This is a genomic window from Methylobacterium sp. J-043 (assembly GCF_022829505.1).
Classification (GTDB): Bacteria; Pseudomonadota; Alphaproteobacteria; order Rhizobiales; family Beijerinckiaceae; genus Methylobacterium; species Methylobacterium extorquens_A.
The window spans coordinates 1-56,293 of the sequence record NZ_JAKSYB010000037.1 but is presented as its reverse complement, the minus strand read 5'-3'; the positions used below and the strand labels follow the sequence as shown (position 1 = coordinate 56,293).

Below are 56,293 nucleotides of genomic sequence, written 5' to 3'. Positions count from 1 at the left end.
TCTCGCGCAGACCTACCCTCACCTCGACGTCGTCCTCGTGGATGACGGCTCGACAGAGGCGATGGATGATCTTTTGCGCGACGTGGGCTCCGACGCCCGGGTGCAGCTCTTCCATATTCCCAATGGCGGCCCGGGTGCGGCGCGCAACTTCGGCCTCAGCCGCTGCCAGGGCGACTACGTCGCCTTTCTCGATGCCGACGACCTGTTCCTGCCCAACAAGATCGAGGTGCAGCTCCGCGCGATGATGCAGCAGGGGGCTGTCGCCTCGCACACCTCCTACCTCGTCGTCGATGAGGGGGTGGCCGGCGTCAGCGTGATCGAGTCCGGCCTTGCATCCGGGCGGATCTATCCGAGAATCATCTCGAACTGCCCGATCGCGACGCCGACGGTGATGCTGCATCGACTTGTTGTTGCGGAGGGGTTCGTGTTCGCGGATGCGGCCCTCGCGGAGGACGTCGTTGCCTGGGTCGATCTGAGCGTGCGGCACGACATCCTCGGATTGAACGAGGTGCTGACCGTCGTGGAGCGCGATGCCGGCACGGCATCGCGGCACGTGAATAAGAGTATGGACGGCCTGCAGAACCTGCTGCGCCGGTTCGGCAACGATCCCGTCCATGGACGGCAGGTTGAGCAATTGAGGGCACTCGAGGACGGTGTCCGGTACCTGCGGTCACTCAAGGCGGCCGGCATGGAACATCTCCCGCTCGGCACTGCCAGCGAAGCGCAGCGTCTCTCGCATCAGAAGGTCCTCATCGCCTCTCACGAGCAACTCACCGCCCGCGGTGTGAAGACCGCCCACGAGATGTTGCATTGGGCGAATGCGCTCAACCCAACGATCGATACCCTGGTCGCGCTCGGGATCTCGAATACGGCCCGGGGCCAGCCCCAACGTGCCATCGAGGTCTTCGATCAAGCGGTGGCCCTGGCTCCCGAGGGCGTACCCGCGCCGCTGCTGCATGTCCGTGCGATCGCCAAATGTCATCTCGGCCGCTTCGCGGACGCGCTTGTCGACATGCAAGGGGCCTGGGACAGGCAACCGCACAGCGAGAGCATCAGCTATGGGCTGGCTAGTCTCAAGGCCTATCTCGGTCGGCTGAACGAAGCCGAACGGCTCTTCTCGAAGCCCCTCACCGTGCCGCTCGACAACGGCAGCACGACCAACACCGTCACGCTTCGCTTCGATGAGCCCGACGCTGCGAGCTGCGATGCGTTTGACCGATTTTACAATCGTAAGGTGGATCTCGACCGAGCCGACCTGTCCGCGTGTCACGCCGCCTGCGAGGTTGTGTTTTGCTTCTGCTGCGACGTGACGTATTTCCACACCTTCGCCGCAGCGGTGCTCGCGTCAATCCAACGGAACGCTGGTGTCACGGCCGGCCTGCACATCCACATCATCAATCCCAGCGAGGAGATCGCAGCGCCGTTGGCGCAACTCCGCGCCCAGGCTGGCATCCCGCTTTCCATCTCGACCGAAACCGTCGATCTTTCAGCTTTCGACGAAACACAGCGCAAGACCTACTATGCCTGCGCACGCTTCCTCGCTCTTCCCGACATCATGCAAGCAATCGGGCGTCCCTTCCTGCTGACGGATGCCGATCAGCTTGTGGTTCGGCCCGTGGGGGATTTGCTTGAGGCGATGCGGGGCGCGGATGCGGGCCTGCTGGTGTTCCCGCAGGCGGCCCTCAACATCCTGTCGCTTGTCTCAGCCTCTGTGGTGTTCGTCGGTCGCGGCCCCGTTGCTGCATCCTTCTTCGGGCGCATCGCGCGCTATCTTGCCTCGTTGCTGGCACGTCCGGACCGAGCGCAGTGGCATCTCGATCAGGCTGCGCTCGCCGTCGCCTATGTCGCTAAAGACAACGCGAAGGTCCGGACATTCGCGCCTGATGTCATGCATTCCAAATTGTATGACGGAGAGCAGATTGGCCTTGGTAGCAGTACATTTTGGTCAGTAACCTACTCAATACCCGAAAATAGAAATAAGATAAATAGCACAATGTTTTCCGATTTCAGGGCTATGATAAAATGAAATATATTCTCAGTATGAAATCGTTGATCGGCTCGTTCCGCTCAAGATAGCGCCGGGCGGATGGGCGCTCATTTCTCACTTCTTTCAAATCCCTGAATGGTTCGGAGCTACGACATGGCATTAAACCGGATACTCCCACCTGAAGACTGCGCACGGCACGTTTCGAACTTGTTGCTCGGGCCGGAGCCGGCTTTCCTCGGTCGGCTCGGCGGCGTCGATACCAACGCGGCTGTCTTCACCCAGGGTACTTCTTCCGGCTCCGATGCCTTCCTCAACGCTAAGAAGGAGCTGGAGATCTATACGGGTTACTACGATACGTGCAGCGACACTTCACGAGTTCCCGAATTTCTCAGCCTGCTCACGAAATCCTACCGAGCCTCCGATACCTTGTCGGTCGGCCACGCATACTTGATCGCCCCGTTCTTTCCCGAAATTATCGATTTTCCTCCCCCGCCCGAATCGGCCGTAGAAAGATGTGAGCACTGGGTACGAGAGGTCATCGGTGCAGACCGCACCATGACGCTCATTCCCTACAATTTCATTGAGCGGCTTGTTGCTGGTGGGCCGTCTTTGCTCTCGGTTTTTAGTGAGGCTCTCGTAGGAAAGAAGGTCCTCGCAATCACTCCATTTTCCGAAACAATCCAGGATCAGCATCCAAATCGGCACCAGTTTTTCAAGAACTACGAATACCCTGAGTTTGATTTGCTGACGTATACGACTCCTATTACGTATCACGGGCTGCCCGCTGAGTTTTTCCCGGACCAGGATTGGTTCTCGACTCTGGAGCGGATGAAGCGCGAAATATCAGCTATAGACTTCGATATTGCTTTGCTGGCTTGTGCGTCATACGCGACGCCGCTGGGGGCATTCATACAGGACGATTTAGGAAAAAAAGCAGTATATGTTGGGGGCGTTCTTCAGCTTTTCTTTGGAATAATGGGGCGTAGATTTAATACGACCTTCTACAATTCACAAATCAACCCAGAGATATTCGTCCGGCCACGTGAAGCACAGAAATTCATAGAGAAGGTCAATGAATGGAGTGACAGTCCAACCGAGGCCTTTGGAGCCTACTTCTGATAAATTTCGGCCGAGAGACCTGCGTTCCGGCAAGCGTGCCGTTCGTTGGTACTGAATGAGCCATAGGGAAGATCTTAAGAGCGTCTAGCAGGCTGCTGAAAAAGTCTGGGGCACAGTTCGGTTTGGGGGATTGCCGCTGCGTTTTCGAAGATCGCCCATCCTGAAGAGGCCCGCCCCGGTGGCGGTGATGGTGCCGCGGCGCGCGGGACGCGCCTCGGTCCAGCCTGGGTCGCCCCTCTCGCCTAGGCCTCGATCAACGTGCCATCGACGGAGAAGTGGTCGCTCGACGGGAGCCGCTTGACCGGCTTCAGCGCCGGCAGGCCCGACAGGAAGGCGCGGGCGACCTCCGCTTCCAGCAGTCGGTCGCGATTGTGCGTGAACACCGTCGGATGCCAGACCGCGGCATCCATCTTCTGGCCGACGAACCACCGGAACAGCAGATTGTCGTCGATCTGCTCCATCCGCATCCGCGCGGAGCGCACCGAGAAGAACGCCTGCAGCGGGATCGAGGGCCGCCCCATCTGGGAACACAGCGCCTCGAAGTGTCCGTTCGGCCCGGCCAGGACCTCGTCGGCTAAAGCCCGGATAGGCCGGAGCGGATGATCTGCCGGAACGCGTTCCTCCAGGCGAACTGAGCTGAACAGGCTCTCCGACCGTTCCTCACGCCCACGCATCGCCCGACCTCACACCTGTCTCGGACAGAGAGAGTCATCTCCGCGACAAGCTTGCCAGCGACTTCTTCAGCAGCCTGCTAGAAATCCATGGAGGCCGAGAGCAGAACGGTCCGCGGCGCCCCCTGGCTCAGGATGCCCCGCCCCGTCGAGGCCCAGTAGTTGTTGCCCGTCACATTGACGACGTTCGCCCGGAGCGTAAGCGGATGATCCTGGAACACGGTGGCGTAGCGCAGACCGAGATCGAGCGTCGCCCAGTCGGGGATCTTCTGGCTGTTGGCGAGATCGTAGTACTGCGCCGAGGTGTAGATCACCCGGCCGCTCAGGCTCAGGCCCGGCAGCAGGTCGTACTCGCCGTAGAGGTTGAGCTGAACGTCCGGGACGCCGACGGCGATGCGCCCGACATTGGCCGGGTTCTGCGAGCGCACCTGCACGCCGTCGAGCAGGCTGACGCCGCCGAGCAGGCGCAGGCCCGGCGCCGGCTCGCCGAAGACCGTCAGCTCGACGCCGCTGTTGCGCTGGCGCCCATCGACCGAGAATAGCTGGGTGGCCGTGTCGAGGAAGCCGAAGGGCTGCTCGATCTCGAAGGCGGCAAAGCCGACGCCGACGGTGCCGAAATCGTACTTGGCGCCGACCTCGGTCTGCCGCGACACGGCGGCCGGAAAGGCTTCGTTGGCGTTGCGCGCGGCGATCGGCGGGGCCGGCGAGGTCAGTCCCTCGATGTAGTTGGCGTAGAGGGAGAGCCGCTCCAACGGCTTCACCACGAGGCCGAGGCCCGGCGAGAAGGCGCCGCTCTCGCTCGCGCCGGTGCGGAAACCGGTGGTCTGGTTGTAGGCGTTCACGTCGAGGCTCTGCCAGCGTCCCCCGACGGTGAGCAGGATCCGGTCGTCGAGGATCGACGTCGTGTCGGCGATGGCGATGCTGCGGTTGATGCGGCTCGAGGTGCGCGGCGTCGCGTTCGACAGGCCGACGGTCGAGCGCGGGGCGACGTAGACCGGATCGTAGAGGTTCGACACGATCGTCGCTCCGACGACCTGCGCCGTCGGCTGGGCGAGATCCTGCCAGAAGCCGACCGCGGCGAGGCCGAAGCTATGCTTGACCGGCCCCGTCTCGAACGTGCCGCGCAGGCCGGCCTCCGCGGTCTGGTTGACGATGAGGAACGGCAGGTAGCTGATCGGGTCGCGGTAGTCGCCGCGGGTGTTGAAGATCGTCAGGACGCCGCCGAAATATTCCTGCCGGAAGTTGGAGCGCCCGTAGGCGCCGTACAGCGTCAGGTCCGGCGTCAGGTCGTACTCGACCCGGGTGGCGAGTTGCCGATTGGCGCTGTCGCGGAATTCCCAGGGCTGGTGCTGGTTCAGGGTCAGGTCGGGCGCCCGGGGGATGCGCACCCCCGCCGCCACGTTGCGGTTGCGCAGGGGCGACTGGAAGTCGAGCTCCTGGTAGCCGAGATCGAGGCTCGCCCGCAGGCGCTCGCCGCGGTAGTCGAGTGCGAGCGCGGCGACGCCGAAATGGATGGACTGGTTGTCGATCGGCGTGCGGCCGTTGTTGACGGCGCCGTTGAAGCGGATGCCCCATTCCTTCGCCTCGCCGAAGCGGCGGCTGACGTCGATCGCCTTGTAGATCTGGGCGTCGTTGCCGTAGCCCAGCGTGACGCGGGTCAGCGGCTCCTCCCCGGCGCGCTTCGGGATCAGGTTGATGATGCCGCCGATATTGCCGAAGGGGGGAACGCCGGAGAGCAGGGTCGAGGGGCCGCGCAGCACCTCCACGCGCTCAATCGGTTCGATGGCAGGGTTGAACGCGTCGGCGACGCCGAACAGGCCGTTGAAGGCGATGTCCTGCGCGAAGACGGGGAAGCCGCGCACGAAGAAGCCGAGGATGCCGGAGAAGGCCGGCACGTTGGTGCGGATCGACGGGTCGTTGTTGACCACGTCCTGGACGTTGCGCGCCTGCTGGTCGCGGATAAGCTTCTCGGTATAGCTGGTCGAGCTGAACGGCTGGTCGAAGACGTTGCGGTTGCCCAGCAGGCCGAGCCGCGAGCCGTAGCCGACCACGCCGCCGGGATAGGCGGGCGGGGGCGGGCCGACGACGGCATTGCGGTTCGCCGGCACGGGTTTGCCGCCGCCGCTGCCCGCGACGGAGATCTCCTCGATCCGCACCTCCTCCTGCGCGGCCGCGCCGGAGACGCAGCCGGCCGCCACCACCACAGCGAGACAGAGGCCGAGCCGCCGGTCCGGCCCCGTGGATGCGTATCCGGGATGCGCGTGTCCAGAGTACGACATGAGCATGCAACTCCTGAAGAGGCGAGGGGCGCAGGCGTCCCGCCGCAACGGCCTTCTTCGAGCGTCAGTCGGCCAGTCCAGCCCAAGGCGCAACTCCGATCCTTCTTAAAATATATCATGTGTTTGCAGCTGTTGCGGCGCCGCTACACGATTTAACTAGAATACTTCTAAGAAATACATGGATTTCTCAAGTCGTTCGACAATCGAGTCGGTCCTAGCAAGATTTTTGTGGGTCTGGCTAGGCCGCTGTGCCGATAGAACATCAGCCGACTCAGGACCGTAAGCTGCTCGGGCTGCGCACTACCGGACCGAGGCCGGACTCTGACATGACCGACGCACACGACAACGCAATCGAGGAAGCCAAGCGACTCGCCAGGGCCGAACTCGACGAATACCGGGAGCGCCGCCGCCGTGAGCGGGAGGCCCGCACCAAGGCTAATGAGACGGCAGAGGACGAGATTGCCCGCACCATCCTCCAGCGCCGAGAAGCCGAGGCCCGACAGGCAGAGACGAGCGCCGCGCAGGCCCGCTTCATGGAGGAACACCGCGCAAAGGTCGAGGCGATGCGCGCCGCCGAGCGGGCCGGAAGAGCATCCGGCGACTTCCGCCTCGGCCCAGCCGCACCACCGCCAGCCCGTCGCGTCGCCCAGTTGCTGCGCCAGCGCCTCGGCAACGAATTCGACTCGATCATCGCGGGCATCAAGGCGTGCGATTGGCGATCCTTCCAGAGCGAGGTGGGTCGCGTTCTTGTAGACGAGGAGTGCGAGCGCAAGCATCGTGAGCAGCAGGCTCGGGAAGCCGCGATGGCGGAGGCCGCACGGACCTTGCCGGAGCCGGAGGACGCCGCCGAAGCCGAGATCCTAGCTCGGCACGGTTTCGCGCCGCAGAGCCGAACCGCCTAGCTCGGCGCCTGAGCCCACTAAATCAACAGGAGGCATCAGGACGGCGGCGGAGTGCTGCGGGCATCTTGGATGGCTGCGGCACATCAGCGGGCGCTGGCGAGCTTCCCGTTGAATTTGGCTGGCTGGCACGTTCACGCTTGCCATGCGCTTACCAGCCGCCATTTCTGGTAAGCAGCGCCAGAAATGCAAAAGGGGCTAGATACTATCTAACCCCTTATTCCAGCTTATGAAGTTAATGGCGCGCCCGAAAGGATTCGAACCTCTGACCCCCAGATTCGTAGTCTGGTGCTCTATCCAGCTGAGCTACGGGCGCCTTTTTTACTTCCTGACACCCTTGGAGGGTGCTCCTCTTCTTTCTTGGTCGGAGTGGCAGGATTTGAACCTGCGACCCCCACGTCCCGAACGTGGTGCGCTACCAGACTGCGCTACACTCCGATGCCGGCCCCCGAAGGCCGACGAGCGGGCTTATAGCCGGCACTTTTCGTGGTCGCAAGCGGGTTGGGGCGCTTCGTGGCTGTTCTTGCGCGGCAAGGGCGGTTTTTCGCGCTCAAGACCTGGCTTTTTTGATAGTAAGCTGCTGATAAATATAGGAATTTAAAAATTATCATTTTGCGCGGCCGCATCGCGGCATAGCAGGGTGGTGCCCTGACGCGTCCTTCGCGAGACGGTTCCCTGTCGCGCCTGGGCGCCAGGGCGGGAACGGCCGGCATCTGAGCGACCACGTGACACCCTGTTGGTTGGCCCTGCAGTGACCGGTGACGGGCGCATCGCCCTTGTGACGGGGTTTACCGGCTTGGTGGGGGGGCAAGAGCGCTCGTGTCTCGACTTGCGGCTGGCCAGCGCCTCGGGCGACCCGCTCCGCTGCCAGGGCACGGTCGAGATGATCCGTCGAACAGGCGGCTCCCTCCTTCGAATTGTGATCTGAAACGCAAAAGGGCGGCACACCGGTGCCGCCCTTGATCAGACCTGCCTCGAAAATCAGGCGTAGACGCTGCTCGGTGCCTGCGGGAACCTCTCGGCGAGCGCCCGACGCAGCTTCTCCAGGGCACGGTTCTCGATCTGCCGGACGCGCTCCTTCGAAATGCCGAGGCGGTGACCCAGCGCTTCCAGGGTCGCCTGATCCTCGGCGAGGCGTCGTTCCCGCAGGATCCGTAACTCGCGCTCGGAGAGCACCGTCAGGGCCTGTCGCAGCCAGACCAGCCGTCGCTCGCCATCGACCAGGGCCGAGACCGTTTCGTCGGGCAGGGCAGCGTTGTCGACCAGAAAGTCCATGCGCTCGGAGGACGCTTCGCTCTCCTCGCCGACGGGCGCGTTCAGCGACATGTCGGGTCCCGACAGGCGCGCATCCATCAACGCCACGTCCTCGCGTGAGACGCCGATGGCGGTCGCGATCCGTCCGTGGATCTCGGAGCCGACCTGCTCCTCGGTCGATTGCATCAGCCGAGCGCGCAGGCGGCGCAGGTTGAAGAAGAGCGCCTTCTGCGCGGAACTCGTTCCGCCGCGCACGATCGACCAGTTGCGCAGGATGTAATCCTGGATCGAGGCGCGGATCCACCATGTGGCGTAGGTGGAGAAGCGGACTTCGCGTTCCGGCTCGAACCGGGCCGCCGCCTCCATCAGGCCGACATGACCCTCCTGCACGAGATCGGCCATCGGCAGGCCGTAATGGCGGAACCGGCCGGCGAGCGCGATCACAAGACGCATATGCGCGGAGATCAGACGGTGCAGGGCGCGCTCGTCGCGTGCTTCCTTCCAGGCCACCGCCAGCCCACGCTCTTCGTCCCTCGCAAGGAACGGCGCCTCCATCGCTGTTCGAATGAACTGACGCCGCATCCCCGCGATTTCTGCCATCCCCGCCTCTCTCGTTCGAGCATTCTTGGTTCGAGCGTTTCAGATCGGCTCGCATCAGTCCCGTCGGTCAGCGAAACGCCGGACCCGACCATGGGGCAAGCCATCCGTGGCAGAGGCACAACACATCCATGCGACGCTTGTTCCCTGCGGGCGCATGGCGTTGGAGACGAAAGGATCAAGAGCTGTACGGTCGCCGCATGAAAAAAGGGCCCGGCATAGCGCCGAGCCCTCTGGTTCGCACGTACGAATCGTGCAGCGGTCTGATTCGCTGCGCGAGCGCGTCTCAGGCGGCTTCTTCCTGTACGTCGTCCTCGCCCTCGGCATCGGCTTCCGCATCGGCCTTGGCGCGGCGCGGCGATTTCGCGAGGCTCTGCTCTATCAGCTTGAGCGCTTCGGTCTCGGTGATCTTGTTCACCGAGGAGATCTCGCGCACGACGCGGTCCAGGGCGGCCTCGTAGAGCTGACGCTCGCTGTAGGACTGCTCGGGCTGGGCCTCGGAGCGGTAGAGGTCGCGCACCACCTCGGTGACCGAGATGAGGTCGCCGGAATTGATCTTCGCCTCGTACTCCTGGGCGCGGCGCGACCACATCGTGCGCTTGATGCGGGCGCGGCCGGTCAGCACGTCGAGGGCCTTCTTGACGAGTTCCGGCTCGGCGAGCTTGCGCATGCCGACACTGTTGGCCTTCGCGGTGGGAACGCGCAGGACCATCTTGTCCTTTTCGAACGAGACGACGAACAGTTCGAGCTTGTAGCCCGCGATCTCCTGCTCTTCGATCGCAGTGATCCGCCCGACGCCGTGCGCCGGATACACGACCGCCTCGCCGGTCTTGAAGCCTTGGCGGCCTGCTACCGTCGTCTTCTTGGCTGTGGTCATGCGGAATGAGCCTCCACTGTCATCCACGCGGGGCGCGTCCACGCCCGCACGCTCGTCACCTCCGGGGCGGGACACCCGGCGCATGCCTCTGTCCGGCGGCGCACCATTGAGGCGCTGGCCGGTTCCCGGGCTCTCGCGTTGCTCACACCACACGAAGGCACCCGCCGGGAGCGAGATGCTTCCGGCGGTCGATCGCAGCCAACCTCTTTTCCAGGAAGACGGAACTCGCTTTGAAGGCGATCAGGAGGGGGCGCATCGAGCGTGAGCGACGGCGAGCCCTCATGTAACACGAACGGGCCGGCGAATCAAAGGATTGCCAGCGCGCGGGCGCATCTCCGCATGGGAGGATCGAAGGTTTTGCACGGATCGAAAAGAGCGGCGCCGGGGCTTCCGGCGGATCTTTCGAGGGAGGCCGTGATGCGTTCGGATGATCGCCCCGGATGAACCGCCTGCGACGAGAGGCCGCCGCGTTTCCCGAGCCTGTGCCGCCGCGCTGCCGGTGAGCGCAGGGCGGAGGGGCTCAGTCGCCGGAGCCGGGATTGGGCGAGAAATGCGCCTCCAGCTTGCCACCCACGCCATCCCACTGCTTGGCGTCGGAAGGGGCGTCCTTCTTCTGGGTGATGTTGGGCCAGGTCTTGGCGTAGTCGGCGTTGAGCTTCAGCCAGCCCTCCAGGTCGCCCTCGGTGTCGGGCTTGATCGCCTCGGCGGGGCATTCCGGTTCGCAGACGCCGCAATCGATGCATTCGTCGGGATGGATGACGAGCATGTTCTCGCCCTCGTAGAAGCAATCCACGGGGCACACCTCGACGCAGTCCATGTACTTGCACTTGATGCAGTTGTCGGTGACGACGTAGGTCATGGGCCGTTCGGTCCTTAAAATCCGCTTGCCTGGATGGGGGCTTGCCTGGGCCGGGGCGGGCGCGCTCCTCACCGGCTCGTCACCCGCTCGCGGATGCGATCCCCTCGTGCGGCGGTTTCAAGCGTTCCGGGCGCCGCCGCCGCCCGATTTGGAAGCGCTCTAGCCCTTGGCCGATGGGCTGACAAGCGCGCCTTGCCGCCCGCCCTCCCCTGCGCGGCGCGAAGGGTTTTCCGGCAACGCCTCCGCCCCCGTTCCCGATCCGGTGCGATCCCGCCTGCCGGCCGGAATTCGAAGTCGAGGCCCGGTGTTTAGATCTGCGTAGTCTTAGCCGTTGGTTAATTTTACTGTCTTTGACAATCGAGCTTGTTCGGAAAGCAACCTTGGCCGCACTCTGTACGTCGAATGGCATGCCACGCTGAGGTCCGCACGGGACTCGCAGGCGCCCCGAAATCGTATCGAAGTCGCGTTCCGAGGTTGTTCCATGGCCACCCCCCTGCCCCGCTCGAGCCTGTTCCCTTCTCTTGCCGTCGCCGCCGTCTCGGCGGTCGCCATGGCCGCGCCCGCGCAGGCCGGGGGCGGCTGCGTCAGCGCCGAGTGCTACCGCCGCGTCGTGACGCCGCCGGTCTACGACACCGTCGCGGAGCGGGTGCTGGTCCAGCCGCCGCGCACCGTCTACCGCACCACGCCGCCGATCTACGACACGGTGTCCGAGCGGGTGCTGATCGCCCCTGGAGCGCGCCGCTGGGAGACGCGCACAGATGCCTACGGCCAACTCGTCGGTTGCTGGGTGGCCACGCCGCCGCGCTACGCCGTGCAGACCCGCCGCGTGCTGGTGCGGCCGCCGGAGGCGATCCCCCACACGCTGCCGCCGGTCTACACCACCACGCAGCGCCGGGTGCTGGTGCAGCCCGCCCGCGCCGCCTGGGTGCCCGCGGGCGGCCCCGATTTCGGTGCCGGTCCCGGTTATGGTCCCCTTGGGGTCGGCTCGATCCCGGACGCCCTCGGCATCGCCGGCGCCTCCTCCGCGGATGTGGCGGTGGGCCTCGGCTTCTCGCAGGGCAGCATCTACGACGGGTATTGAGGCCCGCTGCCGCGTCGGTCTCGGTCGCCGGCCTTGATTCAGGGCCGTGCCGCCGTAGCTCCCTTCCCGACATAAAACGGGAGGAGCGGACCATGGCGGCGTTCAGAGCCTGGGTGATCGAGAAGGGCGAGGCCGGCCAGAGCCTCGCCCTGCGCGACTTCGACGAGGCCGACCTGATGGACGGCGACGTCACCGTGCGGGTCACCCATTCGGGCCTGAACTACAAGGACGGGCTCGCCATGACCGGCCGGATGCCGGTGGTGCGCCGCTTCCCCATGATCCCCGGCATCGACTTCGCCGGCACCGTCGAGGCCTCGGCGCATCCAGACTACCGGGCCGGCGACGCCGTGGTGCTCACCGGCTGGGGCGTCGGCGAGACGCATCTCGGGGGGCTCGCCGAGCGCGCCCGGGTGCGTGGCGACTGGCTGGTGCCGCTGCCCGAAGGCCTGAGCCCGGCCGAGGCCATGGCGATCGGCACCGCGGGCTACACGGCAATGCTCTCGGTTCTCGCCCTGGAGCGGCACGGACTGACCCCCGAGGCCGGGCCGGCGCTGGTGACGGGGGCCTCCGGCGGCGTCGGTTCGGTGGCGGTGGCGCTCCTGAAGCGCGCCGGCTGGCACGTCATCGCCGCGACCGGCCGGGGCGGCGAGGCCGATTACCTGAGAGGTCTCGGCGCGGCCGAAATCCTGGAGCGCGAGGCGCTCGCGGGCGAGCCGCGCCCCCTGGCCAAGGAGCGCTGGGCCGCAGGCATCGACGCGGTCGGCGGCCGGGTGCTCGCCAACGCCCTATCAATGACGAAGGGCGGCGGTGCCATTGCCGCCTGCGGCAATGCCGGGGGCATGGACCTGCCGAGTTCGGTCGCGCCCTTCATCCTGCGCGGAGTCTCCCTGCTCGGCATCAACAGCGTGACGACGCCGCAAGGGCCCCGCCGCGAGGCCTGGGCACGGCTCGCGCGCGACCTCGACCGGGATCGGCTTAAAGTCATGACGCGGACGGTCTCCCTGGAGGAGGTGGGCGGCCTCGCCGAAACCCTGCTCGACGGTCAGGTGCGGGGCCGCACCGTCGTCACGATCGGTGGAACCGCGGCTTAGGCTTGGGCATTGCATATCTTATGAGCAGAGCATTCGTCCGTGAGCCGGAAGGTGGCGAGGCCTTCGAGGATCTTCCCGATCGGCCCATCTCCTCCCACACCAACTATGTGACGCCCGAGGGCCTCGCACAGATCGACGCCGAGGTGGCGCGCTTGGAGGCGGAGCTGTCCAGCCTCTCGCCGCAGCAGGACAAGGCCGACCACAGCCGTGTCTCGCGCGATCTGCGCTATTGGACCGCGCGGAAGAACTCGGCCGAGCCGGTCGAGGCGTTCGAGGGCGAGACCGTGCGCTTCGGCGCAACGGTGACCGTGCTGCGCGAGGACGAGACCCGGCAGACGTTTCGGATCGTCGGCGAGGACGAGGCCGACCCGTCGGCCGGCTCGATCTCCTACGTCGCGCCGCTGGCTCGCGCGCTGACCGGCAAGGGGGTCGGCGACACCGTGACGGTGAACGACCACGAGTTCGAGATCGCCGAGATCCGCTGACCAAAAAAGTCAGGGGTTTCGAAAGGGCGAGCCGTTTCGCGGTTCCAGGGCGGAGCCCTGGGGGAGGAACGTTGGGGCGCTGCCCCAACACCCCGCCAAAGGGATGATCCGTTTGGAATCCCGGACCTGGATCAGGTGAACAGGCTCGACACGCTCGATTCCGTCGCCGTGCGCCCGATCGCCTCGCCGAGCAGCGGCGCGATCGAGATCACGCGGATGTTGCGGGCGAGCTTCACCGCCTGCGTCGGCAGGATCGAGTCGGTGATGACGAGTTCCTTCATCCGCGAGGCGGCGATGCGCGAGACCGCCCCGCCCGACAGCACCCCGTGGGTGATGTAGGCCGAGACCTCCTTGGCGCCCGCGTTGAGCAGGGCCTCGGCCGCGTTCACCAGCGTGCCGCCGGAATCGACGATGTCGTCCACGAGGATGCAGGACTGGCCCTCGACGTCGCCGATGATGTTCATCACCTCCGACTCGCCCGCCCGCTCGCGTCGCTTGTCGACGATGGCCAGCGACGCGTCGATGCGCTTGGCGAGCGCGCGCGCACGCACCACGCCGCCGACGTCGGGCGAGACCACCATGCGCTCGCCCGGGGCGAGACGCTCCTTGATGTCGCGCACCATCACGGGCGCCGCGAACAGGTTGTCGGTGGGGATGTCGAAGAAGCCCTGGATCTGTCCGGCGTGGAGATCGAGCGTCAACACCCGGTCGGCGCCGGCCTCGGTGATGAGGTTGCAGACGAGCTTGGCCGAGATCGGCGTGCGGCCCGAGGTGCGCCGATCCTGCCGGGCATAGCCGAAATAGGGGATCACCGCCGTGATGCGCCGTGCCGAGGACCGACGCGCCGCGTCGATCATGATCAGCAGCTCCATCAGGTGGTCGTTGGCCGGGAACGAGGTCGACTGGACGATGAACACGTCCTCGCCGCGCACGTTCTCCTGCAGCTCGACGAAGATCTCCATGTCGGCGAAGCGCCGGACCATGCAGTTCGCGAGCGGCAATTCGAGGTAGCCGGCGATCGCTTCCGCCAGCGGACGGCTCGCGTTGCCGGCGATGATCTTGATGGACGACGTCATGCCGGGCGTCTCTCGGCTCACTCTGCAAGTCATTCGCGGGACGCGACGCGAAACGATTACGTCCGAGACCGCACAAGCATCCGGCCGCGCGGCTCATACCAGTGGGGCCCAGCCCTCACAATGGCTTCGTTAGAAGGACTTCAAGGCGCGAGGCCCCGCCCCGCCCCCATCACGGTTCGAGCAGGCGGTGCAGATGGACGATGAAGTAGCGGGTCTGCGCGTTGTCGACGGTGGCCTGCGCCTTCGAGCGCCACGCGGTCTGGGCCGAGGCGTAGTCGGGAAAGACGCCGACGATGTCGAGATCCTTCACGTCGCGGAAGCGCACGCCCGAGACATCTTCCAGCTCGCCGCCGAACACGAGGTGGAGCTTCTGGTCCGAGTCGATCGTCGTGGTCACGCGTCTCTCCTGCGGGATTCTGGGGCCCGCCGGTGAGGCAGGAGCCGTGCCGCTCGGTCGCAGAGGCGGCCGGGCCGGTCAAGGTGCCTCACATGCAAGGAGGGGGTGATGCGGGGGCGGGACAGCGTCCGGCCGCGAACGGTCAGAACAGCGATCCTTGCCGCGCGGGTGGCTGCGGTGCGGCTTCCGCGGCCTTTGGAGTGGACTCGGACGTCGTCCGGCGGGGCGCGCGCTTCGGGCGCGGTGAGGGCGGGGCGCCGGCAAGGGGGCGCGCAACGGGGTCGTCGGGAGCATCCTCGGGGCGCGCAAAAATCGCGCCGTCGGCGAATTGCAGTTGGAACCGCGCGGCTTGGGCCGCTGCTGCGGCCGAGCGCACCGGCAGGCCGTCGGCATCGCGCACGAGTGCGTAGCCGCGGGCGAGCACGGCCTTGTAGCTCAGCGCCCCGAGCAGGCCGGTGAGCGCGTCGAGCCGGTCGCGGCGGCGCTCGACGATGCGGGTCATGGCGGTGCGCGGGCGGTGGTCGATGGCGGCGAGCCGTGCCCGCGCCTCGGCCAGCGCGATTGCCGGAGAGCGCCGGGTGAGGCGGTCGGCGAGGCGGTTCAGGCGCTCGCGGGAATCGCGGGCGTTGGCGGCGAGCGCCGGGCGCAGCCGTGCGTCGGCGAGGTCGAGGCGCTGGCGCTTGACGGCGAGGAAGGCGTCGGCGCCGGGGATCGCCCGCACCAGCGCCCGGAAATCCGCCCGCTCGCGCTCGATCCGCCGCAGCATCGTGCCCGCCTGCCGGGCGCCGAGTTCGTGAACCTGGGCGCTGAGTTCGGCCCGCACCGGCACCGCCATCTCGGCGGCGCCCGTGGGCGTCGGGGCGCGGCGGTCGGAGGCGAAGTCGATCAGCGTCGTGTCGGTCTCGTGGCCGACGGCGGAGATCAGGGGAATCTCGGACTCGGCGGCGGCACGCACCACCGCCTCCTCGTTGAAGGCCCAGAGATCCTCGATCGAGCCGCCGCCGCGGGCGACGATCAGCACGTCCGGCCGCGGGATCGGGCCGTCGGGGGATAGCGCGTTGAAGCCCCGGATCGCCGCGGCGATCTCCTCGGCCGCCCCCTCCCCCTGCACCCGCACCGGCCAGACCAGCACGGGGCGGGGAAAGCGGTCCTCCAGCCGGTGGAGGATGTCGCGGATCACCGCGCCGGTCGGCGAGGTGACGACGCCGATCACCCGCGGCAGGAACGGGATCGGCCGCTTCCGGTCCGCCTCGAACAGCCCCTCGGCGGCGAGCAGGCGCTTGCGCTCCTCCAGCAGCGCCATCCAGGCGCCGATGCCGGCGGGCTCCATCGAGTCGATGACGATCTGGTACGAGGACTTTCCGGCAAAGGTCGTGATCTTGCCGGTGGCGACGACCTCGAGCCCCTCCTTGGGCTTCTGGCGCAGCCGCCCGAGCACGCCCTTCCACACCACCGCGTCGATCTTCGCCGAGCCGTCTTTCAGCGAGAAATAGGCGTGGCCCGAGCCGTGCGGCCCGCGATAGCCGGTGATCTCGCCGCGCAGGCGCACATGACCGAAGGCGTCCTCCAGGGTGCGCTTGAGGGCGGCGGCAAGATCGCCGACCGACCATTCGGGCGTGTTGGCCTGGAGCAGCGCCGAGGGCGCCGGCTCCCCTGGCGGCGGCACGGCGGCGGCAGAGGTCGCAGGACGTGGCGGGGGCACGAGCGGCATGGGGCCGGACGCTAGGGAACGGGCCGGGTGAGGTAAAGGCCGACCGCGCGATCGGCTGGGGAACGGCGTCTGAGTGTGGCGCCGGAGCCGCGTTCCGTGTCCCCGACCCGCCGCCCCGTTCGAGCGCCCGCCTCGGAAGCATTAAAGCGTAACGATGAGGCACATCCGCATCGCTTGAAGATCCTGGCTCGTCCTTGGCGGCAAAAACTCCTTCTCGGCCACGCCTTCCACGCCCTGGTGGAGCGGCTGCTCGACCACGACGTGCCGCTCTGCCTCATCAAGTTTCCCCGCTTCGCGCAGAACCCCGACGATCTCTACGACACGCTACGCCCGTTCCTGCCGCCGGAGCTCGACCAAGCCGGCTTCGGCCGGGCGCTCGCCAGCGTGGCGGATGCGGAGAAGATCCGGGTGAGCCGTGAGCTGAAGCCGGAGGAGCGGTCCGGCGCCCTGCCCTCCCTCGAGGAGCTGGAGCGCATCGCCCTGAAGCGGCAGGTCGCGTCCCTGCGGCAGCGGCTGGAGCGTCTGTCGCGGCCATCCCGGCTCGGCGGCCGGGCTTGGGCGAAGGGCGCGCACGCCCTGCACGAGACGGCGTTTCGGATGTGGCGGGCGCTCAAGGGTGAGATGCTGCGCCGGTCGGACGGTGGCCGATCAGGGGCGCGATGAAGGCGCCCGGCGTCAGATCAGGCGCGTGAGAATGAGCGCCGCCGTCACGGCCGGGGCGGCGGCTGCCGCCATGGCCCAGGGCCAGACCGGCGCGAGCCGTGAGCGGCGGTTGTCGTTGGCGGCCCGTGGCGCCGAGCGGCGCTTCACCACGTAGTGCGACAGCCGAACGATGGGCTGCTCGCGGGGCGTGCGGGCTGGGGGGGCGATCGAGTGGCGACAGATCGGCATGGCACTCATCAACAGGTGAGCCCGGCCAACCGTTCCGTCCGGCGCACGGGATAAAACGATCCCGGCGGAGGGCCGCGCCGACGCGCTCACCACAGCGAGAATTCGGTGGCGAAATCCGTGGTCCGCAGCGGGCATGCCGGCGCGGGGCAGGGATCGGCCGGGACGGTCGCGAGCACCCCGTCCGCCCCCGCCTCGAAGCGCAGGCGCACCGGCGGGTCGTCCTCCTTGGCGTAGGCGAGCCGCACCTCGAAGCGCACCGCGTCGAAGGTCTTGCGGTCGGCGTAGACGATCACGTCGCGGGAGACGGATTCGCCCGGGTTGAGGTCGGAGGGCTCGCTCGGGAGCGGCGTCGCGCCGGAAAACAGCAGCCCCTGGCGCAGGATCGGCGTCCCGTCGCTCTCGCGCACGTAATCGCGGGCGGCATCGACGTTCGCCGTGCCGGAGAGCGAAGCCCGGAAGGCGGCCTCCCGCGCCGCCATCCCAGCTGCAGTGTCGTCGCCCAGCTCGGAAAAGCGGGTGCGGATGCCGACCACGGTGTAGGTCAGCCCGAGCACGCGCACCCCTGCCTGGCCGACATTGGTGCGGGTCACGGTCGAGCGGATCGCCACCCGGTCGCCGCGCTCGCCGACCCGGGCCAGATCGGTCTTCACCGAGACCGAGGGCGGGGCGAGCCCCGGCTTGATCCGCGCCTCGTAGACGAAGGTGTAGACGCCCCAGGCCCCTGCCCCGAGGATCGCCAGCGTCTGCACCAGGGTGTTGGCGCCCTCCAGGCCGAACCGGCGCCGTTTTCGGCCCGGCCCCTCGTGACGGTCTGGCTGACGATCGTGCGGCGCCATGCGGCGGGGTCTCCCTTGCGTTGCCGGGGCAAACGCGAAACGCCCTTTCCCCGGCCCAAAATTTTTTGGATAGGGTTCTTCCCATGACCGAGCCCTTCTCCATCCTGCTCATCGGCTCCGGCGGGCGCGAGCACGCGCTGGCCTGGGCCATCACGAAATCGCCGCTCTGCACGCGGCTGTTCATCGCCCCCGGCAATCCGGGGACGGCGCAGCACGGGGAGAACCGGCCGGACCTCGCGGTGTCCGATCACGCCGCCGTCGTCGCCTTCTGCCGGGCGGAAGGGGTCGGGCTGGTGGTGGTGGGGCCGGAGGCGCCGCTGGTCGCCGGGCTCGTCGACGACCTTCAGGCCGCCGGCATCCCCGCCTTCGGGCCGACGAAGGCCGCCGCACAGCTCGAAGGCTCGAAGGGCTTCACCAAGGATCTGTGCGCCGAGCACGACATCCCCACCGCGGCCTTCGCCCGCTTCACCGATCTCGAGCCGGCTTTGGCCTATCTCCGCACGCGCGGTGCGCCGATCGTGGTCAAGGCCGACGGGCTCGCCGCCGGCAAGGGCGTGACCGTGGCCGAGACGCTGCCCGAGGCCGAGGCCGCCGTGCGGGCGATCCTCGACGGCAGCGAGGGCGGGGCGCTCGTCATCGAAGAGTGCCTGTTCGGCGAGGAGGCGAGCTTCTTCGCACTCTGCGACGGGACCCGTGCGGTGCCGATCGGGACGGCGCAGGACCACAAGCGCGTCCATGACGGCGACCTCGGCCCCAATACGGGGGGCATGGGCGCCTACTCCCCCGCTTCCATCGTCACGCCGGAGGTCACCGAGACGGTGATGGCGCGGATCATCGCGCCGACGCTGGCCGGCATGGCCGCCCGCGGCACGCCGTTCGCCGGCATCCTCTATGCCGGGCTGATGCTGACGGCGGAGGGCCCCAAGCTCATCGAGTACAACACCCGCTTCGGCGATCCCGAGGCGCAGGTGCTGATGCCGCGCCTGACCGGCGACCTCGTGCCCGCGCTGCTGGCGGCGGCCAAGGGCGACCTCTCCGGCGTCGCCATCGGTTTTGACGCCGCCCGCGCCGCGCTCACCGTGGTGCTGGCGGCGCAAGGCTATCCCGGCGCGGTGACCCGCGGCACCGAGATCCGCGGCGCCGAGGCGGCTCTCGATGAGGGGGTTCTGGTGTTCCAGGCCGGCACCCGCCGCGACGGCGACCGGCTGCTCGCCGATGGCGGCCGGGTGCTCGCGGTCACGGCGCTCGGCGCCAGCGTGCGCGAGGCGAAGGAGCGCGCCTACGCGGCGGTGAAGCGTATCGACTGGCCGGACGGCTTCTCTCGCAGCGACATCGGCGGCCGGGAGGTCGCCCGCGAAGCGGCTTCCTCCGGCACGTAAGCCCCATCGATGATGACTCATCGTCGATGGTCCGCGCGACGGCGCGGCGGCGGGCGTCCGCCGGACGCATGGAGCTCGACCATCGGTCGGGTTCCATGCAGCTTGGCGTGATGCCCGGTTTCCTCGACCTCGCCTTCACCGCCGCCCGCGAGGCCGCGGCTCTGGGCGAGGTGCCGGTCGGCGCGGCCGTGGTGCGGGACGGAACCGTGCTCGCGGTCGCGGGCAACCGGCCGCGCACGCTGTGCGACCCCACGGCCCATGCCGAGATCCTGGCGATCCGCGCCGCCTGCGCCGCGCTGCACGACGAGCGGCTGACGGGCTGCGACCTCTACGTGACCCTGGAGCCCTGCCCGATGTGCGCGGGCGCGATCGCCTTCGCCCGCATCCGCCGGCTCTACTACGCCGCCTCCGACCCCAAGGGCGGCGGCGTCGAGCACGGGCCCCGCGTGTTCAACCAGCCGACCTGCCACCATGCGCCGGAGGTCTATTCGGGCTTTCGCGAGAGAGAGGCGGCGGGGCTTCTCAGGGATTTCTTTTCGGAAAGGCGGGGGTGAGCGAGAGGCGAACCGCGGCGGCGCGCGGCGCGTTCGGCTCACGTCCCGCAATGCCGCACGGAGCTCCGTCCCATGGTCCCGACCTACCAGCGCGCCCTGATCGTCGGTGCCGGCCCCGGTTTGAGCGCCTCGCTGGCGCGCCTGTTCACGGCCGAGGGGCTGAAGGTCGGGCTTGCCGCGCGAAATGTCGAAAAGCTGAGCGATCTCGCCGCGGAGACGGGGGCCGTGGTCCATGCCTGCGATGCCACCGATCCGGGGCAGGTCGAGGCGCTGTTTCCCCGGCTCGAACCGGCGCTGGGCGGTGCGCCGGACGTGGTGGTCTACAACGCCAGCGGCCGGCTGCGCGGCGCCACCGTCGATCTCGATCCGCAGGCGGTGGCCCGCGCGCTCGCGGTCTCGGCCTATGGCGGCTTCCTCGTGGCCCAGGCCGCAGCCCGGCGGATGCTGCCCCACCGCCACGGCGCGATCCTGTTCACCGGCGCCTCTGCGAGCGTGAAGGGTTTTGCGGGCTCCGCCCCCTTCGCCATGGGCAAGTTCGCCCTGCGCGGCCTCGCCCAGAGCCTTGCCCGCGAGTGGCAGCCCCAGGGCATTCATGTGGCCCATGTCGTGATCGACGGCGCCATCCGCTCCGCCGCCCGGCCCGATCCGGGGGATCGCCCCGACGCGACCCTCGACCCGGATGCGATCGCGAAAGGCTACCTCGCGCTCCTGCGCCAGGATCGCAGCGCCTGGACCGACGAGATCGCCCTGCGGCCGTGGGTCGAGCGCTTTTGAGGCGTTACGCTGCGAGAAAGCGCGTTAACGCCCGCAGCGTCGGCTCCGGCGCTTCCTCGGCCATGAAGTGGCCGGAGGGGATCTGCGCGCCCTGAGCCTTTGGCGCAAAGGTCCGTTGCCAGGCCGCCAGCGCGGTCTCGGGCTTGTTTCGGTCGAGATAGGCTTCGCTCGCGAGCACGAGCACCGGCATCGCCAGGGTCCGGCCCGCGGCGAGGTCGTCGCGGTCGGCGGCGCGGTCCGGCCCGTCGGCGCCGCCGGCCCGGTAATCCTCGCACATCGCGTGGATGCGCTCGGGCACGTTCCAGGCCTGCCGGTAGAGGGTGAGCGCACGGGCGTCGAAGGCGCTCAGATCGTGCGCGGCGGTCCAATCGCGCAGCAGCCCCTCGAAATAGCCGTCCGGATCGCGGCGGATCGTGTCCTCCGGTTCCGGGGCGGGGCGCGACAGGAACGGCCAGTGCGGGTTCGCTTCGGGGTTCGCCTCGATGCGGGCCCACTGCACTTCGGTCGGCACGATGTCGAGCAGCGCGAGCCGTTCGATCCGGCCGGGTTCGTCCAGCGCCAGCCGGTAGCCGACGCGGGCGCCGCGATCATGACCGGCCAGCGCGAAGCGGACATGGCCGAGCCGCTCCATCACCGCGACGATCTCCGCCCCGAGCCGACGCTTGGCGTAGGCGTTCTCCCCGCTCCCCGAATCCGGCGCGGCCGACCAGCCGTAGCCCTTCAGGTCGAGGGCGATGACGCGGTGCGTCTCGGCGAGTGCCGGCGCCAGCCGGTGCCACATCGCGTGGCTCTGCGGAAAGCCGTGCAGCAGCAGGAGCGGCGGCGCCGTCTCGGGCCCCCCGGCCCGACCGAACCAGCGGCCCGCCGGCCCCTCGATCCAGAGCGGCGCGAAGCCGGGAAACAGGTCGTCGCCCTCGGCCATCCGCTGTCCTTCCCCTCCGACGTTTCGTGCCTGCGGACAACGGCCCGGCGGGGCGAAGGCTCCGGAGTTCCCGACCGGACGGTCGCTCGGGGGGCTGATCCGGTTTCCGCTTGCTTCAAGCGGGGACCGTGTCAGCAGGCCCGCGCGGCGTTTGAGCGACGTCCAAATCCGCTATCCCGAAGGGAACAAACGGATTTGGTATGAGACAGCATTGTTGCAACCGTGCGGGATTCTCGTCGGCCTATGCCATTCAGGCGGCCGTCACAGGTCTCGTCTGCGCTTGGCACGACAGAGTTTGGTCGGAAATTTGGGCAGAATGATCAAGTCGTGGGCATGAGAAAATATTTACATTTGCCATCGAAGCTTCGGCTTGCCTTCGGTAGTGCCATGACCCTGAACGACCTCGAAGAACTCGCGCGAATCGCCTTCGACTGGCTCTGGGCCACCGATGCCGAGGATTGCTTCAGCTACGTCTCCCCGGGCGCCGAGCGTCTGCTGGGCCGGCCTCCGGCGGACCTGATCGGGCTCGCGCGGTCGGCCCTGGTCTGCGAGGGGGAGGGTGCGAGCCTTGCCGTCTACCGCGAGACGATCGCCGCCCGCCGCCCGTTTCGCGACTTCACCTACGTCTACCGCCATCCCGACGGCACGCCGCGCTGGTTCGAGATCAGCGGCCGCCCGCATTTCTCGCTCGAGGGCGATTTCCTCGGCTATCGCGGTGTCGGCAGCGACGTCACCGAGCAGCAACGGACCCGGCGCACCCTGGTCGAGACGCATGCCGAACTCAGCGAGCAGAACCGGCGCTTCGACGCGGCGCTGGAGAACATGACGCATGGCCTGTGCATGTTCGATGCGGAGCAGCGGCTCCTGGTGTGGAACCGGCGCTACCTGGAGATCTTCGGCCTGCCCGACGACGCGGTCCATGTCGGCATGGGCCAGCGCGCCATCATCGAGATGCTGGTGGCGCTCGGGCGCTACAAGCGCGGCGCCACGGTCGATGCGATCAGCGAGGGCACCCGCACCTCGCTCAGCGCAGACGGGTCGAAATCGGTTTTGCGCGAACTCGCCGACGGGCGGGTCATCGCCGTGACCCACCGGCCCATGGCCGAGGGCGGCGGCTGGGTGGCGACCTTCGAGGACATCACCGAGCGGCGGCGCAACGAGGCGCGCATCATCCACATGGCCCGCCACGACGGGCTCACCGACCTGCCCAACCGCACTCGCCTGCGCGAGATCGGCGCCGAATCGCTCGCGGCCCTGCGCACCGACGCGGAGGCGCCGCTCGCGGTCCTCTGCCTCGACCTCGACCGGTTCAAGCCGGTCAACGACAGCTTCGGCCACGCGGTGGGCGATGCCCTGCTGCGGGCGGTGGCCGAGCGCCTGCGCGGGCATGTGCGCAGCCACGACGTCGTGGCCCGGCTCGGCGGCGACGAATTCGCGGTCCTCTCCCGCGTCGAGGATGCCGTCGGGGCCGCGACCCTGGCCGAGCGCCTGATCGAGGTCGTGGCCGCGCCCTACGCCCTCGACGGGATCACCGTCGAGATCGGGATGAGCGTCGGCATCGCCCTGGCCGAGGGCGACGTCCCGCACGACATCGAGCGCCTCCTCAAGGAGGCCGACCTTGCCCTCTACGAGGCGAAGACCGAGGGGCGCGGCACCGTCCGCCTGTTCGAACCACAGATGGACGAGACCCTGCGCGAGCGGCTCTGCCTCGAACGCGAGCTGCGCGAGGCGCTCGTGCAGGACCGCTTCGAACTGCATTACCAGCCGCTCGTGGACCTGTCGGACAACCGCATCACCGGCATGGAGGCACTGGTCCGCTGGCACCATCCCGAGCGCGGGCTCGTGAGCCCGACGGTGTTCATCCCGCTGGCCGAGGAGACCGGCCTGATCGTGCCGATCGGCGAGTGGGTGCTGCGCCAAGCCTGCCGCGACGCCGTGGCATGGCCGGGCGAGATCAGCGTGGCGGTCAACGTCTCGCCGCTGCAACTGCGCCACCGCGGCTTCGTCCAGAGCGTGCTCGGCGCGCTTGGCGCCAGCGGCCTCAAGGCGAGCCGGCTCGAACTGGAGATCACCGAGAGCGTGCTGCTCGAAGACACCGAGGCGAACCTCGAAACGCTCCACACCCTGCGCCGGCTCGGCGTGCGCATCTCCATGGACGATTTCGGAACCGGCTACTCCTCGATCAGCTACCTGCGCCGTTTCCCCTTCGACAAGATCAAGATCGACCGCTCCTTCGTGCGCGACTGCGCTGCCCAATCGGAGGCCGGCGCGATCATCCGTGCCATCGTCAGCCTGGGGGCGAGCCTCGGCATCACTACGCTGGTCGAGGGCGTCGAGACCGAGCCGCAACTCGCCACGATCCGGGCGGAGGGCGCGCAGGAGGTGCAGGGCTACCTGTTCAGCCCGCCCCTCCCGCTCCACGAGATCGCCGTGTTGCTCGACGCCGGGACGGCGGCCGAGGGCCGGCCCGCGCCGACGCTGGCGGCCTGAGGCATTTTCGGAAAAGGGGTTCTGTTCGGACGCTTTCGAGCGCCTGGGGGATATGCTCCGGGTGCCTTCAGGCGTCGCGGCACCGCCCCTCCCCTCCCCTCCCTGCTGCGTCCCTCCGGACGCATCGTCCGGGCGCCATCCTCCGCACCGCGTGGGCCGGCCGAGCGCGGCGGGGCCGGGCGGTTTTCTGGAACGCTTCGCCTCCGCAACCGATTTCAATGCCATCGACGGAACGATTCCGGCAGCTTGGCAATTTCTCAGCCAGGACAGACTTCGAAGACACTGCAAGACACCGTCTGAGACGGGCGTCAGGAGGATACCATGATCGGTTGGGCTGTTACCTTTCTCGTCGTCGCTCTGATCGCCGCGCTGCTCGGCTTCGGCGGCATCGCCGGCACCGCCATGGAGGCGGCCAAGATTGTGTTCTTCGTCGCGATCGCGCTGTTCCTGATCTCGGCGGTGATGGGCGCGGTGCGCGGTCGTTCGCCGCGACTGTGACCGACTTGAACCGCACGGTTCGATGAAAGGGCGGCCCGCGAGGGCTGCCTTTTCCTTTTGTGCAACCCGCTGCTCTGATAAGGGGCGCGGATGACCGACATTCCAGACCCCTCCCCGGCCGTGCCCGCGGATCAGCCCGTGAATCCGCCCGCGGTGCCCGAGGGCGAGCGCATCGCCAAGGCCATCGCCCGCGCCGGCATCGCCTCCCGCCGCGACGCGGAGGCCCTGATCGAGGCCGGCCGCGTCACCCTCAACGGCAAGGTTCTGACCTCGCCGGCGATCAACGTGACCGATTCCGACCGGATCACGGTGGACGACGAGCCCCTGCCCGCCCGCGAGCGGACCCGGCTGTGGCTGCTGCACAAGCCGCGCGGCGTCGTCACCACCGCCCGCGACCCGGAAGGGCGCCCGACGGTCTTCGACGGCCTGCCCGAGGAACTGCCGCGGGTCGTCGCCATCGGCCGGCTCGACATCAACACCGAAGGGCTGCTGCTGCTCACCAATGACGGGGGGCTCGCCAAGGTCATCGCCCATCCCGATACCGGCTGGCTGCGCCGCTACCGGGTGCGCGCCTTCGGTGACGTGACCCAGCCCGATCTCGACAAGCTGAAGAAGGGCCTGACCGTCGACGGCATGGAGTACGGCCCGATCGAGGCGACCCTCGACCGGGCGCAGGGCGACAACGTCTGGCTGACGCTCGGCCTGCGCGAGGGCAAGAACCGCGAGGTCAAGCGCATCCTGGAGCATCTCGGCCTGTCGGTGAACCGGCTGATCCGGCTCTCGTTCGGACCGTTCCAGCTCGGCGACCTCGAAGTCGGCCTCGTCGAGGAGATCCGCACCAAGGTTCTGAAGGAGCAGCTCGGAAAGAACCTCGCCGAACAGGCCGGCGTCGATTTCGAGAGCCCGGTGCGCGAGACGATCGCCCCCTTCGGCAGCCCGAAGAAGGCGACGCGTGCCACGCAGCCCGCGGCGCCCGCGGGGCGGGGCCGTCAGGGCGCGCGCGACGAGGGCTCTTCGGAGGGTCGCTCGGGCTCTCGCGGCGGGTCGTCCGGCCGTCCGCCGCGTGATCCCGCCCGCCCTGCCGCCCCCCGCGCCGGTGCGCGCCCGGCACCGCGCCCGCCCTCTCCGACCGTGTGGCGCGCCGACGAAGAGACGCGGCCCCGTGCCTCGAAGGTGCCGCGCCGGGGCATGGACCCCAAGACCGCCCGCGCGGCGGCGGCCGAGCGCGGCCGCGAGCGGGTCGGAGCGATCCAGGCGGCCGGCGAGCGCCGGGTGCTGGTGGAGCGGCTTCAGCCTTCGCCCGAGACCCCTGCGCCCGAGCCGCACCGCCGGGTCCGCTTCCGCAGCGAGGAGGAGCGCTCCGCCCCCCGCGACAGGGCGCGCGAAGACAGGCCGCGCCAGGATCGTCCGCGTGAAGACCGGCCGCGGGAGGATAGACCCCGCAGCGAGGGGCCGCGCGAGAACCGCGCCCGCGACGAGCGGCCGGGCCGGGACGATTTCCGCCGTAGCGCCCCCGCGGGCGATGCCCGGCCTCGCCGCCGTGAGGACGGGGAGGCCGCACCGGCCGAGCGGCGCGGGCCGCCCCGCGAGCGCCCGTCCGAGTTCGAGGGGCGTCCACCGCGCGAGCGGAGCGAGGGCCGGCCTCAACGTGATTTCCATGAGCGCGGCGAGGGCGCACCCCGCCGCGAGCACCCGAGCGACGGGCGCCCGCCCGAGCGTCGCGGCCCGCCGCGCGACCGGCCCCGTGCCGCCGAGGGCGAGCGGCCGGCCCGCCCGCCGCGCGGCGCCGAGGCGTCCGATCGTCCCGCCTTCCGCAAGGGCCCCGGCAAGGGCCCCGGTGGTGGTGCGGGCAAGAGCTTCGGCGGCAAGCCCGGCTTCAAGGGCGGCGACCGCGACGGCGCCAGGGGCGATTTCAAGGGCGGGGCGAAAGGTGGCCCGCGGGGCGACTTCAAGCCCGGTGGCGGCGGCCGGCCCGGTGGGCGCCCGGGCGGACGTCCCGGCGGCAAGCCCGGCGGTGCCCCCGGCGGACGTCCCGGTGGCGGCAAGCCGGGCCCGCGTGGGGGTGGACGCCCGAGCCGTCCGCCGCGCGGTGATGCGTAGGGCCTGAAGCGTGCGGATCGTCGGCGGCGAATGGCGCGGGCGCAGGCTGGCCGGGCCGAAGGCGGAGGGGATCCGCCCGACCTCCGACCGTCTGCGCGAAGCCCTGTTCAATGTGCTGGCCCACGCCTACGACGATGCGGTCGAGGACGCGGTGGTGCTCGACCTGTTCGCGGGCACCGGCGCCCTCGGCTTCGAGGCGCTCTCCCGCGGTGCGGCCCGTGCGCTCTTCGTGGACGAGGGGCGCCAGGCCGGCACCCTGATCCGCGAAGGCATCGCCGGGTTCGGCTGCGGCACCCGCGCCCGGCTGATCCAGCGCGACGCGACCCGGCTCGGGCCAGCCTCCGACGGGCCGGCGACGCTCGTCTTCTGCGATCCGCCCTACCGGAAGAACCTCGCGCCCGCCGCGCTCGCCGCGGCTTTGGCCGGCGGCTGGCTGAGCCCCGGCGCGCTCGTCCTCGTCGAGGAGGCCGCCGAGGCCGGGCCGGTTCTGCCACCGGGTTTCGCCGAGTTGGAGCGGCGCGGCTACGGTGAGACGGCGGTGACGTTCGGTCGCTTCGAGGGGTGAGCGCGTCGCCCGCGCCGTGAGGTTGCCCTATCTCGCTTGGGCCATGCCCGTCCGCGAAGGAGGCCCGCGCCCATGCCGCCTGTCCTGCCGTCCGTCTCGCCGCTCTCCCGCCGAACCCTGCTGCAGGGCGCCGCCGTCCTCGCCGGAGCGGGGCTCGCCCCCGTCGCACCGCGTCCGGCCCGCGCCGCCGACACCCTGATCACCCGGCCGATCCCCTCCTCCGGCGAGCAGTTGCCGGCCATGGGCATCGGTACCTCGCGCCGCTACGAGGTGGCGCCGACGCCCGAGGCGACCGCGCCCTTGCGCGAGGCGGTCGAGCGCTTCGTCGCGCTCGGCGGCCGCGTCATCGACACCGCCCCGAGCTACGGCACCGCGGAAGACGTCCTCGGCATCATCCTCCAGGGCCTGCGCGAAAAGATCTTCCTCGCCACCAAGGTCGCGGCCCGCGGCCGGGAAGCGGCCCAGGCTGAGACGGAGCGCTCGTTCCAGCGCCTGCGCACGGACAGGATTGATCTCATCGCCGTGCACAACCTCATCGACACGGAGACCAACCTCGCCGTCCTGCGCGACCTGAATGAGAAGGGCCGCATCCGCTACGTCGGCGTCACGGTCTGGCGCGACGAGCAGTTTCCCGAGCTTGAGACGGTGATGAAGCGGGAAAAACTCGACTTCGTGCAGGTGAACTACGCCCTCGACAGCCGGCTCGCGGCCGAGCGCATCCTGCCGCTGGCCGTCGAGCGCGGCGTGGCGGTGATGGTCAACGTGCCCTTCGGCCGCGACCGCCTGTTCAAGGCGGTGAAGGACAAGCCCCTGCCCGATTTTGCGACCGCGTTCGGCTGCAAGAGCTGGGCGCAGTTCTTCCTCAAATACGTGCTCGCCCACGAGGCCGTCACCTGCCCGATCCCGGGCATGGCCAAGGCGAGTTACGTCGAGGACAACCTCGCCGCCGCGACCGGGCGGCTGCCGGATGCCGCCGAGCGGCGCAAGATGGAGGCCTTCATCGATGCGGTCTGATGTTTTTGGGATTTCTCTGGGTCGGCGCGTGGCGCTGACGCTCCTCGCCGGCTCGTTCCTGCTCCCCGCGCTCCCCGCTTTCGCGCAGTCCGAAACGACAAAAAGAATCGGGATCATCGGGGCGGGCAATATCGGCGGCACGCTCGGCCGGCTCTGGATCAAGGCTGGCTACGAGGTGTTCTTCGCCTCCCGCCACCCGGAGGAACTGAAGCCGCTCGTGGAGGAGCTCGGGCCCAAGGCGCGGGCCGGCACCCCGGCCGAAGCGATCGCCTTCGGCAACGCCGTGCTGATCGCGGCGCCCTACAAGGCCTATCCGGACCTGGGCAAGGACAACGCCGCCGCGCTCAAGAACAAAGTGGTGATCGATGCCGGCAACGCGGTGAAGGCCCGCGACGGGGCGGTCGCCGATGAGGTGGAGCGCGACGGCATCGGTACGGTCTCGGCCAAGTACCTTGCGGGTGCTCGCGTGGTGCGGGCCTTCAATGCGGCCAACTACAAGATCTTCCAGAAGAATGCCGGCCGGCCCGAGCCGCGCATGGCGGTGCCGATCGCCGGCAACGATCCGAAGGCGCTGGAGACCGCCCGCACCCTGGTCTCGGATGCCGGCTTCGACCCCGTCGTGGTCGGCGAACTCAAGGCGGCGGACACCTTCGCCATGGGCTCGCCCGGCTTCGGCCATGACCTCTCGGCGCCGGAACTGAAGCAGAAGCTCGGGGTGAAGCCTTGAGCGAGGCTCGAGGCGTTTCTTCTGCCTCTTCCTCGGGCTCGTCCCTTTCCGACCGCCTCGCCCGCCTCGTCGACGTGAGGCCGGGCGAGGGCCCGGCGCTGGCGTGGTCCTGGGCCTACATCTTCGCCCTGCTCGCGAGCTACTACGTGCTGCGCCCGATCCGCGACCAGATGGGCGTGGCGGGCGGCCTGGAAAACCTGCCCTGGCTGTTCCTGGCGACGCTGGTCGGCATGCTGGCGCTGAACCTGCCCTTCGCGTGGCTGGTCAAGCGCCTGCCGCGCGCGCGCTTCGTGCCCCTCACCTACCGCTTCTTCATCCTCAACATCCTGATCTTTGCCGCGCTCATCGCGGTGGCGGAGGGCGAGACGGCGGTCTGGGTAGGCCGGGCCTTCTTCGTCTGGCTTTCGATCTTCAACCTGTTCGTGGTCTCGATCTTCTGGGCCACGGTGGTGGATGTGTTCTCGACGAGCCAAGGCAAGCGCCTGTTCGGCTTCATCGCCGCGGGCGCCACGCTCGGCGCCATCTGCGGCTCGGCGGTGACGGCGACGCTCGCCCGCGACGTGCCGACCTGGGCGCTGCTGCTGGCCGCCGCCGTGCTCCTGGAGGCGGCGGTGTTCGCCATGCGGGGGCTCGCCCGCCTGATCGGGCGCCTCCACGAGGTGCCGGAGGATTCGCGGGCGGGCGAGGTCATCGGCGGCGACGTGTGGGCCGGCGTCCGGCGCACTGTCGCTTCGCCCTACCTCCTGAACATCGCGGGGTTCCTGGCGCTGTTCTCGATCACCGCGACCTTCCTGTATTTCGAGCAGGCGGCGGTGGCCAAGAACAACTTCCCCAGCCGGGGGGCGCAGACAGCCTTCTTCGCCAATGTCGATCTCGCCGTGAACGCCCTGACGCTCGGCGTGCAGCTCTTCCTCACCGGGCGCATCACGCGCTGGCTCGGGGTCGGCGTGACGCTCGCGCTGCTGCCGGCGGCGAGCGTCATCGGGTTTGCCGCGCTCGCGCTCTCGCCGAGCGTCGCCTCGGTGGTGGTGATCTACGTGCTGCGGCGCGCGGGCAACTTCGCCATCGCCCGGCCGGTGCGCGAGGTGCTGTTCACGGTGGTGCCGCGCGAGGACCGCTACAAGGCGAAAAGCTTCATCGACACGGTGGTCTACCGTCTCGGCGATCAGGTCGGCGCGTGGTCCTATACGGGCCTCGCCGCGCTGGGCTTCGGCGGCCACGCCGCGGCGGTGGTTGCGGTGCCGCTCTCGGCGGCGTGGCTCCTCAACGCGCTGTGGCTCGGTCGGGCGCAGGCGCGGCGGCAAAAGGCAGCGGAAACGGACGACAAATCGGCACCGATGCCAACAGGCGCGGGCTGAAGCGGCTTGTTGCAAAGGTTATTTTCACACTAATCCTGTTTCCGCCCGGCGGATGAGACGAACGCGCCGGTCGTGGAAAGACCGTGATGCGGCATCGCAGCACGCGTGTGTTTCCGGCAATCATCGGACATAGAATAGAAACAGTGATCGTGCGGTATCGGCCGGGTCAACGCCCGTGCCGCAGCTCCGGCAGGCTCACCGGACATCCACCGGAGACCCATGGGACTCGTCCAGTACGCCCTCAAGTTCCGCATCACGACCTACGTCCTCGCCGTGCTGATGATGCTCGGCGGCGTCAGCGCCATCGTCGTGACCCCGAAGGACGTGCTGCCGGCGGTCGATATCCCCGTCGTCGTCGTGGTCTGGACCTATACGGGCCTGTCCGCGCCGGAGATGGAGAAGCGGATCACGACCTATTCCGAGTTCGGAATCTCCAACAACGTCAACAACATCGCCCGGATGGAATCGACGAGCCTGCAAGGCACGTCGGTGATGAAGATCTATTTCGACCAGAGCGTCAGCATCGATCTCGCCATCGCCCAGGTCGTCTCCTCCACGAATTCGATCCGCGCGCTGATGCCGCCGGGCGTACAGCCGCCCGTCATCGTGCGCTTCTCCGCCTCCTCGGTGCCGGTGATCCAGCTCGCGCTGACATCGGCCAAGGACAGCCTCAACAAGGTCTACGACTACGCCCAGTACCGCATCCGCCAGCGCCTGACGCAGGTGCCGGGCTCGACCCTGCCCTCCCCCTTCGGCGGCGCCCCGCGCCAAGTCATGGTCGATCTCGACCTGCACGCGCTCCAGGCGCTCGGGATGACGCCGCTGGAGGTCACCAACGCCGTCACCTCGCAGAACCTGACGATCCCCTCGGGCCTCGCCAAGATCGGCGAACAGCAATACCCGGTGCAGATGAACGCGACGCCGGACGCGATCGCGGCCTTGAACGAGATCCCGATCAAGGTGGTCAACGGCCAGCCGGTGCTAGTGCGCGACGTGGCCTATGTCCGCGACGGCGGTCCGCCGCAGGTCAACGTCGTGCGGGCGGACGGGCAAGCCTCGGTGCTGATGCGTGTTCTGAAGAACGGCACCGCCTCGACGCTGGATGTCGTCAACAACGTCAAGGCGGCGCTCCCCGACATCCGCGCGGCGGCCCCCGAGGGCATGGAGATCAAGCCGCTCTTCGATCAGTCGGTCTTCGTCTCGAACGCGATCGAGGGCGTGTGGCACGAAGCCGTCATTGCCGCGGCGCTGACGGGCCTGACCATCCTGCTGTTCCTCGGCTCGTGGCGCTCGACCCTGATCGTGCTCGTCTCGATCCCGCTCTGCCTCATGACCTCGCTGGCCCTGCTCGCCGCGCTCGGCCACACCATCAACGTCATGACGCTGGGCGGGCTGGCACTCGCGGTCGGCATCCTCGTCGACGACGTGACGGTGGCGATCGAGAACACCTACCGCCTGTTCGAGGAGGGTAAGCCGTTCCGCAACGCCGTGGTCGAGGGGGCGGCGGGCATCGCCAAGCCGGCGCTGATCTCGACGCTGTCGATCTGCGCCGCCTTCGTCTCGGTCTTCGCCCTCACCGACACCCCGAAATACCTGTTCACGCCCCAGGCGCTCGCGGTCGTGTTCGCGATGCTGACCTCCTACCTCCTTACCCGCACCCTCGTGCCGGTGATGATCGACGTGCTGGTGGCGCGCGAATACATCCAGCACCATGGCGGCGAGGGCGAGGCCCCGCGCCGCGGCCGGATCGAGCGGGCTTTGGCTTGGCTGCTCTCCCCCGTCTTCCGGCTGGCCGGCGCCTTCCGCCGCGGCTTCGAGGCGCGGTTCGACCGGTTCCACCGCGGCTATGTCGGACTGCTGCACGCGGTCCTGCGCCACCCGGTCGCGACGGTGACCGGCGTCGTCCTGCTGTTTGCCGGCACCGGCGGGCTCTTCGTCTTCACGGGGCAGGACTACTTCCCGCAGGTCGAATCGAGCCAGATGACGATGCACCTGCGCACCCGGCCGGGGATGCGCATCGAGACCGCCGAGCAGGTCTTCGCCGAGGTCGAAAAGGTGGTGCGCGATGTCATCCCCGAAGATGAGATCGACCAGATCCTCGACAATATCGGCCTGCCCTCGAACAACTACAACTTCGCCTTCTCCGACGGCTCCTTCGTCTCCTACAACGACGGGCAGATGCTGATCGACCTGAAGGACGAGCACGGCTCCATCGCCGAGTACCAGCGCCGCCTGCGCGAGACCCTTCGCGAGCGCTTCCCCGACATGATCGTCTATTTCCAGCCCTCCGACATCATCACGCAGATCCTCAATTTCGGCGTGATCGCGCAGATCGACGTGCAGGTCTCGGGCCGCAACACGGTCAAGGATCTGGAGGCCGCCCGGCGCATCGAGGCGCGGCTGAAGGAGACGCCCGGCCTCGTCGATGTGCACCTGCACCAGATCGTCGATCAGCCGCAATTCTTCGTCGATGTCGACCGGCGGCTCGCCTCCGAACTCGGCCTGACGCAGAGCCAAGTGGCCCAGAGCCTCAACGTGTCGCTCTCGGGCTCCTTCCAGGTGAACCCGAACTTCTGGACCGACCCGAAGACCGGCATCCCCTACCAGCTCTGGGTCCAGACCCCGGAATACCGCAACGCCTCGCTCACCGCGCTGCAGAACACCCCGCTCTTCGCCCGTGCCAATGCCGGCAGCGGGCCCGGCGCCCTGACGCTGCTGTCGAGCATCAGTACGATCACCCGCCAGCCGACGCAGACGGTGATCAACCACGTCAACACGCAGCCGACCTTCAACGTCTACGCGGCGGTGCAGGACCGCGACCTCGGCGCGGTCGCCCGCGACATCGACCGGATCGTCGCCGAGGAGCAGAAGACCCTGCCGGCCCCCGACAAGATCAGCGTGCGCGGGCAGATCGAGAACATGCGCGCCGCCTTCTTCCGGCTCGGGATCGGGCTCGGCATCGCGGTCATCGCGGTCTACCTCCTGATGGCGGTGAACTATCAGAGCTGGGGCGACCCCTTCGTGGTGCTGGCCGCCCTGCCGATCGCCTTCTGCGGTATCGTCGCGAGCCTGTTCATCACCGGCACCACCTTCTCGATTCCCTCCCTGTTCGGGGCGATCATGTCGGTGGGCATCGCCTCCGCCAACTCGATCCTGCTCGTCACCTTCGCCAAGGAGCACCGGGAGGCGACGGGCTGTTCGGCCCGTGAGGCGGCCATCGTCGCGGGCGAGACGCGGCTGCGGCCGGTGCTGATGACCGCGAGCGCGATGTTCCTCGGGCTTGTGCCCATGGCGCTCGGCACCGGCGAGGGCGGGGAGCAGAACGCGGCCCTGGCCCGCGCGGTGATGGGCGGCATCGCCCTCGGCACGCCCTCGACCCTGCTGTTCGTGCCGTTCCTCTACAGCCTGCTGCGGCGGGGCGAGGCCAAGCCGCTCGAGGATTACGTCTGATGCCCGTCCGATCCGACCGGAGGATTCGCCCGTGACCGATGGCGAGGACAAAAAAATCCCGCCGCCGCCGGGCAAGGGCGGCTTCGCGCTGGCCGGGCTGATCGCGCTCGGCCTGCTGGCCTATGGCGGCTACGGCCATTGGCAGCGGGCGGCCCGGGCCGAGTCGACGCGGGCCCGGCAGATGGAGTTCGTGCCGAAAGTCCGCACCGAGGAGGCCAAGCGCCTCGACGGGCCGATCGAGCTGACCCTGCCGGGTCAGACCGAGCCCTTCGCCACCGCGCGGATCTATCCCCGCGCCACCGGCTACATCGCCGAGCGCCATGTAGATCTCGGCTCGCGGGTGAAGAAGGGCGACGTGCTCCTGCGCATCGCCGCCCCCGATCTCGACCAGCAGCTCGCCCAGGCCGAGGCGCAACTCGGCCAGTTGGAGGCGCAGCTCCTGCGGGCTCGGGCCATGGTCGATCAGGCCAAGGCCAACGCGAACCTTGCCCAGGCTACCAATTCGCGCACCTCGACGCTCGCTGGCCAGGGCTGGGCCTCGAAGCAGAACGCCGACAACACTCAGGCCGGCGTTCTGGCGCAGCAGGCGAACCTCGCCTCGGCGGAGGCCGACGTGAAGGTGGCTCAGGCCAACATCAAGGCGCAGCAGGCGACCGTGGGGCGGCTCAAGGCGCTCACCGGATTCGAGGTCGTCACCGCGCCCTTCGACGGCGTTGTGACGACCCGCAACGTCGATGTTGGCGACCTCGTCCAGGCCGATGCGGGCTCGGGCACGCCGCTCTTGTCGATGGACCGGGACGACGTGCTGCGCATCTCGGTCAACGTGCCGCAGAATGCGGCGGTCGGCGTGCAGCCCGGCGTCAAAGCCCAGATCAAGGTGCCGCAGATGCCCGACCGCAGCTTCTCCGGCGTGGTCGAGCGCAGCTCGGTGGCGCTGCTCGCCTCCTCGCGCACCCTGACGACGCAGGTCGATGTGCCGAACCCCGACCGCACCCTGCGGCCCGGCCTCTACGTCTACGTAACCCTGGCGATCCCCCGCACCGGCGGCGCCACGGTGGCGGTGCCGGCCGAAGCCCTGGTGTTCAACCAGTCCGGCACCCGCGTGGCGGTGGCCCGCGAGGACGATCGCGTGAATTGGGTCGAGGTCCACGTCGCCCGCGACAAGGGCACGGTAGTCGAGGTGGACAAGGGCCTCTCGGGCGGCGAGCGCCTCGTGCTGAGCCCCCCGGCCGATCTCAAGGACGGCGGCCGCATCGCGCCGCAGGCGCCGAAATCGGACAAGCCGATGCAAGCTGCGCAGCGCTGAGGGTTTCGCGCAGCGCTGATCCCATCCTCGCCCTCATCCCGAGGTGCCGGAGCGAAGCGGAGGCCTCGAAGGATCCTCCTGCAATCGCGCGAGATCGGGAGGATCCTTCGAAGCCCGCTGGCGCCAGGACCTCAGGATGAGGGGGGGCGGTGGCTTCATGCCTGTTGGCCTTATCGACAGGTTGCGCGGGCGGCCCCGCTCGGCTCACATCCCGCCCGGAAACGCATCCCACGAGAAGGGCCCGACCATGACCGACCTCAAAACCCTGCGCAGCCTATCCGGCCTGCCGCCGGAGCCCGCTTCCCTGTCGGGTTCGGCGCTGGTGATGATCGACCTGCAGAACACCTACCGCGAGGGCGTGATGCGGCTGGAGGGCGTCGAGCCGGCGATCCGCGAGGCGCAGGCGCTTCTGGAACGGGCGCGGGCGGCGGGCATCCCGGTCTTTCATGTGCGCCACGATGCAGGATCCGGCTCGCCCTACGACGTCACCGCCGCCATCGGCCAGATCAGCGACGAGGTCGCGCCGCGGAACGGGGAGCCCGTCATCACCAAGGCCTATCCGAGTTCCTTCGTCGGCACCGACCTTCAGGCGCAGCTGGAGGCGGCCGGCGTGAAGGACGTGATCCTGGCCGGCTTCATGACGCATATGTGCGTGAATTCGACCGCGCGCGGCGCCTTCAACCTCGGCTTCCGCCCGACCGTGGTGGCCTCGGCCACCGCCACCCGCGCCCTGCCGGGGCCGGACGGCGCGACCGTTCCGGCGGCGGCGGTGCAGGCCGCGAGCCTCGCGGCGCTCGGCGACCTGTTCGCGGTGGTGGCGCCGGATGCGGCGGCGATCCGCGGGTGAGCGATCAGGCCGCGCGGGACTGCGCGGCCTCTTCCACCGCCTGCCCGCCGAACACGCGCTGGTAGAGCGCGGCGGGGCTGTGGCTGCGGCCTTCCGAATCGACGATGCGGACGTCGTTCATGCCGGAGGTGGTTAGCGACAGGCCCTGCTCCAGGGCGCTCAGCAGGGAGCCGTGCTGCCAGGAATAGACGCGCGAAGCGGTGCCGGCGCTGACGGTGAAACTCACGGGGCGACTTTCCCAATCTTGAGACCGGCTGGCGACTGTGCCGCCGGATGTGATGAATGAAGAGGCAGCCCGGATCCGGGTTCCTAAAACTTGAACTTTAATAGTGGCTCTTGGTTGACGAAGTCTTTGCGGAACCTGCCCCTTTCGGTGGCGGAACCGCGGGCGCCCGATGGCGGTATGATGGCAGCGGCGCCATTCGCGTCTCGCAGGGTGCCCGCCCGGTCCGCCGCATTGCCGGGGTGCGCCGGGCTCCTCAAGACGAGGGCAGGTGGCCTCTCAGGCGCCGTTTCCCGACAGCCACAGCGGAGTGATTCCATGGAATACCGGCAGTTCGGACGCTCGGGCCTCAAGGTGCCGGTGCTCAGCCTCGGCACCGCCACCTTCGGCGGCACCGACGCGTTCTTCCAGAACTGGGGCAGCACCGGCGTGGCCGAGGCGAGCCGCCTGATCGATCTCTGCCTCGATGCGGGCGTCAACTTCCTCGACACCGCCGACCTGTATTCGAGCGGTGATTCGGAAAAGATCCTCGGAGAGGCGATCAAGGGCCGCCGCGACCGGCTCCTGATCTCGACCAAGGCGACCTTCCGGGTCGGCGAGGACGTGAACGCGGTCGGCTCGTCGCGTCACCACCTGATCCGCGCCTGCGAAGCGAGCCTGAAGCGGCTCCAGACCGACCACATCGACGTCTACTTCATGCACGGCTTCGATGCGCTGACGCCCGTCGAGGAGACCCTGCGGGCGCTCGACGACCTCACCCGCTCGGGCAAGATCGGCTACATCGGCGCCTCGAACTTCTCCGGCTGGCAACTGATGAAGGCGCTGGCGACCTCGGAGCGGTACGGGCTTGCCCGCTACGTCGTCTATCAGGGCTACTACTCGCTGATCGGCCGCCATTACGAGTGGGAGCTGATGCCCCTCGGCCTCGACCAGGGCGTCGGCCTGATGGTGTGGAGCCCGCTCGGCTGGGGCCGGCTCACCGGCAAGATCCGGCGGGGGCAGGCGGCCTCGGGCGGGCGGCTGTCCACGTCCGGCGGCGCCGAGGGCGGTCCCACCGTCTCCGACGATTACCTCTACGACGTCGTCGATGCCCTCGACGCGGTCGCCGCCGAGACCGGCAAGACGGTGCCGCAGGTGGCGCTGAACTGGCTGCTCAGCCGCCCGACCGTGTGCAACATCGTCATCGGCGCCCGCAACGAGGAGCAGTTGAAGCAGAATCTCGGTGCGGTGGGCTGGTCGCTGACGCCCGACCAGATCGCTCGCCTCGACGCGGCAAGCCGGGAAAACCCGATCTACCCCTACTGGCACCAGACCGGCTTCGACGAGCGCAACCCCAAGCCGACGGCTTGGTGAGCCGGGGCGGGTCTGGTTACCCTCATCGCGAGCAGTCAGACGAAGTGCCCCAAGACCAAGACGCCGCCGGACAGGAGGCTTGTGTCGCCTAATCCGCCGGACCATCCAAATACGTCATCCAGGGCCGCCACGTTACGCGTCCGGTAGAAGCGCGTCCAAACTGCTGTCTAAATCTGCCTTTAAATCGGAATTTATGCCTACGTTTGGGACGGATGAGGATGGCCATTAGGCGATCTCAAAACAGACTCTCAAAAATGCTTGAGGATGTCAGCCAACGCCGGTTGGCTGACATCGCTGAGAGCCAACCCGCTTTGCGTATCATTTTTCTGATTTTTTGATAGACAACGTGTTTTGGCTATCGCAGACTGCTCTCAACCCGCCTTGGTGAGCATGATAGGCGGATTTTAAGAGCCAAACGCGATGAGCAAGACACCAACAGGCTTAGATTTGGGAGAGGCGGTAAACTATCATTATGATAGGTTTCCTCCTCAAATCGAAAACTACCAGCGCCTCGTAAAGCCTATATCTGCGGCTGCGGCCGCTCTGGCGCGATATGACCAAATGCTAAAGGGTATGCACAATAGTGAAATATTGTTGGCTCCTTTGAGAAGCCAAGAGGCGGTTGTTTCGTCTAGAATGGAAGGTACGATTAGTACTTTGGACGAAGTGCTTCGGTACGAAGCCGATCAGGAGGAGGATGAGGAGCAGGCCGATCAAAAATATAGAAGTGAAGCTGTCGAAGTGCATCTTTACAGTCGGGCCATGCGCAACGCGCAAGCTAGCATCAAGGAGGGGGCTCCGATTGCGAAGTGGTTGCTTCGTTCAACTCACAAGATGCTGCTTGGATTTGGGCGGGGTGCGGCAATGTCCCCTGGCGATTTCAAGACTGAACAAAACTACTTAGCCGACCGCGTGCGTAGAAAAGTTCTATTCATTCCTATTAGTCCTGAGAAATTGCACGACGGACTTGATAAGCTGTTCGAATTTATAGATACAGATGAAGAGGAAGTTCTAATTAGAACCGCGCTCATGCATTTGGAGTTTGAGGCGATCCATCCATTTAAGGATGGCAATGGAAGAATTGGAAGAATGCTTATACCTCTAATGCTGTGGAAGCATGGAGTTATTTCGGAGCCGTATTTTTACATGAGCGGATACTTAGAGCAGCGAAGGGACGAGTATATCGATAGGATGAGAGAGGTATCTGCGTCTGACGATTGGGCTGGATGGATAATATTTTTTCTTGAAGCACTTGAGGCTCAGGCGAACGAAAATTTAAAAAAGGCCGAAGAAATCCGAGATCTATATGAAGAAATGAAAGAAAGGTTTCGAGAGACACTTTCGTCTCAGTGGACAATATCTGCCTTAGATTTTGTGTTTACAAGGCCAATTTTCAGAAATAATGTATTCACGAGTCGGGCTGGAATACCACAGGCTACGGCTCACCGGTTCGTCCGTAGTTTGGTCGATGCGGGGCTTTTGCAAACGCTGTCGCCTTCATCAGGGCGCCGACCAGCAATGTATTCTTTTGAGCCGCTTCTTACCCTAGTGCGGTCCTAGAATCAATTATGAATATTTTGGATAGCTATTGCCTCATCTTTGCGCGCGGAGGCAGATTTATGAGTGGCCATTGGATTTGATTCAATAATCCATTTGGTTGCGTATCATGTGTTTTATGTTGGGATGATTGGGCGCTTGACAGAGAGACTTGGAAAACAGGCTTTCAGAAGTATTGTCAGGCCTACAAACTGATCTCGGGCCCGTGCTTGTCGCCGTCGTCCGGCAGCGGCCCGGCTTCGCCCTGCCAGGGCAAGCTCTGCCACGGCGGCTGGCCGGCGCGGGCCTCGTATTCTTCCAGCGGCAGGGTGGTCTCGCCACCCTCCGCGTCTTGCACCCGGACGTGACTCGGGCGCGGCTGCTTCGGCGGGCAAAGGAAGAGGCCCTTGAACGAGGTCGCCATCGTCAGAGACCCTCCGGCGTCTCGGCCGGGGGCGTGCGATGCGCGTGTGCGGGCCGGGTGCGCAGGTAGCCCTTGAAGCGCAGATACTCGGCGACGATCTCGCAGATCGCCCGGTCCCGCGGCAGGCGCTCGACCGCGCAATGCTCGTCCAGCGCCGCCACGACCTCCGGCGGGAAGGTCAGGATGCCGGCGAGCTTCGGTTCGTGCGCCGGATCGGTCTCGTGTTCGGTCTCGCTCACGGTCTTCCCCCTCTTTACACGCCCGATCCGACCGGCGGTGCGCCCTGCTCCGGAGTGGGGATCACGCCGAGTCCGTCGGCATCGCCGGGCCGGGTGGCTCCGAGCCGCCGCAGCAGCGCTTCGTAGGTCTGCACCGCCGGGGAGTCCGATTGAACCTCACGGGTGTCGGAGAGGAGCCGCCGCACGTCCTCGATGAACAGGGCGCGCGCCTGCCCTCCTCCGGGGCTCGCCTCGAACAGGCGGCCGAGCGCCAGTTCGAACACGCCCATGAGAAGGCCGAGCCGCTCGGTGTCGTCCGCCATCGCGCTCCTCCGGATGCCGTCCCGGCCGCGTCCGCGGCCTGTCCGAAGACGGGAACGCCCGTGAGGCGCCCCGCGGTTCCACCCCTGATAGCGCCGGGGATAATCCAACCCCGCCACTGCGCCGCATGGGAAGACCCGCTCCCCCGCTCTACGTCTTGTTCCTGCATCGGCTTTTCGCGAAGCCGGCAGCCCGCTCGCGGGCCGGTGCTTCCGAGCAGGGATATGCTCCCGCGCAGGGATACCGGAGCCGTTCGGGAAGGTTGCCTCGTCATCAAACCCCGAGCCGCTCGTGTCGCCCCATTCGCTCCTTTCCCTCGCGCGGCCTCCCGCAGCACCCCGAGCCGGGGCGTGCGACGCGGCTGCTGATGCGCAGGGCGGCTTTCCGGCGCAGGCCATCGCCCGGCTGCGTCGGGCCGGGCATCTCGCCGCGCCCCTGCCCGCGGCGCTGGGCGGCGCCGGATTGTGCGAGCCCGCCCGTGTGGACGCGCTGCGGGCCCTGCTGACGGAGATCGGCCGCGACGACCTCGCGGTCGGGCGGCTCTACGAGGGCCACGTCAACGCGCTGGCCCTGGTGCTGCGCTACGCCGACGCTCCCGTAGCCGAGCGGCTTGCCCGCGACGCGGCGGAGGGGCAGCTCTTCGGCGTCTGGAACACCGAACCGGCGGAGGGCGGCCTTGTCCTCGACGGGGCGGACGGCCTCGACGGCGTGAAGACCTACGCCTCGGGGGCGGGCTTCGTCACCCGCCCGCTCGTGACGGCGCGGATCGCCGACGGGCGCCGGCTGATGCTGGTGCTGCGCCTCGAACCCGGCGAACGGGCCGACCTGTCGGATTGGCGCGTCCACGGTATGCGCACGACGGCGACCGGGACCGTCGATTTCTCCGGGCTCGGCCTGCGCGACGGCGAGGTGATCGGCGCGCCGGACGACTATTGGCGCCAGCCCTTCTTCTTTGCCGGGGCGTGGCGCTTCCTCGCGGTCCAGCTCGGCGGGATCGAGGCGGTGTTGGAGACGCACCGGTCGCATCTGTCCACCACCGGCCGGGCGGGGGACCCGCACCAGCAGGCCCGGTTCGGGCAGGCCATGGTCGCGGCGGAGACGAGCCGCCTGCTCGTCGCCCGCGCCGCCCGCCTCGCCGTGGCGGAAGCCGGCCAGCCGGAACGGGTCATCGCCTACGTCAACCTCGCCCGCGCCGCCGTCGAGCAGGCGGGCCTCGACGTGATCACCCTGGCCCAGCGCTCCATCGGGCTGGCAGGTTTCCTCGAGAGCCACCCCCTGGAGCGCCTGATGCGCGACCTTGCGACCTATCTGCGCCAGCCGGCTCCGGATTTCGCCCTGACCGGCATGGCCGCCCACGCGCTGGCGGCCAACGAGCCGCTTCACGCCCTGTGGCCCGACGAGGCCGCTCCCCGCGCCGTGGAGAGCGTGGCGGAGAGCGTGGGATGAGCGGCCGACGGACGGAGACGCTGCCGGAGCGCTACTTCTCGGAGATCTACGCCTCCGATCCCGATCCCTGGGGCTTCACCTCCAGCGCCTACGAGGCGGAGAAATACGCCGCGACGCTCCAGGCCCTGCCGCGGGCGCACTACGACCGGGCCCTGGAGGTCGGCTGTTCCATCGGCGTCTTCACCCGGGCACTCGCCCCCCGCTGCGGAACCCTGACCGCCCTCGACGTCGTGCAGGCGGCGCTCGACGCCGCGCAGGCGCGTTGCGCGGAATACCCGCAGGTCGGCTTCGTCCGCGGCGCGGTGCCCGAGGTCTGGCCGGAGGGCCGGTTCGACCTCATCGTGTTCGGCGAAATGCTCTACTTCCTCAGCCCGGAGGATCTCACCCGCCTCGTCGCGCGGGTGGAGGCGAGCCTGGAGCCGGGGGGCGACTGCGTCCTCGTGCACTGGCTCGGCGAGACCGATTACCCTCTCTCCGGCGACGCGGCGGCGGAGGGCTTCATCACCGGCATGGCGCCGTTCTGTCGGGTGCTGCCCGGCGCGCGCAAAGATGCCTACCGCCTCGACGTGCTGCGCCGGGCGGACAGGCCATGACGAACGCGACGACGGCCCGTGCGGAAAAGGCCGTCCCGCGCCACCCGCTCTGGGTGCGCCTGACCCATTGGGTGAACACCGGCGCCTTCCTGGCGCTCCTCGTCAGCGGCTTTGCCATCCTGCTCGCCCTGCCCCGGCTGTTCTGGGGCGAGACCGGCGCCAACGATGCCCCGGCCTGGATCGTCCTGCCGCTGCCGGTGAACCTCGAACAGACCGGCTGGGGCCGCAACCTCCACTTCCTCGCCGCCTGGATCTTCGTGCTCAACGGTGCGCTCTATGGGCTCCTCGCCCTGGCGAGCGGGCGCCTCCTGCGCCGTCTGACCCCCGACCGCGACCAGCTCCACCCCCGGCACATCGCCGCCGACATCCGCGCGCATCTGCGGCTCACCGGCTCGGGGGGCGCGGGAGCCGGCCGCTACAACGTGCTGCAAAAGCTCGCCTATCTCGCCGTCATCCTCGTGCTGGCGCCGGTGATGCTGCTCTCGGGGCTGACCATGTCACCCGGCGTCACGGCGGCCTACCCCGAGCTGTTCACCCTGTTCGGCGGCCGGCAATCGGCGCGCACGATCCACTTCCTGTCGGCGGCCGGGCTCGTCGGCTTCCTCCTCATCCACGTCTGGCAGGTGCTCGCCAACGGGCCGCTCGACCTGATGCGGGGCATGATCACCGGGCGCTCCGCCCGGCCGAAATCCGAGTTGACGCCAGAGGAGGACCCGCGATGAGCGATCTGACCCGCCGCCGGCTGATGCTCGGCTCCTCGGTGCTCGGGCTCGGTGGCTTCCTCGGCGGCTGCGAGCTGATCGAGAACGGCCCGCGCCGGCCGGGCCTCTACGGCTTGAGCGACACCCTGACGCTCGCCACCCAGCGCTTCCTCCTGCGCGACCAGCCGCTGGTGCGGGAGTTCGGGCCGGAGGCGATCTCGGCGGTGTTTCCCACCATCAACACCACCGATCCGGACAACCCCGATTACCGCCGTTCGAAGGCGATCGGGTTCTCCGACTGGCGCCTGCCGGTGAGCGGCCTCGTGGAGCGGCCCGCCGCCTTCACGCTGGCCGAACTGAGGGCGATGCCGGCCCGCACGCAGGTGACGCTGCATAGTTGCGAGCAAGGCTGGTCGGCCATCGGCGGCTGGACCGGGGTGCCGCTCGCGCATGTTCTGGCGAGCGTCGGGCTGAAGCGCGAGGCGCGCTTCATCGTGATCCGCAGCGTGGACGGCTGGTGGGATACCTACGACCTGTTCGACGCCCTGCACCCGCAGACGATCCTGGCCTACGGCATGAACGGCGGCGACCTGCCCGTGGCCCACGGCGCGCCGGTCCGCCTGCGGGTCGAGCGCCAGCTCGGCTACAAGTCGCTGAAATACCTCGCCAGCATCGAGGCCACCGACCGGGTGGACGGCCTCGGCCAGGGCCGGGGCAGCATGGTCTCGGAGATGGGGTTTTCCTGGTACGCGGGGATCTGAGCCGGCCTCCGAGCAATCCGCTGGAAACCCCTCTCCCCGCGTGCGGGGAGAGGGAATGCGCGTAAAAAACCTCTCACCCGATCAGCGGCGTGCACACCGTCTGCCCCTGCCCCTGCCCCGGCAGCGGCACCACCGCGACCTCGACCCCGTAGAGCAGGCGGAGATGCTCCGGCGTCACCGTCTCCGAAGGCGGGCCCAGCGCGACGAGGCGCCCGCCATGCAGCAGCGCGACCCGGTCGGCGCAGAGGAAGGCGTGGCCGGGGTCATGCGTCGAGAGCACCACGGCGATGCCGCTCCGCGACAGGCGCCGCACCTGGGCCAGCACCCGTGCCTGGTTGCCGAAATCGAGGCTGGCCGTCGGCTCGTCCATCACCAGGAGCTGCGGCTCGCTGGCGAGCGCCCGGGCGATCAGCGCGAGCTGACGCTCCCCGCCGCTGATCTCGGTGTAGATCCGCTCGCCCAAGTGGCCGATGCCGAGGGTGAGAAGCGCCCGCTCGGCTGCCGCGTGGTCGGCCGGGCCGGGGCTGGCGAAGGCGGGAAGCCGGCTCGCGCGGCCCATCAGCACCACCTCGCGGACGGTGAAGGGGAAGAAGGCGGCGTGCGCCTGCGGCACGTAGGCGATTTTCTTCGCGATTTCGCGACGCGGCAGGGTGGCGAGGTCGATGCCGTCGAGCAGCACGCGGCCGGCGAGCGGGCGCAGCAGCCCGAGCATCGTCTTGAACAGCGTGGTCTTGCCGCCGCCGTTCGGCCCGAGCAGGCAGAGCGCCTCGCTGTCCCGAAGCGTCAGGCTGACGCCGGAGCCGACCGCGCGGGCGCCGTAGCCGAAGGCGAGGTCGCGGATCTCCAGGATCATGCCCAGCCCCGCTTTCCCGCGGCCAGCAGCCAGAGGAAGAACGGCGCCCCGACGAGCGCCGTGAGGATGCCGAGCGGCACTTCGATGGTCGCCACCGTGCGGGCCAGGAGATCGACCGCGGTGAGGTAGCCCGCCCCGAGCAGCATCGAGGCCGGCAGCAGGCGGCGGAAATCCGGCCCGACCAGCAGGCGGGCGACATGTGGCACGATCAGCCCGATCCAGCCGATCACCCCCGTCACCGAGACCGCGGCGGCGGTCACCAGCGTCGCGCCCGCCACCAGGAGCGGGCGCAGCCGGCGTGTCTCCAGCCCGAGGGCGCGGGCCTCCTCGTCGCCGAGGCTCATCAGGTTCACGCGCCAGCGCAGCAGCACCAGGGGCGCGAGGCCGAGGGTCATCGCCGGCAGGATTGCGGCGATGTCGCCGGAGGTGACCGAGGCGAGACTGCCGAGGAGCCAGAAGGTGATGGCGGGCAGTTGGTTGTAGGGGTCGGCGAGCACCTTGAGCAGCGAGATCCCGGCCCCGAGCAGGGCACCCACGGCGACGCCCGCGAGCACGAGGGTGAGCACCGGGTCGTGGCGGCGCACCGCCAGCCCGACGGCGTAGACGGCGCCGACCGCGGCGAGCCCTCCGGCGAAGGCGAGCCCCTGGATCGCCGCCACCGGCAGGGCCAACACGATGCCAAGCACCGCGCCGAGGCTCGCCCCGGCCGAAACCCCGAGGATGTCCGGCGAGACGAGGGGATTGCGGAACAGCCCCTGATAGGTCGCCCCCGCCGCCGCGAGCCCGGCCCCGACCACGAGCGCCCCGAACACCCGCGGCAGGCGCACGTTCAGCACCACGGTCTGCGCAGCGGGATCGAGGGAGGTTGCCTGGCCGAAGAGCTTGGCGACGAGCACCCCGAAAACGTCGGCGAGCGGCACGGGGTAGCGGCCGATGCCGAGGGAGACGAGCACGAGGAGGATCAGCGCGAGCGGCGCCAGGGCCGCCAGCGGGAGGAATCGCCGCCGTGCGGATGGTGTCGATGCGGCGGGGCTCGCGGCCTCGCTCACCGGGTCGGCCCCGGTCCGGCGGCGTCGCGCAGGAGGCGGTCGAGCTGCTCGGGCGTGAGCTCGACCCGGTAGAAGCGCTTGTAGAAGTCGCGCACGGCGTCGCCGAGCGTCTGCGGGAACTGCTCGGGGAAGAACAGGCCGGCGAGCCAGCGCAGGCCGATCAGGCGGTTGACCCCCGGCGGGGCATCGACCCAGCCGAAGGGCAGCGTCGGCACCGCGTGGACGCGGCCCTCGCGCACCGCCTTCAACCCGTTCCAGAGCGGATCGGCGGCGGCGAGCTTCGGGAAATCGGGATCGAGGGCGATGATCACGTCCGGATTCCAGACCAGCACCTGCTCGGGCGAGACCGCCGCAAGCCCGCCCGCCCCGGCGCCGGCCACGTTGCGCCCGCCCGCCGCCTCGATGATCTCGGTGTTGATCGAGCCGGACAGGCCCGTCTCCAGCCCGCGTGGGCCGCGGCCGTAATAGACCCGCGGGCGCTTGTCTTCCGGCACCGCGGCCACCGCTGCGGCCACCCCCTTCAGGATTTTTTCGGACTCGCCGGCGAGCGTTTCGCCTTCTTCCGGTGCGCCGATCAAGGCCCCGAGGGTGCGGTAGGTCTCGGGCGTCGCCTTGAAGCTCCCATCGAGCAGCACGTAGGGAATGCCGGTCTGCGCCTGCACCCGGTCGGCCAGGGAGGCGTAGGTCGCCGCCGTGCTACCGACATCGACGATGAGGTCGGGCTTGAGCGACAGCACCGTCTCGACATTGGCGCTGCCGCCCCGCCCCGTCAGCCGTCCGGTGGCGGGCAGGTCGCGCAGCGCGGGGCTAAGGAATTCGCGCTCCTCCGGGCTCGGCGCCCGCGGCCAGCCGATCATCCGGTCGGGCGCCAGGGTGGAGAGCAGCACCGCCGCGGGCGGGCCGGCGGCGAGCACCCGGAGCGCTCGATCCGGCACCTCGACCCGGCGCCCGGCGGCGTCGGTGAAAGGCCGGGCCGCCGCGAGGCAGGACCACAACAGGGCCGGCAACAGGAGGGCGAGCGCGAGAAGGCAGCGGAGCAACGGCATCGGGGAAGGGCGTCTCCCGTGATCGGACGCAAGAGCATCGACCTGGATATCGGAACCAGGACGATGCTCTCGCTCCTTGTTTTTGCATCGCCTCTTTCCGAAAGCCGGAGGCCACCTTTCGGGACGATGCTCTCCCTATAGCGGCTTCCGCCCCGGTTGGCGCCGCGCCCGAACCGCGCCGCCTCTGCCGGGTTGGCCAGAGTGCCGGCATCCGCACGGGATCTCTGTCCCGACATCGCGCGAGGATCCCCGAACCCATGCCCGATCCGGCCGTCAGCCATCGCCACATCGACCTCCGCGGTCTGCGCCTGCACGTCGCCGAGGCGGGGCCGGCGAACGGCGCGCCGACGATCCTGCTGCACGGCTTTCCCGAATTCTGGTTCGGCTGGCGGCACCAGATCGAACCGCTCGCGGGAAGCGGCCTGCGCCTCCTCATCCCCGATCAGCGCGGCTACGGCCTCAGCGACCGGCCCAGGGGCATTGCCGCCTACCACCTCGACCGGCTCGCCGAGGACGTGATCGCGCTCGCCGATGCCTGCGGGCTCGCGCGGTTCAACCTCGTCGGGCACGATTGGGGCGGGCTCGTCGCGTTCTGGGTCGCGAGCTTCCACCCCGCGCGGGTCGAGCGGCTCGCTGCGCTGAACGCCTTCCATCCGGGCGTGTTCGGCCCCTATCTCCGGCGCCATCCGGGGCAGGCCCTGCGCAGCGCCTATGCCGGCTTCTTCCAGCTTCCCCTGCTGCCCGAGCGACTGCTGACGGCGCGGGAGGGGCGCCTCCTGCGGGCGCTGATGCGCCGGTCGAGCGAGCCCGGCACTTTCCCCGAGGCCGACCTCGACGTCTACGCGCGCGAATGGCTGCGCCCCGGCGCGATCACCGCGATGCTGAACTGGTATCGGGCGCTCGCTCAACTGCCCCGCGAGCGGCACCCGCCGAAGGTCACGGCGCCGACCCTGATCCTGTGGGGCGAGCGCGATCAGGCGCTCCAGACCGGCCTCGCCGAGGCGAGCCTGCACCTGTGCGAGCGAGGCCGCCTGCAGCGTTTTCCGCGAGCGACCCATTGGGTGCAGCATGACGCGCCGGAGGCGGTCAACGCAGCGTTGATCGACTTCCTGCGGCAGCCGTAAGACGGGTCACCTCAGAGGAATGCCGAGGCTCTGCCCCGGCATCCCGCCAAAGGGATGATCCCTCTGGAAACCCGCGCTGGCGGGAGCCGATCAGCGGCCGCTCATGCCGGCGCCGCCCTCGGTGCCGCCGCGCGAACCGGACTGCATCCCGCCGCGCTGCTCGCTGCCGCGGTTGCCGCCCGTGTTGCCCATGCCGCCGCCCTGCTCGGAGGCGTTGCGGGCGCCGCCGCGCTCGTTCCCCTCGCCGCGCATGCCGACATTGCGCGTGCCCTCGCCGCCGCGGCCCTGCTCCATCGAGCGGCCGCCGCGCTCAGCCCCGCGGGCCTGCTCGGAGTTGCGCATCTCGTTGCGCTCGGCTCCGCGGGTCTCGCTGCTGCGGCTGCGCAGATCGGTGCGGGTTTCCGACCCACGGACCTCGTTGCGCTCGCGGAAGCCTGCATTGACCGTGCCGCCGCGCCGCTCGGTGGTCGAGACGGTGGTGGAGAGGCGGCGGTACTCGGGCGAGCCGTACACGACGCGCTGGCCGCGGATCGTGACAAAGCGGCGCGTCTCGCCGACGCTGACGAGGCGGCGATACTCCGGCGAGCCGTAGATCACGCGCTGACCGCGGATGACGACATAGCGGCGCGGGCCGGTGCTGCGGCGCTCGGTGACGATCAGGCGGCGATACTCGGGCGAGCCGTACACGATCCGCCGGCCGCCGATGAACACGTAGCGGCCCTCGCGGCGATAACCGCCATCGACGGTGGTGGAGCGCACATCGGTGCGGCTGCTGACATGGGTGCGGTCGTGCGTGCGACCCTGGATCCGGTCGCTCCGCTCGGCGCGCACGTTGCTGCGGACGGTGTCGCTCCGCTCGGCTCTGTCGCGGCCGGTTCGGTCGCTCGCGCCGCGCTCCGAACCACGCTCGCCGCGCGCCATGTCGCCGCGATCCGCTCCGCCCCGGCCGGCCTCGCCCCCGTCCCGATCGCCCCGGGCGGCGCTGCGCTCACCGCCCATGGCGTTTCCACCCCCGCGCGCCTCGCTGCCCTTGGCGCCCATGCCGCCGCGCTCGCTGCCCGACATCCCGGTTTGTCCGCCGGACGGCCCACCGGATTGCTCGGCACCGGCCCGCATCCCGCCGCGCTCGGACCCACCGGTCGCGGCGCTTTGAGCGTAGACCGACGTGCTCATCAGCAGAGCAGCAAGACCCATCGCAATCGTCTTCATGGCGTAACCTCCGAGGCTTGAGACGGCTCGAAACGTCGCAAGTGTCGAAAGGGTTCTGCGAAAAATTGAGAATCAGAAAAAGTCTGATGGGTCGAAGGTGGATTGATTTATCTGAGCAAGCTTGGCTGTTTCGCGAGGGTGCTGTCTTGCCTGTTCTATGAGGCTGATCTGACCGGCTGGCTTTGGCCCTGGCCGATTGAGAGGATCAGCTAGGACCGGAGGAGTTGGTAATGAAGCGAGGTCAGACATCTCTCGCAGAATCGATTTTCGCGAGGCTTTGACCCGTCTCCTGCTCGTCGCACAAGGCTACACAAGAACGCACATGCGCACGGTCAATTTCTCCGTACTTTGTAGCCAACGCAAAAACACGCTAATCCGATCGCGGCCATCGGGCCGCCGAATCCATAAATTATGTGTTCCGTTCTGCTGACAGCAAAGAAGTCGACGACTGGGATCATCAGGTAGAGCAGACCCGTCACATAGATCGCAGTGCGCCAAGCAGGTCCGCGCTGGAGAACGACGGACAGAAGTAAGAGCAGGATCCAGGCGCCGAAGAAAATCCGTACCTCCGAAGTCGCGCGATCGGCGAGGTCGAGCGGGAGCAGACGATTGGCGACGAAGAAGGCCGCAATCGCGAACGGAAGGCCGACGATGACGCCGATGTTGAGATGGCGGACGATCTGTACGGTTCTGGATGGACCCCGATCTCGCGACGGTGCACGCGCGTTCGTCCAGAGGATCAAACCCGACGCGATCATGGCCGCTCCCATGAATCCGCACAAGGCATAGAGACTTCGCAGGAGGGGGGCTGCGAAATCTGCGGTATGCAGCCCGTTCAATACGAAATAGGTCTGTGCAGCAGGCTGCGGATGCGCCGACTCCGCGAGCACGGCTCCGCTCACGCCATCGAAGGCGATCTGCGGATGGCGATGCGCCAGCCCACGCGGTTGTTCCATCAGGATCGTGACCGTGGCGTTGGCGTCCCGCGGCTTATCGATGACGAGATGCTCAGGCTTCGAACTCGAACGCTGACGGGCAGCCGCGATCATTGGAGCGATCGGAGCGAGTTCGGCTGGGCGATCCGTGGCAGGCCGTGCCTGCATCGCCGTGAGGCCGAGATCGACAGCGAAGCGCGGCACATCCCCGCGATAGGCCGCGACCACGCCCCAGGGCATCATGGTCAGGGAGAGAAGTACGAGTCCGCTATAGGCGATGACGAGGTGATAGGGCAGCGCCAGGACGCCGAACACGTTGTGCGCATCGAGCCAGGCCCGGCGGCCGCCCTTTCGGGGCCGGAAGGTAAAGAAGTCCGCCAGGATCCGGCGATGGGTGACGACGCCGCTGATGAGAGCAACGATCAGGATCGTCGTGGCGCTGCCGACGATCCAGCGTCCCCAGAGCGGGGGCATGTGCAGTTCGTAGTGGAAACGGTAGAGGAACTCGCCCCCCAACGTCTCGCGCACCGGGACCGGGATGCCGGTGGTCGAGTCGAGAATCAGGCTCTCGCGCGTCCCGCCCTTCCCACGCCATTGCAGGCCGATCGTGCTGTCCGAGGCGTTTGGCAGCCGGACGAACCATTGCTTGGCCTCGGGTGCGTGCAGGCGAAACGCGGCAATGGCCAGCTCGGCGGCGGAGCCCGGATCGACTGGCGCCTGCACCCGTATTTCGGGGCGCATCCAGTGGGAGATCTCGGCCTTGTAGTAGCTCGCCGTGCCGGTGACGAAGACGGCATACATCAGCCAGCCAATCACGAGACCGGACCACGTATGCAGCCACGCCATCGACTGTCGGAAGCTGCGTCTCATACGCCCGGCGCCCATCTTGATCCGCTCCGGCCGAAAGCCGAGGTCGAGGAATAAGACGCGTGACCCGCCCGGACGGCCACCAGCCGCCGCAGGTCTGTGGCCGGGATGTGACAGCCCCTTTCGAAAAGCCGACGAGCAAGCAGAACAGCCTCAGGAACGTCAGGCGTCTTTCGGCAACGGAGTCAGCGGCATGGCCGTCAAATCGATGTTTGCTGGCACTCAACGACAGCGGAGTTTAAAACAGATCTAAGTTATTGATGTTGAATGCAAACCGGCGATCTGCGCTTCGTCTCCTATCTTGATTGTCGGGAGAGCGCCGTCATGCCCGCATCTGGCGCGCAGGCCGAAGATCGTGCGTTTGGGTCCAATGCCGATCAATCGCTGGACCAGCTGCTGCGCCGTTACTACGGCGAACTGAACGCGCTGGCCTTCGCTCGGCTGCGCAACCGTGACGCGGCTGCCGATCTGGTTCAGGATGCGATCGTTCGCTTCCTCGCGGCCGGCCGGAACGGAGGGCATGACTTCGGGCGGTTCGAGAGCCCTCGCTACTTTCTTCGAGCGATCGTCGCCAATCTCGCCATCGACGCGGCGCGGCGGAATCGACGGCGCGGGCTTCCGGTTCCGCTCGAAGATGTACTGGACATCGCCGATCAGGCCCCGCTCGCGGACCGTGCCGTCGCCGCGCGCCAGGAATATGCGCTGCTGCGGGCAGCTTTGAACGATATGCCCGCGCGCTGGCGGCAGGCGCTCCTGCTCAACCGTATCGAGGGATGGAGCCACGCCCGGATCGGGCAGCATCTCGGCATCTCCTCGACCATGGTAGGCAAGGACATCCTCGCCGCGCTCCGGCGCTGTCTTGGAGCGCTCGCGTCGTCCAGCTGATGCCGGCTGCCTGCAGCCATTGCAATCGACGGTGTTCGCAGGCGCGGGGCGGTCGTCTACTGCCTGTGACGTAGCTTCTGTCCCGGCCTCTCCATGACCTCGCATGCATCGGACGACGCAGCCACACCCGATGACATCCTCGATCCGCTCACGGAGCAGGCCCTCGAATGGCAGGTGCGCCTGCATTCGGGTGAAGATCGTGCAGCGGTTGAGCGAGCCTTCGAGCTTTGGAAGAGCGCGGATCCGTCTCATCGCCAAGCCGCCGACCGGGCGGCCGAGCTTTGGCGTCTGCTCGGTGGCGCTTTGCCCAGGCGCGGGCGCGGCCCGCCCAAAAGCGCGATCGTCCTCCTGATCTGCGCCCTCGCCACCGGCGGGCTCCTCGCGGGCGGCGCCTTCGGGCCGCCCCGTTCCTGGCTTGCCGACGCACGTACTTCCGTCGGCGAGCGGCGGGAGATGGCGCTCTCCGATGGCACGCAGGTCGATCTCGACAGCGGCACGAGCTTCGACATCACGTTCACGGCCGACCGGCGGCAACTGCGACTGTATACGGGGCGCATCCACGTGGCCGTGCAGCCGGACAAGACGCGCCCCTTCGAAGTGATCGCGGACGGCGGCAGTGCACGCGCCCTCGGAACAGCCTTCGACGTCGATCGCGAGGGAGGACGCACCAGTGTCCTCGTCACCGAGAACGTCGTCCGGGTGCGGGCTATGGCCGAGCAGGACGCTGAGGCGGTCGACCTCCTCGCCGGCCAGGAGGTGAGCTACGCGGATGAGAAGATCGGCCAGATCCGGCAGATCGATCTGCGTGCTCGGACCGCGTGGCGGCAGGGGCATCTGGTCTTCGATGGCCAGCCCCTCGGCGAGGTTGCGACGGTCCTGACCCGCTATCGCCGCGGCCGCATCCTGGTGACGGACCGGAGCCTGGAGGCACTGCGCCTCACCGGCACCTTCTCGACGGCCGACAGCGACAGAATGCTCGATGCCATCGAGGTCGCCTTGCCGGTCCGGATCCTCCGGTTGCCGCTCCTGACGCTGATCCGCCCGGATTCGGCCCGCATCGGGAAGGCAGGAGCGGGACGATCCGTTCCGTGATTGCCGGACACCCCATTCTCCACTTCGGGCGATCCCCGTCGAGATCCGGCTCCCCGCGCAATGATAGGAAAATGTGATCGGTCCGGTGGGCATTCGGAGCGAGCCGTCGTCCTGGATGAAGAGACCGCCCACACGCCGGTCCCTCATCAGACCATCGTGCACGAAGCCCCGGCATCATGATTCCTCGGCAAGAGCCTCGCCCTATCTCCCGCCCGTACGCGTCCTGGCCCCTCGCGATCCTGTTGCTCACTGGCGCAGCCGAAGCCAAAACGGTCCGCGTTCCGCAGGCTGGTCCGGTGGATGCGGGACGAGCAGCGATCTGGTTCGACATATCCGCCGGCGCGCTCTCTGCCGCCCTCCCGGCTTGGGAAAGCGCTACCGGACTCAGGCTCGTGGCTGCGACAGAGGCGCTGAAGGCCCCCCGGACCCAAGGGGTTCATGGCTTCTACGAGCCCGAAGCGGCCCTCGCCCAAATCCTGGCCGGGACGAGCCTCGTCCACCGCTTCACGGATGAGGAGACGGTCGCGATCTACCGGGCGGACTGGAGTGCCGCCCCAGGCGCCGCGGCCGCGGAAGTTGTTCTGGACCAGCTCTCCGTCGAGGGCGAAGCATCGGGGGAACGCGCCAACGGCCCCGTGCGTGGGTACGTGGCGCGGGTCAGCGCTTCGGGGACGAAAACCGACACACCCATCATCGAGACACCCCAGACGGTGAATGTCGTCGGCGCCCGCCAGATCCAGGACGAAGGAGCGACGTCGCTCGCTCAGGCGCTCGCCTACACGCCGGGCATCGCCAGCCAAGCCGTTGGCGGCTTTGCCAGGACCTCCGACGGCTTCACGATCCGCGGCTTCCCCGTGGAGACGGGCAATCAAGGCCTGTTGCGCGACGGATTGAAGCTTCAGTCGGGCGTCTACGACGGAACACAGGAGCCCTACGGGCTGGAGCGCCTCGAAGTGCTCAAGGGCGCCGCCTCGATCCTGTACGGCCAGCTCTCACCGGGCGGCATCGTCAACGCCGTGAGCAAACACCCGCTCCAGACGCCCTACAATGAGCTTAATGTCACCATCGGACAATATAACCGGAAGGAGGTATCGGGCGACTTCACCGGTCCGCTCACGCCCGACGGGGAGTGGTCCTACCGGTTGACCGGTCTATTCCGCGACAGTGACAGTTATCTTGCCTTCACGCCGGACGACAAGCGTTACATCGCTCCTGCGATCACTTGGCGCCCGTCGAGCGCCACCTCCGTCACATTGCTTGGCTATTATCAGGAGATCAACACGCGTTTCCAGCCGCCACTCTCGGCGGTCGGCGTGCTGCTCCCGAACGGATCCCTCCCACGATTCGCAGTGAATCGATTCTACGGCGAACCGAGCTTTGATCGCTTCGATGCCCGCTCCGGGGCGATCGGTTACCAAGTCGACCATGCCTTCTCGGACAACGTGAGACTGCGTCACGCCGTGCGCTATTACCAGTCCGGCGTCGACTGGGACTACATCCTGCCGACTTCACTCCTGTCCAATCGGCAGGTCGCGACCCGCGGTGTCAGCTTACGCAACGAGAATTCCACAGGTATCGCCTCCGATACCTCACTAGAGACAAAATTCGTTTTCGGTGAGACCAGCCATACCCTGCTGGCAGGTATTGATTACTATCAAAGCTTCCTCAACTCTGAGCGCTTTTCCGGCACCGCGAGCAACCTCAACGTCTACGCGCCGGTCTACGGGCTTGGTAGCCCGGTCATCAACTACGCACGCAACAACGGCTCGAAGAGCACACTCGATCAGGTCGGTCTCTACGTCCAAGACCAGATCAAGTTCGATCGCTTCGTGCTCCTCCTCGGCGGCCGGCAGGATTTTGCCAGCACGCAAGTGTTGACCTACCGCACCGCCGCTCAGCTCGCCCAGACCGACAGCGCCTTCAGTGGGCGACTTGGGCTGCTCTATCTCGGAGATCATGGGCTGGCGCCCTACGTCTCTTATAGTCAATCCTTCCAAACCTTCGCGCTCACGGATCGGAACGGTAACCCCTTCCAGCCAACGACGGGCGAGCAGTACGAGGGTGGGCTGCGCTGGGATATTCCAGGGGCCAACGCTCTCGTCAGTGCCGCCGTCTATCAGATCGATCAGCAGAACGCGCTGGTGGCGGATCCCGTTAGCCCCGCGTTTAGTATTCAGACGGGTCGCGTGCGCTCACAAGGCTTCGAGACGGAAGTGCGGGCGAATTATGGACCGCTTCAGGCGGTGGCGTCTTATTCCTATACAGACGCACGGCAAGTGCGCACCACCGATCCGGCGGCCCTGAACCAACGAATTGATCTCGTCCCCTACCATCAAGCGGCCGTCTTCGGCACCTATGACATGGGCCTGTTCGGAATCGCCGGGCTGCGGCTCGGTGGCGGCGTGCGCTATGTCGGAAGTGCCAACATCTCGGGCGGGGTCAGCTTCGATACCCGTGCCGCAACTCTGTTCGACCTCGTGGGAACCTACGATTTCGGCGTTGCGGATCCGACCCTGAACGGTTGGCGCGCTCAGTTAAACCTTCGAAACATCCTCGATCATGCGTACGTCACCTGCGTGACCGCAAATGGCTGCCGCTACAGCGAACCATTGAATGTCTTCGGCACGATCTCGTATCGATGGTGATACACCGGCAGAGGCTAAAACGACTTTTATTACGTCGGAATTTCAGTTATTACTAAAAGTCCGACGGAAGTTTTTCAGTAATTGCAAATATTTTTATGAAATTTGCCCTTGCCTGGCTCCCTGCGCCTGTTTCGTTCAATAGCGCGCTGGCCGCAGTAATCGGATTGCAGGCCGAAGTGGAGTGTGCCCTCCCGATGTCCTAATCTCTCTGGTGTTCATTCCATCCAGCCTTTCGAAGTTGGATGTCTGGTCCCGGCTGGTGGAGCGGGGCTGGTCTGAATTTGCCTGGGTCGGCAGGCCATGCCTTGCAGATGGCTTCATAGGGGGTGAGGCCCCGCAGGGTCTTCAGGCGACGGCCAAAGTTGTAGGCGATGACGAAGTCGGCCAGATGGGCACGAAGCTGTGCGTGGCGATCGTAATGATAGCGCTTGTCGCGAGGCGCGATGTGCTGGCCGAGGGCGTATCGTGCGGGCTGCGCCGCATTGAGCGGATCATGCGCGCGAACGCCTTGCGGGCACCGCCGGGGCTGCCGAAGGACGAGGGTGAGCGGGCTGCCGCTTCGCCCGATCTCTTGGAGCGGCGGTTCGCGGCTGATGCCCCGAACCGGAAATGGATCGCAGACTTCACGTCTATCTGGACCACAGAGGGCTGGCTCGACGTCGCTGCCGTCATCGACCTGTTCTCCCGCCGTGTCGTGGGCTGGTCGATGCAGGCCAGCATGACGGCGCAACGCGTCACGGATGCGCTCGTCATGGCGATCTGGCGCAGGGGCAAGCCGTGGCCTGCCTCCTGAAAAGTGGTCCTCCCTGAGGTATGGCTTCGAGCCATGTGGAGGATGTTTCATGGGACGGAAGAAGCATACGGCTGAAGAGATTGTTGCCAAGCTGCGCCAAGTGGATGTTCTGGTCTCGCAGGGTC

The 56,293-nt window shown here is 67.9% G+C and carries 49 protein-coding genes, 2 tRNA genes and 2 pseudogenes (1 of these 53 cut by a window edge); 31 read left to right on the top strand and 22 right to left on the bottom strand.

The features are described from left to right. Positions 1-2,026: the 3' portion of a glycosyltransferase gene (locus MKK50_RS08295; RefSeq protein ID WP_499021677.1), read on the top strand. 917 nt of this gene lie to the left of the window's left edge; the window shows 2,026 of its 2,943 coding nt (coding positions 918-2,943); its start codon lies beyond the left edge, outside the window; it ends in the stop codon at positions 2,024-2,026. A gap of 114 nt (positions 2,027-2,140) precedes the next feature. Further along, positions 2,141-3,106 (top strand): hypothetical protein, encoded by a 966-nt coding sequence (locus MKK50_RS08290; RefSeq protein ID WP_499021675.1) that lies wholly within the window; start codon positions 2,141-2,143, stop codon positions 3,104-3,106. 245 nt (positions 3,107-3,351) lie between these two features. Here MKK50_RS08290 and MKK50_RS08285 read toward each other — a convergent pair. Beyond that, positions 3,352-3,780 (bottom strand): annotated as a pseudogene (locus MKK50_RS08285) (transposase); the annotation flags it as partial. 77 nt (positions 3,781-3,857) lie between these two features. Then, a complete protein-coding gene (locus MKK50_RS08280) occupies positions 3,858-6,056 on the bottom strand; it encodes a TonB-dependent receptor (protein ID WP_499021674.1) in 2,199 nt (732 codons plus the stop codon). Positions 6,057-6,382: 326 nt separating this feature from the next. On the opposite strand from MKK50_RS08280, the gene MKK50_RS08275 reads away from it, so the two are divergent. Then, positions 6,383-6,958: a hypothetical protein gene (locus MKK50_RS08275; protein ID WP_253370171.1), complete on the top strand. Its 576-nt coding sequence runs from the start codon at positions 6,383-6,385 to the stop codon at positions 6,956-6,958. A 236-nt stretch (positions 6,959-7,194) separates the two neighbouring features. Here MKK50_RS08275 and MKK50_RS08270 read toward each other — a convergent pair. The 5 genes from MKK50_RS08270 to fdxA form a co-directional block, all read right to left on the bottom strand. Then, positions 7,195-7,271 (bottom strand) — tRNA-Arg (locus MKK50_RS08270). Positions 7,272-7,316: 45 nt separating this feature from the next. Further along, a tRNA-Pro gene (locus MKK50_RS08265) sits at positions 7,317-7,393 on the bottom strand. A 543-nt stretch (positions 7,394-7,936) separates the two neighbouring features. After that, complete coding sequence (locus MKK50_RS08260; protein WP_253370173.1) at positions 7,937-8,809, bottom strand: RNA polymerase factor sigma-32; 873 nt, start codon at positions 8,807-8,809, stop codon at positions 7,937-7,939. Positions 8,810-9,092: 283 nt separating this feature from the next. Continuing rightward, positions 9,093-9,683 carry a CarD family transcriptional regulator gene (locus MKK50_RS08255; protein WP_060771135.1) on the bottom strand — a complete coding sequence of 197 codons (591 nt, stop codon included), beginning with the start codon at positions 9,681-9,683 and terminating at the stop codon, positions 9,093-9,095. Between the two features lie 520 nt (positions 9,684-10,203). After that, a complete protein-coding gene (gene fdxA, locus MKK50_RS08250; protein WP_253370176.1) occupies positions 10,204-10,542 on the bottom strand; it encodes a ferredoxin FdxA in 339 nt (112 codons plus the stop codon). A 481-nt stretch (positions 10,543-11,023) separates the two neighbouring features. Between fdxA and MKK50_RS08245 the strand changes: the two genes are divergently transcribed. From MKK50_RS08245 to greA, 3 genes are all read left to right on the top strand, one after another. After that, entirely contained in the window at positions 11,024-11,623 is a 600-nt protein-coding gene (locus MKK50_RS08245; RefSeq protein WP_499021672.1) for a hypothetical protein, read from the top strand. A gap of 92 nt (positions 11,624-11,715) precedes the next feature. Further along, a complete protein-coding gene (gene acuI, locus MKK50_RS08240; RefSeq protein ID WP_253370180.1) occupies positions 11,716-12,714 on the top strand; it encodes an acrylyl-CoA reductase (NADPH) in 999 nt (332 codons plus the stop codon). Positions 12,715-12,734: 20 nt separating this feature from the next. Next, positions 12,735-13,199: a transcription elongation factor GreA gene (gene greA, locus MKK50_RS08235; RefSeq protein ID WP_253370182.1), complete on the top strand. Its 465-nt coding sequence runs from the start codon at positions 12,735-12,737 to the stop codon at positions 13,197-13,199. Positions 13,200-13,330: 131 nt separating this feature from the next. On the opposite strand, the gene MKK50_RS08230 is transcribed toward greA, so the two are convergent. The 3 genes from MKK50_RS08230 to xseA form a co-directional block, all read right to left on the bottom strand. Further along, positions 13,331-14,275 (bottom strand): ribose-phosphate pyrophosphokinase, encoded by a 945-nt coding sequence (locus MKK50_RS08230; protein WP_003599505.1) that lies wholly within the window; start codon positions 14,273-14,275, stop codon positions 13,331-13,333. A gap of 169 nt (positions 14,276-14,444) precedes the next feature. Continuing rightward, positions 14,445-14,672, bottom strand: a complete 228-nt coding sequence (locus MKK50_RS08225) for a DUF4170 domain-containing protein (protein ID WP_003599504.1) — start codon at positions 14,670-14,672, stop codon at positions 14,445-14,447. Between the two features lie 142 nt (positions 14,673-14,814). Then, positions 14,815-16,383 carry an exodeoxyribonuclease VII large subunit gene (gene xseA, locus MKK50_RS08220; RefSeq protein WP_499021670.1) on the bottom strand — a complete coding sequence of 523 codons (1,569 nt, stop codon included), beginning with the start codon at positions 16,381-16,383 and terminating at the stop codon, positions 14,815-14,817. A gap of 174 nt (positions 16,384-16,557) precedes the next feature. Here xseA and MKK50_RS08215 point away from each other — a divergent pair, with 174 nt between their 5' ends. Further along, the gene (locus MKK50_RS08215; protein ID WP_499021669.1) at positions 16,558-17,046 is read left to right on the top strand and encodes a hypothetical protein; all 489 of its coding nucleotides are present in this window, start codon (positions 16,558-16,560) and stop codon (positions 17,044-17,046) included. Positions 17,047-17,058: 12 nt separating this feature from the next. On the opposite strand, the gene MKK50_RS08210 is transcribed toward MKK50_RS08215, so the two are convergent. Together MKK50_RS08210 and MKK50_RS08205 are read right to left on the bottom strand one after the other, a co-directional pair. Next, positions 17,059-17,274, bottom strand: a complete 216-nt coding sequence (locus MKK50_RS08210) for a hypothetical protein (protein ID WP_253370188.1) — start codon at positions 17,272-17,274, stop codon at positions 17,059-17,061. 86 nt (positions 17,275-17,360) lie between these two features. Continuing rightward, the gene (locus MKK50_RS08205) at positions 17,361-18,110 is read right to left on the bottom strand and encodes a hypothetical protein (RefSeq protein ID WP_499021668.1); all 750 of its coding nucleotides are present in this window, start codon (positions 18,108-18,110) and stop codon (positions 17,361-17,363) included. Between the two features lie 83 nt (positions 18,111-18,193). Between MKK50_RS08205 and purD the strand changes: the two genes are divergently transcribed. From purD to MKK50_RS08190, 3 genes are all read left to right on the top strand, one after another. After that, positions 18,194-19,489: a phosphoribosylamine--glycine ligase gene (gene purD / locus MKK50_RS08200; protein ID WP_499021667.1), complete on the top strand. Its 1,296-nt coding sequence runs from the start codon at positions 18,194-18,196 to the stop codon at positions 19,487-19,489. 110 nt (positions 19,490-19,599) lie between these two features. Next, a complete protein-coding gene (locus tag MKK50_RS08195) occupies positions 19,600-20,043 on the top strand; it encodes a nucleoside deaminase (RefSeq protein WP_499021726.1) in 444 nt (147 codons plus the stop codon). 72 nt (positions 20,044-20,115) lie between these two features. Next, positions 20,116-20,817, top strand: coding sequence for an SDR family oxidoreductase (locus MKK50_RS08190; RefSeq protein ID WP_499021665.1), 702 nt, complete (start codon positions 20,116-20,118; stop codon positions 20,815-20,817). 4 nt (positions 20,818-20,821) lie between these two features. On the opposite strand, the gene MKK50_RS08185 is transcribed toward MKK50_RS08190, so the two are convergent. Beyond that, positions 20,822-21,739: an alpha/beta fold hydrolase gene (locus tag MKK50_RS08185; protein ID WP_499021664.1), complete on the bottom strand. Its 918-nt coding sequence runs from the start codon at positions 21,737-21,739 to the stop codon at positions 20,822-20,824. A gap of 387 nt (positions 21,740-22,126) precedes the next feature. Between MKK50_RS08185 and MKK50_RS08180 the strand changes: the two genes are divergently transcribed. The 10 genes from MKK50_RS08180 (at position 22,127) to MKK50_RS08135 (ending at position 36,094) form a co-directional block, all read left to right on the top strand. Next, entirely contained in the window at positions 22,127-24,229 is a 2,103-nt protein-coding gene (locus MKK50_RS08180) for a putative bifunctional diguanylate cyclase/phosphodiesterase (RefSeq protein WP_253370194.1), read from the top strand. Positions 24,230-24,550: 321 nt separating this feature from the next. Then, positions 24,551-24,727: a DUF1328 domain-containing protein gene (locus MKK50_RS08175; RefSeq protein ID WP_012456035.1), complete on the top strand. Its 177-nt coding sequence runs from the start codon at positions 24,551-24,553 to the stop codon at positions 24,725-24,727. A gap of 90 nt (positions 24,728-24,817) precedes the next feature. Then, on the top strand, positions 24,818-26,827 hold the full coding sequence (locus tag MKK50_RS08170) for a pseudouridine synthase (RefSeq protein WP_499021663.1): 2,010 nt from the start codon (positions 24,818-24,820) through the stop codon (positions 26,825-26,827). Between the two features lie 10 nt (positions 26,828-26,837). Further along, entirely contained in the window at positions 26,838-27,392 is a 555-nt protein-coding gene (rsmD, locus tag MKK50_RS08165; protein WP_499021661.1) for a 16S rRNA (guanine(966)-N(2))-methyltransferase RsmD, read from the top strand. A gap of 72 nt (positions 27,393-27,464) precedes the next feature. Next, on the top strand, positions 27,465-28,406 hold the full coding sequence (locus MKK50_RS08160; protein ID WP_499021659.1) for an aldo/keto reductase: 942 nt from the start codon (positions 27,465-27,467) through the stop codon (positions 28,404-28,406). Next, entirely contained in the window at positions 28,396-29,133 is a 738-nt protein-coding gene (locus tag MKK50_RS08155) for an NADPH-dependent F420 reductase (RefSeq protein ID WP_499021658.1), read from the top strand. The genes MKK50_RS08160 and MKK50_RS08155 overlap by 11 nt, the downstream gene beginning before the upstream one ends. Continuing rightward, complete coding sequence (locus tag MKK50_RS08150; protein WP_499021657.1) at positions 29,130-30,491, top strand: NTP/NDP exchange transporter; 1,362 nt, start codon at positions 29,130-29,132, stop codon at positions 30,489-30,491. Before MKK50_RS08155 ends, MKK50_RS08150 begins: the two co-directional genes overlap by 4 nt. A 219-nt stretch (positions 30,492-30,710) precedes the next feature. Next, on the top strand, positions 30,711-33,941 hold the full coding sequence (locus MKK50_RS08145; RefSeq protein ID WP_499021655.1) for an efflux RND transporter permease subunit: 3,231 nt from the start codon (positions 30,711-30,713) through the stop codon (positions 33,939-33,941). A gap of 31 nt (positions 33,942-33,972) precedes the next feature. Further along, complete coding sequence (locus tag MKK50_RS08140; RefSeq protein WP_499021653.1) at positions 33,973-35,247, top strand: efflux RND transporter periplasmic adaptor subunit; 1,275 nt, start codon at positions 33,973-33,975, stop codon at positions 35,245-35,247. A 247-nt stretch (positions 35,248-35,494) separates the two neighbouring features. Then, a complete protein-coding gene (locus tag MKK50_RS08135; protein ID WP_499021652.1) occupies positions 35,495-36,094 on the top strand; it encodes a cysteine hydrolase family protein in 600 nt (199 codons plus the stop codon). Positions 36,095-36,098: 4 nt separating this feature from the next. Here the strand turns inward: MKK50_RS08135 and MKK50_RS08130 are convergent, their stop codons facing one another. Beyond that, complete coding sequence (locus tag MKK50_RS08130) at positions 36,099-36,320, bottom strand: hypothetical protein (protein ID WP_253370204.1); 222 nt, start codon at positions 36,318-36,320, stop codon at positions 36,099-36,101. 315 nt (positions 36,321-36,635) lie between these two features. Between MKK50_RS08130 and MKK50_RS08125 the strand changes: the two genes are divergently transcribed. Beyond that, on the top strand, positions 36,636-37,670 hold the full coding sequence (locus MKK50_RS08125) for an aldo/keto reductase (protein WP_253370206.1): 1,035 nt from the start codon (positions 36,636-36,638) through the stop codon (positions 37,668-37,670). 420 nt (positions 37,671-38,090) lie between these two features. Next, positions 38,091-39,230: a Fic family protein gene (locus MKK50_RS08120; protein ID WP_499021649.1), complete on the top strand. Its 1,140-nt coding sequence runs from the start codon at positions 38,091-38,093 to the stop codon at positions 39,228-39,230. A 181-nt stretch (positions 39,231-39,411) separates the two neighbouring features. Here the strand turns inward: MKK50_RS08120 and MKK50_RS08115 are convergent, their stop codons facing one another. Genes MKK50_RS08115 through MKK50_RS08105 form a run of 3 tightly spaced genes read right to left on the bottom strand, consistent with a single transcriptional unit; the run spans position 39,412 to position 40,171 of the window. Then, positions 39,412-39,630 (bottom strand): hypothetical protein, encoded by a 219-nt coding sequence (locus MKK50_RS08115; RefSeq protein WP_499021648.1) that lies wholly within the window; start codon positions 39,628-39,630, stop codon positions 39,412-39,414. A 2-nt stretch (positions 39,631-39,632) separates the two neighbouring features. Next, a complete protein-coding gene (locus tag MKK50_RS08110) occupies positions 39,633-39,869 on the bottom strand; it encodes a hypothetical protein (RefSeq protein WP_499021647.1) in 237 nt (78 codons plus the stop codon). A gap of 14 nt (positions 39,870-39,883) precedes the next feature. Further along, positions 39,884-40,171 (bottom strand): hypothetical protein, encoded by a 288-nt coding sequence (locus MKK50_RS08105; RefSeq protein WP_499021645.1) that lies wholly within the window; start codon positions 40,169-40,171, stop codon positions 39,884-39,886. A gap of 289 nt (positions 40,172-40,460) precedes the next feature. Between MKK50_RS08105 and MKK50_RS08100 the strand changes: the two genes are divergently transcribed. Genes MKK50_RS08100 through MKK50_RS08085 form a run of 4 tightly spaced genes read left to right on the top strand, consistent with a single transcriptional unit; the run spans position 40,461 to position 43,670 of the window. Beyond that, on the top strand, positions 40,461-41,615 hold the full coding sequence (locus MKK50_RS08100; RefSeq protein WP_499021643.1) for an acyl-CoA dehydrogenase family protein: 1,155 nt from the start codon (positions 40,461-40,463) through the stop codon (positions 41,613-41,615). Then, entirely contained in the window at positions 41,612-42,208 is a 597-nt protein-coding gene (locus MKK50_RS08095; RefSeq protein WP_499021641.1) for a class I SAM-dependent methyltransferase, read from the top strand. Before MKK50_RS08100 ends, MKK50_RS08095 begins: the two co-directional genes overlap by 4 nt. Next, positions 42,205-42,930, top strand: a complete 726-nt coding sequence (locus tag MKK50_RS08090) for a cytochrome b/b6 domain-containing protein (RefSeq protein ID WP_499021639.1) — start codon at positions 42,205-42,207, stop codon at positions 42,928-42,930. Before MKK50_RS08095 ends, MKK50_RS08090 begins: the two co-directional genes overlap by 4 nt. Further along, positions 42,927-43,670: a molybdopterin-dependent oxidoreductase gene (locus tag MKK50_RS08085; RefSeq protein WP_499021636.1), complete on the top strand. Its 744-nt coding sequence runs from the start codon at positions 42,927-42,929 to the stop codon at positions 43,668-43,670. The genes MKK50_RS08090 and MKK50_RS08085 overlap by 4 nt, the downstream gene beginning before the upstream one ends. A 73-nt stretch (positions 43,671-43,743) precedes the next feature. Here MKK50_RS08085 and MKK50_RS08080 read toward each other — a convergent pair whose 3' ends face one another. The 3 genes from MKK50_RS08080 to MKK50_RS08070 are packed head-to-tail and all read right to left on the bottom strand — an operon-like array spanning position 43,744 to position 46,618. Continuing rightward, positions 43,744-44,523: an ABC transporter ATP-binding protein gene (locus tag MKK50_RS08080; protein WP_499021634.1), complete on the bottom strand. Its 780-nt coding sequence runs from the start codon at positions 44,521-44,523 to the stop codon at positions 43,744-43,746. Then, positions 44,520-45,572 (bottom strand): FecCD family ABC transporter permease, encoded by a 1,053-nt coding sequence (locus tag MKK50_RS08075; RefSeq protein ID WP_499021632.1) that lies wholly within the window; start codon positions 45,570-45,572, stop codon positions 44,520-44,522. Before MKK50_RS08075 ends, MKK50_RS08080 begins: the two co-directional genes overlap by 4 nt. Then, entirely contained in the window at positions 45,569-46,618 is a 1,050-nt protein-coding gene (locus MKK50_RS08070) for an iron ABC transporter substrate-binding protein (protein WP_499021630.1), read from the bottom strand. Before MKK50_RS08070 ends, MKK50_RS08075 begins: the two co-directional genes overlap by 4 nt. A gap of 257 nt (positions 46,619-46,875) precedes the next feature. Here MKK50_RS08070 and MKK50_RS08065 point away from each other — a divergent pair, with 257 nt between their 5' ends. Further along, the gene (locus tag MKK50_RS08065; RefSeq protein WP_499021628.1) at positions 46,876-47,742 is read left to right on the top strand and encodes an alpha/beta fold hydrolase; all 867 of its coding nucleotides are present in this window, start codon (positions 46,876-46,878) and stop codon (positions 47,740-47,742) included. A gap of 90 nt (positions 47,743-47,832) precedes the next feature. Here the strand turns inward: MKK50_RS08065 and MKK50_RS08060 are convergent, their stop codons facing one another. Both MKK50_RS08060 and MKK50_RS08055 read right to left on the bottom strand, forming a co-directional pair. Continuing rightward, a complete protein-coding gene (locus tag MKK50_RS08060; RefSeq protein WP_499021626.1) occupies positions 47,833-48,951 on the bottom strand; it encodes a hypothetical protein in 1,119 nt (372 codons plus the stop codon). Positions 48,952-49,283: 332 nt separating this feature from the next. Next, positions 49,284-50,732, bottom strand: a complete 1,449-nt coding sequence (locus MKK50_RS08055; protein WP_499021624.1) for a PepSY-associated TM helix domain-containing protein — start codon at positions 50,730-50,732, stop codon at positions 49,284-49,286. 288 nt (positions 50,733-51,020) lie between these two features. Here MKK50_RS08055 and MKK50_RS08050 point away from each other — a divergent pair, with 288 nt between their 5' ends. The 4 genes and pseudogenes from MKK50_RS08050 to MKK50_RS08035 all read left to right on the top strand — a co-directional run. Next, on the top strand, positions 51,021-51,638 hold the full coding sequence (locus MKK50_RS08050; protein WP_499021622.1) for an RNA polymerase sigma factor: 618 nt from the start codon (positions 51,021-51,023) through the stop codon (positions 51,636-51,638). 93 nt (positions 51,639-51,731) lie between these two features. Then, on the top strand, positions 51,732-52,730 hold the full coding sequence (locus tag MKK50_RS08045) for a FecR family protein (RefSeq protein ID WP_499021620.1): 999 nt from the start codon (positions 51,732-51,734) through the stop codon (positions 52,728-52,730). A 242-nt stretch (positions 52,731-52,972) separates the two neighbouring features. Next, positions 52,973-55,375, top strand: coding sequence for a TonB-dependent siderophore receptor (locus MKK50_RS08040; protein ID WP_499021618.1), 2,403 nt, complete (start codon positions 52,973-52,975; stop codon positions 55,373-55,375). A gap of 442 nt (positions 55,376-55,817) precedes the next feature. Further along, a pseudogene (locus tag MKK50_RS08035) lies at positions 55,818-56,153 on the top strand (DDE-type integrase/transposase/recombinase); the annotation flags it as partial. Positions 56,154-56,293: the final 140 nt, after the last annotated feature.

What these genes read in the sequence shown, in the direction of transcription:
- MKK50_RS08290 (WP_499021675.1), top strand. Translation starts at nt 2,141, where the DNA reads ATGGCATTAAACCGGATACTCCCACCTGAAGACTGCGCACGGCACGTT.
- MKK50_RS08280 (WP_499021674.1), bottom strand. Translation starts at nt 6,056, where the DNA reads ATGTCGTACTCTGGACACGCGCATCCCGGATACGCATCCACGGGGCCG.
- MKK50_RS08275 (WP_253370171.1), top strand. Translation starts at nt 6,383, where the DNA reads ATGACCGACGCACACGACAACGCAATCGAGGAAGCCAAGCGACTCGCC.
- MKK50_RS08260 (WP_253370173.1), bottom strand. Translation starts at nt 8,809, where the DNA reads ATGGCAGAAATCGCGGGGATGCGGCGTCAGTTCATTCGAACAGCGATG.
- MKK50_RS08255 (WP_060771135.1), bottom strand. Translation starts at nt 9,683, where the DNA reads ATGACCACAGCCAAGAAGACGACGGTAGCAGGCCGCCAAGGCTTCAAG.
- fdxA (WP_253370176.1), bottom strand. Translation starts at nt 10,542, where the DNA reads ATGACCTACGTCGTCACCGACAACTGCATCAAGTGCAAGTACATGGAC.
- MKK50_RS08245 (WP_499021672.1), top strand. Translation starts at nt 11,024, where the DNA reads ATGGCCACCCCCCTGCCCCGCTCGAGCCTGTTCCCTTCTCTTGCCGTC.
- acuI (WP_253370180.1), top strand. Translation starts at nt 11,716, where the DNA reads ATGGCGGCGTTCAGAGCCTGGGTGATCGAGAAGGGCGAGGCCGGCCAG.
- greA (WP_253370182.1), top strand. Translation starts at nt 12,735, where the DNA reads ATGAGCAGAGCATTCGTCCGTGAGCCGGAAGGTGGCGAGGCCTTCGAG.
- MKK50_RS08230 (WP_003599505.1), bottom strand. Translation starts at nt 14,275, where the DNA reads ATGACGTCGTCCATCAAGATCATCGCCGGCAACGCGAGCCGTCCGCTG.
- xseA (WP_499021670.1), bottom strand. Translation starts at nt 16,383, where the DNA reads ATGCCGCTCGTGCCCCCGCCACGTCCTGCGACCTCTGCCGCCGCCGTG.
- MKK50_RS08210 (WP_253370188.1), bottom strand. Translation starts at nt 17,274, where the DNA reads ATGCCGATCTGTCGCCACTCGATCGCCCCCCCAGCCCGCACGCCCCGC.
- MKK50_RS08205 (WP_499021668.1), bottom strand. Translation starts at nt 18,110, where the DNA reads ATGGCGCCGCACGATCGTCAGCCAGACCGTCACGAGGGGCCGGGCCGA.
- purD (WP_499021667.1), top strand. Translation starts at nt 18,194, where the DNA reads ATGACCGAGCCCTTCTCCATCCTGCTCATCGGCTCCGGCGGGCGCGAG.
- MKK50_RS08195 (WP_499021726.1), top strand. Translation starts at nt 19,600, where the DNA reads ATGCCCGGTTTCCTCGACCTCGCCTTCACCGCCGCCCGCGAGGCCGCG.
- MKK50_RS08190 (WP_499021665.1), top strand. Translation starts at nt 20,116, where the DNA reads ATGGTCCCGACCTACCAGCGCGCCCTGATCGTCGGTGCCGGCCCCGGT.
- MKK50_RS08185 (WP_499021664.1), bottom strand. Translation starts at nt 21,739, where the DNA reads ATGGCCGAGGGCGACGACCTGTTTCCCGGCTTCGCGCCGCTCTGGATC.
- MKK50_RS08180 (WP_253370194.1), top strand. Translation starts at nt 22,127, where the DNA reads ATGACCCTGAACGACCTCGAAGAACTCGCGCGAATCGCCTTCGACTGG.
- MKK50_RS08175 (WP_012456035.1), top strand. Translation starts at nt 24,551, where the DNA reads ATGATCGGTTGGGCTGTTACCTTTCTCGTCGTCGCTCTGATCGCCGCG.
- MKK50_RS08170 (WP_499021663.1), top strand. Translation starts at nt 24,818, where the DNA reads ATGACCGACATTCCAGACCCCTCCCCGGCCGTGCCCGCGGATCAGCCC.
- MKK50_RS08160 (WP_499021659.1), top strand. Translation starts at nt 27,465, where the DNA reads ATGCCGCCTGTCCTGCCGTCCGTCTCGCCGCTCTCCCGCCGAACCCTG.
- MKK50_RS08155 (WP_499021658.1), top strand. Translation starts at nt 28,396, where the DNA reads ATGCGGTCTGATGTTTTTGGGATTTCTCTGGGTCGGCGCGTGGCGCTG.
- MKK50_RS08145 (WP_499021655.1), top strand. Translation starts at nt 30,711, where the DNA reads ATGGGACTCGTCCAGTACGCCCTCAAGTTCCGCATCACGACCTACGTC.
- MKK50_RS08135 (WP_499021652.1), top strand. Translation starts at nt 35,495, where the DNA reads ATGACCGACCTCAAAACCCTGCGCAGCCTATCCGGCCTGCCGCCGGAG.
- MKK50_RS08125 (WP_253370206.1), top strand. Translation starts at nt 36,636, where the DNA reads ATGGAATACCGGCAGTTCGGACGCTCGGGCCTCAAGGTGCCGGTGCTC.
- MKK50_RS08120 (WP_499021649.1), top strand. Translation starts at nt 38,091, where the DNA reads ATGAGCAAGACACCAACAGGCTTAGATTTGGGAGAGGCGGTAAACTAT.
- MKK50_RS08115 (WP_499021648.1), bottom strand. Translation starts at nt 39,630, where the DNA reads ATGGCGACCTCGTTCAAGGGCCTCTTCCTTTGCCCGCCGAAGCAGCCG.
- MKK50_RS08105 (WP_499021645.1), bottom strand. Translation starts at nt 40,171, where the DNA reads ATGGCGGACGACACCGAGCGGCTCGGCCTTCTCATGGGCGTGTTCGAA.
- MKK50_RS08095 (WP_499021641.1), top strand. Translation starts at nt 41,612, where the DNA reads ATGAGCGGCCGACGGACGGAGACGCTGCCGGAGCGCTACTTCTCGGAG.
- MKK50_RS08090 (WP_499021639.1), top strand. Translation starts at nt 42,205, where the DNA reads ATGACGAACGCGACGACGGCCCGTGCGGAAAAGGCCGTCCCGCGCCAC.
- MKK50_RS08085 (WP_499021636.1), top strand. Translation starts at nt 42,927, where the DNA reads ATGAGCGATCTGACCCGCCGCCGGCTGATGCTCGGCTCCTCGGTGCTC.
- MKK50_RS08080 (WP_499021634.1), bottom strand. Translation starts at nt 44,523, where the DNA reads ATGATCCTGGAGATCCGCGACCTCGCCTTCGGCTACGGCGCCCGCGCG.
- MKK50_RS08070 (WP_499021630.1), bottom strand. Translation starts at nt 46,618, where the DNA reads ATGCCGTTGCTCCGCTGCCTTCTCGCGCTCGCCCTCCTGTTGCCGGCC.
- MKK50_RS08065 (WP_499021628.1), top strand. Translation starts at nt 46,876, where the DNA reads ATGCCCGATCCGGCCGTCAGCCATCGCCACATCGACCTCCGCGGTCTG.
- MKK50_RS08060 (WP_499021626.1), bottom strand. Translation starts at nt 48,951, where the DNA reads ATGAAGACGATTGCGATGGGTCTTGCTGCTCTGCTGATGAGCACGTCG.
- MKK50_RS08055 (WP_499021624.1), bottom strand. Translation starts at nt 50,732, where the DNA reads ATGGCGTGGCTGCATACGTGGTCCGGTCTCGTGATTGGCTGGCTGATG.
- MKK50_RS08050 (WP_499021622.1), top strand. Translation starts at nt 51,021, where the DNA reads ATGCAAACCGGCGATCTGCGCTTCGTCTCCTATCTTGATTGTCGGGAG.
- MKK50_RS08045 (WP_499021620.1), top strand. Translation starts at nt 51,732, where the DNA reads ATGACCTCGCATGCATCGGACGACGCAGCCACACCCGATGACATCCTC.